Here is a 56,057-nt window from a genome sequence, read left to right as displayed (position 1 = left end):
CTCGGCGTACAGCCCGGCCTCGATACGCTTGGCCAGCTCGACCTCCTGCGCGGCGGTGAGCAGGGTGCGGCGGCCGATCGACTTCAGGTAGGTGTGCACCGAGTCGCCCATGACGGAGGACTGGTCGTCGAGGTCGAGGGTCGGCTCGACCTCCACCTCGGCCTCCTCCGGCGGGTTCCACTCGTCGTCGAGCTCCGCCGCGGCGTCCTTGCCGTCCTTGACGTCCTTCGCGGTCGCGGTCTTCCTCGCGGCCCTGGCGGCCTTGAGGCCGCCCGCGGGCTCCGCTCCGGTGGCGGCGGCGTCCGGCGCGGCGGCACCGGCCTCGGTGGTCTCGGTCTTCGCCGCGCCCTTGCGCGCGGGCGCGGCCTTGGCCTTGCGGGCCGGGGTCTTGGCGGAAGTCTTGGCGGGGGTCTTACGGGTGCTCTTGGCGCCGGACAGCGCGGGCTCGTTCTCGGCCGCCAGGCTGACGCCCGCCTCGGTGAGCTCTCGCAGGATCGACCTGCCCTCGGTGGGGCTGATGCCCGCCTCGGCGAAGGCGTGGCGCAGCTCCGCGAGGGAAAGGTGGCCCTGGACTCGCCCTCGGTCAAGGAGCTGGTCGAGGGTCGTCGGGGCCTCAGATGAGGTCGCCACGGCGGTTGGGGGCATGAGGACACCTCCTCCATCACGGAGTCTTCTGAATTTACGGTCTGCTGGTCTTGGGGTGGGGCGGTCTGGGGGCCGCTCAGCGCACCAGTACCAATAACCCCAGTCAAGAACTTTCTGTTCCCGACCCGACCCGGAAAATGTGAAGGGCGGACCGCCTTCCCGGCGATCCACCCGCACCTGGGCGCCCGGGAGAGCCTATTCGATCACTTCCACGGGGCCCTCTTCCGCCGGGCCCGGAGAGCCTTCGAGCACGGGGCCGTCGACCATGGGCATCGGGAAGGGCTCCGCCTCTTCCAGGCGGTTCTCGTTCCAGTAGCCGACGACCTTCTCAGGGTCGGGGTTGATCTCCTTGGACACCACGTAGTCCTCGGCGGGAGGGGTGGGTGTGGTCGGAGACGGCTCGTGCGAGGGCGGTCCCGGCTCGTTCGGGGCGATCGGCACCGGCTCGGCCGACGGTTTCTCCGCCCTCCCGATCCCGCCCGACGCGGCGGCCGCCGTGACGGATATGCCGCCGGCGAGGACCAGGCTCACGATTCCAGCCGAGACCCATGTCTTCCGGGTGACGTTCATCGGGCTTGTCCTTCCTGCTTCGGCTACCTGTTGGACGTGTCACGGCACCTTCACGGTTCCCGATCACGACCATAACGGAGAGTTTCAAGATCTGGCTTGCCATTGGCCAAAAGCGGTATTTCGGGCACAATGACCAGCTCGGCGGGGGCCGCGTAGGCGGGCAGCCGCTCCTTGGCGAAGGCGCGCAACTCGGCCAGGGACGGCGGGGAGGACGAGACGACGAAGGCCACCACCCGCTCGCCCCACTCGGGGTCGGGGCGGCCGACCACGGCGGCGTCGGCGATCGCGGGATGCTCGGCCACCACGGCGGCCACCGCCGCGGCGACGACCTTCTCGCCCCCGGTGTTGATGACGTCGTCGGCCCGCCCCAGCACGCGCAGCCGCCCGCCCTCCAGGACACCCAGGTCCGAGGTGAGGAACCAGCCGCCGTCGCGGACGGCCTCGGTGAGGTCGGGGCGCAGCCGGTAGCCGGAGAACAGCACGGGCCCGTCCAGGCGGATCCGGCCGTCGTCGCCGACGTCGACCCCGACCCCGTCGAGGGGCTCGCCGTCGTAGACGCACCCGCCGCAGGTCTCGCTCATGCCGTACGTGGTGATCACCCGGGCCCCGGCCGCGCGGGCCGCGGCGAGCAGGCCGGGGGGAGCGGCGGCGCCGCCGAGCAGGATCGTCCTGAACGTCGACAGAGGCGGCAGGCGCGTCGAATCCGTCTGGAGCAGCCTGCGCAGCTGGGTCGGCACCAGCGAGACGTGGTCCGCGCCGCTGGAGAGCACGGCCTCGGGGGAGAACCCGTCGTGCACGATCGGCTCGGTCCCGCCCAGCAGGGACCTCACCAGGACCTGCAGGCCGGACACGTGCGAGGGGGGCAGGCAGCACAGCCAGCGCTCGCCGGGCCCGGCTCCCAGGCGTCGCAGCGAGGCCGACGCGGAGGCGAGCAGGGCCTCGGCGGACAGTTGCGCGCCCTTGGGCGCGCCGGTCGAGCCGCTGGTGGCGATGACCACCGCGACCTCGGCGGGCACGCCGACGCCGCCCTCGCGGGGGACCCCGTCGACGTGGGTCGGGCGCAGGGCGTCGAGCGTCGCCCGCAGCGCGGGGGCGGGCAGGGTGGGGGAGAGGGGCAGTACGGCGGGGCCGCGGCCGTCCAGCGCCGCGCCGACGGCCCGGAACAGCTCCGGGCCCGGCGCCGACACCACGGCGTGCAATTCCCGTTGCACGGAAAGCCACTCCTCATGCACAGGAATGGTCATCACAGTCGTAAGGTTAGTGCCGAATGCCGGACAACAGCCGGGGTGGTCCCGGTAAAGCGGAGAGGGTGAAGCCATCGTGGGCACGGAGCGGGTCGACCCGGGCGTGGACGAGCAGGTGGTGGCGGAGACGGCCTCCGAGCGCGACGGCGCGGTCGACTGGAAGAGGTCCGGGCAGTACGAGGACATCATCTACGAGACCGGCGAGGGCATCGCCAAGATCACGATCAACCGCCCCGAGCGGCACAACGCGTTCCGCCCGACGACGCTCTTCGAGCTCAAGGACGCCTTCAACGTCGCCCAGGAGGACGCCGAGGTCGGTGTGATCATCTTTACCGGCGCGGGCGACCGGGCCTTCTGCTCCGGGGGCGACCAGAAGATCCGCGGCGACGACGGCTACGTCGACAAGTCCACCCCGCACGTCGGCCGGCTCAACGTGCTCGACCTCCAGGTCCAGATCCGCCGCTGTCCCAAGCCGGTCATCGCGATGATCGCCGGTTACGCCATCGGCGGCGGCCACGTGCTCCACGTGTGCTGCGACCTGTCCATCGCCGCCGACAACGCGGTCTTCGGCCAGACCGGCCCCAAGGTCGGCTCCTTCGACGGCGGCTACGGCTCCTGGCTGCTGGCCGAGACCGTCGGCCTGAAGCGGGCCCGCGAGATCTGGTACCTCTGCCGCCAGTACGACGCGCAGAAGGCCCTCGACTGGGGCCTGGTCAACGCGGTCGTGCCGCTCGCCGAGCTCGAGGCGGAAACGGTCAAGTGGGCCAGGGAGATGCTGGACAAGTCGCCGCTGGCCCTGCGCATGCTCAAGGGCGCGCTGAACGCGGTGACCGACGGCGCCGCGGGGATGCAGCAGTTCGCTGGTGACGCCACCCTGCTCTACTACATGAGCGAGGAGGCGCAGGAGGGCCGCAACGCGTTCAAGGAGAAGCGCACCCCCGACTTCGGCAGGTTCCCGCGCCGCCCCTAGGGTCGGCCGGAGACGGGTCACCGTTCCCGGGGGCGGCGAAGACAGGCCGCCGTCCTCAGGGACGGCCGAAGGCAGGTTCCAGTGCGGCGGCGTGCGGCGGGGGCACGTGCTCCCGCCGCCCCCGGGCAGCGGGGATCGGGACGGGTCCGGTCCCCGGGCGCGCCGTCCCGCGTAGGTGAGGTCGCTTTCGCGCGCCTCAAGACGGACTCACCCCCGGGTGCGGAGATAAGGAGGCGGTGCGGTGAATCCCGCGACCGCGCTCGCGACGGTGCTGGTCGACGAGCTGGCCCGCTGCGGTCTCACGGACGTGGTGCTCGCACCCGGTTCGCGCTCGGCGCCGCTCGCCCTGGCCGTGCACGCCGACAGCCGCATCCGGCTGCACGTGCGGGTGGACGAGCGCTCGGCCTCCTACCTGGCGGTGGGCCTGGCCCGCCGCAGTGACCGTCCGGTCGCCCTGATCTGCACCTCCGGCACCGCGGCGGCCAACTTCCACCCGGCCGTCATCGAGGCGCACGAGTCGGGGGTGCCGCTGCTGGTGCTCACCGCCGACCGGCCGCCCGAGCTGCGCGACACCGGCGCCAGCCAGACCGTCGACCAGATCAAGCTGTACGGCACCTCCGTCCGCTGGTTCAGCGAGGTCGGCGTGCCCGAGGACCGCCCCGGCCAGGTCGCCTACTGGCGCTCGACGGCCTGCCGCGCCTACCAGCGCGCGATGGGCCCGTACGACCCCGGCCCCGTCCACCTCAACGTGGCCTTCCGCGAGCCGCTGATCCCGGACGGCGACCCGTCCTGGTGCGAGTCCCTGGAGGGCGACGCCGGAGGCCCGTGGGTCCGTTCCAGGGTGGCCTCCCCGCCGGTGGCGCTGCACCTGCCGCCGACCCGGCGAGGCGTGCTGGTCGTCGGCGACGGCGCGACCAACACGCGCAGATACGTGGCGGCGGCGGGCATGGCCGGGTGGCCGGTCCTGTCGGAGCCCAACGGCGGCGCCCGCTACGGCGACCACGCGATGTCGGCCTACCACTTCCTGCTGGGCACCCCGGAGTTCGCCGACCGGCACCGCCCCGACGTCGTGGTCACCCTGGGCCGCCCCGGCCTGTCCCGGCCGCTGCTCAACTGGCTGAGGCACGCGGGCGAGCACATCGTGGTCGCCCCCGACCTGACCCGCTGGCCCGACCCGACCCGCTCGGCCACCCAGGTGGCCCAGGTGGTGGAGATCCCGGTCGCCGCGGGCGACGACGTGTGGCTGCACTCCTGGCGCCGCGCCGAGGCGGCGGCGAGGAACGCGATCGACGAGGTGCTCGACGGGGAGGGGCTCAGCGAGCCGCGCCTGGCCCGCGACCTGGCGGAGGCGCTGCCCAACGGGTCGCTGCTGTTCTCCGGCTCCTCCATGCCGATCCGTGACCTCGACCAGGCGATGCGTCCCCGCCGGGGGCTGCGGATCATGGCCAACCGGGGGGCGGCGGGCATCGACGGGGTGGTGTCGTCCGCGATCGGCGCCGCCCTCGCCCACAACGGCCCCTCCTACGCCCTGATGGGCGACCTGACCTTCCTGCACGACCAGAACGGGTTGCTCCTCGGCTCCCGCGAGCCGCGCCCCGACCTCTGCCTGGTCGTGGTGAACAACGACGGCGGAGGGATCTTCTCGCTGCTTCCCCAGGCCGCGCTGCGCGACCCCTTCGAGCGGGTCTTCGGCACCTCGCACGGGGTGGACCTGGGCTACGTGGCCGCGGCCACCGGCACGCCGTACACCTTCGTGGACGAGCCGGGCCAGCTGGTCAAGGCGCTGCGCGGCGACGGGCTGCGGGTGGTCGAGGTGCGCACCGACCGGGAGTCCAACGCGAGGCTGCACGCCATGATGCGCGACGCGGCCCACGCCGCCGTCCGCGACGCCACGGCGTGACGCGCGCTCCCGGGGGCAGGCGGTGACGCGCGCCCCCGGGATCACCCGGTACGGCCGGTCGTGACGCCACGCCACGCCACGGTCCGTGACGCCGTCCGTGTCGCGCTTCGTGTCGTCGGTGCAGTCGGTGCCGTCGTACGGCGAGGTCACGTGACGTCGCGGCGGAGCGTCAGCGCGTGGGCGGCGAGCACGGTCACCGCGACGTAGCCCGCGAACAGCAGCCCGCCGGCCCAGACGGGCAGCAGCGCGCCGCCCAGGGGCATGCCGCTCAGGGCGCGGGCCGCCCCGGTCGGCAGCCACCTGCCCAGGTCGGGCAGGAAACTGACGAGCAGGTAGTCGGCGTACATGAACCAGGCCAGTGCCACCGCCACCGCCGCGACCTGGTTGCGGATCAGGGCTCCCAGCCCCACCCCGAGCAGGCCGTACAGGACGACCGCGAGCGCCGAGCCGAGCAGGACCGAGGGCACCCGGGGGGTCCAGACGGGGTGACCGGCCAGGCCGAGCATGACCAGGCCCGCCACCAGCGTGACCAGCGCCGAGACCGTGGCGATCACCAGGCCCACGATCCCGTACGCGGCCAGCTTGGCCCTCACCACCCGGTCCCGCCCGGGGCTGACCAGGAACTGCCAGGTGATCGTCTGGTGGCGGTTCTCCCCGGCCATGCCGAGCACGCCGAGCACCAGGGTGAAGACGTAGGCCTGCTGGGTCATGCTGTAGACGTTCTCGATCCGAGCGTCGAGCGGCGTCCCGCCGCCCTGTCCCATCAGGAGGACCATCAGTCCCGCCCAGGCCACGCACAGCGGGGGCGCGAGGGCCGCCAGGATCCAGGTGGTGCGGCTCGCACGCGCCTTGAGCAGCTCGGCGCGGATCAGGCCGGTCATGCGGTCACCTCCATGTAGAGCTCCTCCAGGTCGGTCTCCGGGCTGAGCGGGCCCTGCCAGGCGAGGCGTCCGGCCCGTAAGACGATCGCGTGGTCGGCGATCTGCTGGATCTCGGCGAGCACGTGCGTGGAGACCAGGACCGTGCGCCCCTGGTGGGTGTAGGCCCGCAGGAAGCCCCGCAGCCAGCGCATGCCCTCCGGGTCCAGGCCGTTGGCGGGCTCGTCGAGGATGAGGATCTCCGGGTCCCCCAGCAGGGCGGAGGCCAGGGCGAGCCGCTGGCGCATGCCCAGGGAGAAGCCGCCCACCTTGCGGCCGGCCGAGGCGGTGAGGTCGACCTGTTCCAGCACGTGCTCCACGCGCCCGGGTTCCAGCCCCGCGGCGAGGCGGAGCGCCTCCAGGTGCGTACGGGCGCTCAGGCCCGGGTGGAAGGCCGTGGCCTCCAGCACCGCGCCGACCGTGGAGACCGGGCGCTCCAGGTCGCGGTAGGGGCCGCCGCCGATGGCCGCGCCGCCCTCGGTGGGCGTGACCAGGCCGAGGATCATGCGCAGGGTGGTGGTCTTGCCCGCCCCGTTGGGGCCGATGAAGGCCGTGAGTGTTCCCCGTTCCACCGTGAACGACAGGTCGTCGACGGCTCGTACCCCGCCGAACGACTTGCCGAGGTGGGTGACGCTGATTGCTGACATGCCCTCGACGATGGCCCCGGAGCGGGTGGGGAAGCACGGTCCCGGGGGTGGAACCCGCGGCGTCCACCCGGGAGGAGGGGGCGGCGGCCGGGGGTGGAGACGATCTCCACCCCGGGGCCCATGGCCCGGTGCCGGAGGCATGGATAGCTTGTGGTCGTGACGTTCCTCCGCCGTCCCTCGGTGCGATGCCTCCTCGCCGTCGCGCTGGCGGTGTACCTGCTTCTCAGCCCGCTGCTCGCCGTGGTCGAGATGGGCCGGCCGGGCCTGCTCACGGTTCTCCCTCTCGGCGCCGCCGCCTTCGGCTGCTGCGTGGGGGCGCTGCTGGGCCGGGACGAGCGGCGCAACGCCTGGCTGCTCGCGGCCACCCTGGCCGGCGGGCTCGCCCTGCACGCGATCAGTCGCTACAGCGGCATGGGGTTCCTGTACGTCGTCGTCTTCACCGCGCCGTTCAGGACCCGTTTCTGGCCGGCGGTGCTCCTGGTCGCGGCCGACATGGCCGGGACGACGGGCCTGTCCCTCCTGGTCGGGCTGCGGGACTGGGAGGTGTGGGGCAATCTCTTCGGCCTCACCTACGTCGCCGTCGTCGTCTTCCTGATGCGGTACGTGAAGACGACCAGGGAGCACGCCGTGGCGCTCGCCGAGGCGCGGGCGGGCGAGGCCGTGCTGGCCGAACGGGCACGGCTGGCCAGGGAGGTCCACGACATCCTGGCGCACTCGCAGTCGGCGCAGATCGTCCACCTGGAGGGGGCGCGGCTGCTGCTGGAGCGGGGCGAGGACCCGGCGGCGGCCCTCGACCGGGTCAACCGCGCCGTGCGGCTGGCGCGCGCCGGGCTGGAGGAGACCCGCCGGGCGCTCGACGCGCTGCGCGGGCAGGAGCTTCCGCTGGCCGAGCGGCTGGAGCGGCTGGCGGTGGAGTTCCGGTCGGTGACCGGCTCGTCCTGCGCGGTCTCGGTCACCGGGGACCTCGGCTCGCTGGAGGCGGGGGCCAGGCTGGCGGTGGCCAGGACCGCGCAGGAGGCGCTAACGAACGTGCGCAAGCACGCGCCGGGTGCCGCGGTGTCGGTGGCGCTGCGCCGGACCGGGGCGTGGTGCGAGCTGGAGGTGCGCGACACGGGCGGCCCGCCGGGTTCGCCGGGTTCGTCAGTGTCGAAGGGAGGGGGATACGGGCTGGTGGGGATGCGCGAGCGGGCCGAGCTGATCGGTGGTTCGCTGGCCGCGCGGCCGGGCGCGGAGGGCTTCGAGGTCCTGCTGCGGGTCCCGGCGTGAGCCGCCCGCGATGTCGTTCCGCCACGGGGGCGGGAACGGCACCGGGGCCCGGGGGCGGGTTCCGAGGGACTTCGGGAGACGACGAGGGGCTTTCGAGGGACGGCGAGGGACGGTGAGGGACTTCGATGGACCGCGAGGGGCTTCCGAGGGTTCGATGGACCGCGGGGGACTTCGAAGGACTGTGAGGGACGAGGAGGGCCGGGGTGACCGTGCGGGTGCTGGTGGCCGACGACCAGACGGTGGTGCGCGAGGGGCTGGTGCTGCTGCTGGGGCTGCTGCCCGGCATCGAGGTCGTGGGGGCCGCGACCGACGGGCGGGAGGCGGTCGGGCTCGCTGACTCGCTCAGGCCCGACGTGGTCCTGATGGACCTGCGGATGCCCCGCATGGACGGGGTGGAGGCGACCCGCAGGATCAGGGCGGCCCACCCGGAGATCCACGTGGTGGTCCTGACGACGTACTCCGACGACGAGTCGGTCTTCGCCGCGCTGGGCGCGGGGGCGCGGGGTTACCTGACCAAGGACGCCGACGCGGAGTCCCTGGCCTCGGCCATCGCCACCGTGGTCGGGGGCGAGGCCCAGTTCGACCCGGCCGTCCAGCGACGGCTCGCCGAGGCGGTGGCCGGGAGCCGCCGCGCGCCGGACCTGCCGGACGGGCTGACCCGCAGGGAGAGCGAGGTGCTGGGGCTGATAGCGGCGGGCCGTTCGAACACGGAGATCGCCGGGGAGCTGTTCATCTCCGAGGCGACGGTCAAGACGCACATCAACAATCTCTTCGCCAAGGCGGGCCTGCGTGACCGGGCCCAGGCGGTGACCTACGCCTTCCGGCACGGCCTGGTCCCCGACTGACCGGGCCGGGGAACACCGGCGGACACCGGCCCGGGGGTGGCGGGAACGGCCGGTTCCGGTAGGGCCTGGTCCTCGATCGGCCGGGTCGGGGACACCGGCCCCGGGGCGGTGGAACGGCCGATGACTGTCAGGTCTGGGGATGTGGGGACGCCTTCACGGGGTCAGGGTGGATCGCGTACGGATTCACCTCACGGGTGCCCGTCGAAGGGAAGTGCCATGCGACCTGACGTCAGTTTGACCGGCTACGAGGCGGTGGCGGGTTTCGGTGACTACGCCGAGGCCCAGCGTGCCGTGGACCGGCTGTCGGACCAGAAGTTCCCGGTCGAGCACACGATGATCGTCGGAGTGGGGCTCCGGCTCGTCGAGCAGGTGCTCGGGCGGCTGACCTATCTTCGCGCCGCGGGGATGGGCGCGGCGACCGGAGCCTGGTTCGGACTGCTGATCGGCCTGTTCTTCGCGATCTTCACTCCCGGGCGGTTCCCCTTCGTACTGGTCCTGTGGGGCCTGATCTGGGGCGCCATCGCCGGAGCGATCTTCGGACTGGTCGGCCACGCGCTCACCGGGGGCAAGCGCGACTTCCTCTCGTCGAGCGCGATCGTCGCCGACCGCTACGAGGTACTGGTCGCGGCCCCGCACGCCGCCGAGGCGCGCAGGCTGCTCGACGTGGGCTCGTCACAGCAGATGCATCAGCAGATCTGACCGGCGTCCGCCTCCGGTCCTCCGGTCCCCGGCCTTCGGGCCGGAGCCCGGACGGACGGGGCGCCGGGCGCGGGCGGCGTCGCCCGCGCCGCCGTCCCGTGCCCGGATGTCTGGTCGCCGTATCACCGGATCGCCGGGTCGCCGGCCGGGCTGCCGGGTTCACCGGGTCTCGCGTTTCCGCCGGGCCCCGGTCGTCGCCGGGTCCTGGTCTTCGTCGGGTCCGGGCCGTATTGAGCTCGATCTTCAACCGGGCCCGCGTCTTCGCCGGGTCCGGGCGAGGCGCGGAACCACCGAGCCCGGGGTCGCCGGGATGTCGTGGGCGGGGCGGCGGTGCCGTCCGGCGAGCGCCGGTGCCACAGCGCGGCCGGTGCCACAGCGCATAGGAGGGCAGCATGCCTAAAGCAGTCGGAATCGACCTGGGTACCACCAACTCGGTGATCGCCACGATGGAGGGCGACAAGCCCACGGTGATCCCCAACGCCGAGGGAGCGCGGACGACGCCCTCGGTCGTGGCGTTCACCGACAACGGTGAGCGCCTGGTCGGGCAACTGGCCCGCCGCCAGGCGATCCTCAACCCCAAGGGGACGATCTACTCGGCCAAGCGCTTCATCGGCCGCCGCCACGACGAGGTCGCCAGCGAGCTGACCGCCGTGTCGTTCGACGTCGTCCCAGGCCCCGACGGGGCCGTCCGCTTCAAGATCAAAGAGAAGCTGTACGCGCCCGAGGAGATCGCCGCGGCCGTCCTGCGCAAGCTCGTGGACGACGCCTCGAAGTTCCTGGGGGAGAAGGTCACCGAGGCGGTCATCACCGTGCCCGCGTACTTCAACGACTCCCAGCGCCAGGCCACCAAGGACGCCGGGAAGATCGCCGGGCTGGAGGTCCTGCGGATCATCAACGAGCCGACCGCGGCGGCCCTCGCCTACGGCCTCGACCGCCAGGAGAGCGAGACCGTGCTCGTCTTCGACCTGGGCGGCGGCACCTTCGACGTCAGCGTCCTCGCCATCGGTGACGGCGTCGTGGAGGTACGGGCGACCGCGGGCGACTCCCACCTGGGCGGCGACGACTTCGACCGGCGCGTCGTCGACTACCTCGCCGACGAGTTCCAGCGGGACAACGGCATCGACCTGCGCCAGGACCCCCAGGCCCTGCAGCGGCTGTTCGAGGCCGCGGAGAAGGCCAAGGTCGAGCTGTCGGCGGTCACCCAGACGCAGATCAGCCTGCCCTTCATCACCGCGGACGCCTCGGGTCCCAAGCACCTGAACACCACGCTCAGGCGCTCGACCTTCGAGGAGATCACCGCCGACCTGCTCGAACGGTGCAAGGGCCCCGTCCGGCAGGCGATGGCCGACGCCAAGCTCACCGCCGACGACATCGACGAGGTGATCCTGGTGGGCGGCTCGACCAGGATGCCCGCCGTGCAGAACCTGGTACGCCGCATGACGGGCGGCAAGGAACCGAACATGACGGTCAACCCGGACGAGGTCGTGGCGCTGGGCGCCGCGGTCCAGGCCGCCGTGATCAAGGGCGAGCTGAGGGACGTCGTGCTGCTCGACGTGACCCCGCTCTCCCTGGGCATCGAGACGCTCGGCGGGGTGATGACGAAGGTCATCGAGCGGAACACCACCATCCCGGCCCGCCGTTCAGAGACGTTCAGCACCGCCGAGGACAACCAGAGCGCCGTGGACGTCGTCGTGCTGCAGGGCGAGCGCGAGCGCGCCGCCGACAACCGTTCCCTGGGCCGGTTCCGGCTGGAGAACATCCGTCCGGCGCCCCGTGGCGTCCCGCAGGTCGACGTGACCTTCGACGTCGACGCCAACGGGATCCTGAACGTCTCGGCCAAGGACAAGGACACCGGCGCCGAGCAGCGCATCACGATCAGCGAGAGCTCGAACCTGGACATGAGCGAGGTCGAGCGGATGGTCGCCGACTCCGAGCGGCACCGCGAGGAGGACCAGCGGATGCGGCAGGTGGTGGACGCGCGCAACGAGCTCGACAGCGCCGCCTACCAGGTGGAGCACCGCCTGGCGGAGCTGGGCGACTCGGTGCCGGTCCACGAGAAGGCGCGGGCCGACATGCTGGCGCACGACGCCCGTGACGCGATCAAGCAGGAGGCCCCGCTCGACCGGGTCCGCTCGCTCACCGCCGAGCTCCAGCAGGTCTACCACAGCCTCGGCGCGGCCGGCTCCGGCGCCCAGGGGGCCGCGGGCGGCCCCGGAGCCGCGGGGGCGCCCGGTTCCCCGGGTGGCCGGAACGACGACGTCATCGACGCGGAGTTCACGACCGATGAGTGAGACACCCGGGCGTGGCCGGTCCGTCCCGCGCCGTGCCGGGGAACCGCGCGGCGGGTACGACCCGCCCGGCCGGGAGCCGCGGGACCGGGAGCCGGACGTCCAGGAGGGGCAGGCGGGCACCCATGACGCCGACGCCCATGACGCCGACGCCCAAGGCGCCCAAGGCGCCCACGACACCTCGGGCACCTCCGACGGTTCGGACACCACGGACGGCCTCCGGGACCGCGTCCTGGAGCTCCAGGAGCTGGTGGCCGATCTCCAGGACCGCTGGCGGCGCGCCCTCGCCGACCTCGACAACCTGCGCAAGCGCGTCAGCAGGGACGCCGAGCGGACCCGGTCGGAGGAGCGGACGCGGGCCGCCGGGGAGTGGCTGCCCGTGCTGGACAACCTGGACCGCGCGCTGGAGCACGCGGAGACCGATCCCGGCTCCATCGTGGACGGGATGCGGGCGATCCGCGACCAGGCGCAGGAGGTGCTGTCCCGCCTCGGCTACGCGCGCCGCGACGACACCGGGGCCGTGTTCGACCCGGCCAGGCACGAGGCGGTGGGCGTGCTCGCGCGGGAGGGCGTTCCCGACGGCACGGTCCTGCAGGTGCTGCGTCCCGCCTACGGGGACGGCGAACAGCAGCTGCGGCCCGCGCTGGTCGTGGTGGCCAAGGGGGCATGATGCCCCCCGACCGGGACTTCTACGAGATCCTCGGCGTGCGGCGGGGGGCGAGCCAGGAGGACATCCAGCGCGCCTACCGCAAGCTGGCGCGGGCCAACCACCCCGACGTCAACAAGGACCCGGCCGCCGAGGACCGCTTCAAGGAGGTCTCCGAGGCCTACAGCGTGCTGTCCGACCCCGAGACCCGGCGCCGCTACGACGCGTTCGGGCCGGAGTTCCGCCAGGTGCCCGACGACGTGGACCCGGAGACGTGGGCACGGGCCAGGAGCCGCGGCGCGGGCGCCGGCCGGGGCGGGGCCGGTGCCCGGGGTGCGGGCGCGGGCGCGGGTTTCGGCGGTTTCCAGGAGGGGGTCGATCTCGACGACCTCTTCGGGGGGCTGTTCTCCGGCAGGAGGGGCCGGCCCGGCGCGAGCTGGGGGCCGATCCCCGGTGCCGACCAGGAGGCCGAGATCGTCCTGACCGTCGAGGAGGCGTACCGGGGCGGGCCTCGCTCCATCACCGTCGGTTCGCGCGGGTTGCGGGTCGACATCCCGCCGGGCGTCACCGACGGGCAGCGCGTCAGGCTGGCCGGGCAGGGCGGCAGGGGCGGCGACGGGGCGCCCCCGGGAGACCTCTACCTGATCATCAGGATCGCCCCGCACCCCCGCTACCGGATCGAGGGGCGCGACCTTCACGTCCTGCTCCCGGTCACCCCGTGGGAGGCGGCGCTCGGCGCCGCCGTCGCGGTCGACACCCCCGCGGGCGAGGCCAAGGTCAAGGTGCCGTCGGGGACGTCCAGCGGCAGGCGGCTGCGGCTGCGTGGCCGGGGGATGCCCAGCCGCGGCGACAAGCCCGGTGACCTGTACGCCGAGGTGCGCGTCATGGTCCCGGACCGGTTGGCGGAGGAGGAGCGGGAGCTGTTCGAGCAGCTCGCCGCGGTCTCCGCGTTCGACCCGAGGAGGCGGAGATGACCCACTCGTTCCCGGAGCGCGGGACGCCCCGCCCGGGCCCGCCCCCCGCCCGCCCGCGGGCGGGCACGGCCGGCGGAGAGCGCGCCGGGCCCGCCTCGGGCAAGGGCGCGGCCTCTCGTACCCGAGAGGGCCGCCGGGAGGCCCGGCAGGAGACGCGGCAGGAGACCCGGGGAGAGGCTCAGCGGGAGACCTCGCGGGAGACGGGCAGGACCTACCAGCTGGCCAGGCCCGAGCGCCTGGATCTGGAGACGTTCGCCAGGGCGACGGGAACCCACCCCGAGCTGGTGCGGCGCCTCGTCGTGCTGGGCGTGCTCGACGCCCGGACCGACGCCGCCGGGCATCTGTGGCTCCCGCCCTCCCAGCTGCTCACCATGGCGCGGATCCGGCGGCTGCGGGCCGGGTTCTCGATCAACTACGCGGCGCTCGGCCTCGTACTGGACCTGCTGGACCGCATCGCCGACCTGGAGGCCGCCCAGCGCGGTCGTCCCCGACCCATCGGAGGATCGCCGTGGACATGAACCGGCTGACGCAGAAGTCGCAGGAGGGGCTGCACGACGCGCAGACCAAGGCCCTGCGTTTCGGGCACACCGAGGTGGACGGCGAGCACCTGCTGCTCGCCCTGCTCGACCAGCCCGAGGGGCTGACGCCCCGCCTGCTCTCGTACGCGAACGTCGACACCGACCGGCTCAGGACCGAGCTGGAGGCGGAGCTGGGCCGCCGCCCCCAGGTGAGCGGTCCCGGCGCCTCGCCCGGCCAGGTCTACGTGACGCAGCGGCTCTCGCGCCTGCTGGAGACGGCCAAGCGGGAGGCCGACCGGCTGAAGGACGAGTACGTGTCGGTGGAGCACCTGCTCATCGCCCTGATCGAGGAGGGCAGCTCGACCTCCGCCGGGCGGCTGCTGCACGAGCAGGGACTGACCAGGGACGGCTTCCTCAAGGCGCTCACCGCGATCCGCGGCAACCAGCGGGTGACGTCCGCGATGCCCGAGGTGGCGTACGAGGCGCTGGAGAAGTACGGGCGCGACCTGGTGGCGGACGCCGTGTCGGGCAAACTCGACCCGGTCGTCGGGCGCGACGCCGAGATCCGCCGCGTCGTCCAGATCCTGTCCCGCAAGACCAAGAACAACCCGGTCCTCGTCGGCGACCCCGGCGTGGGCAAGACCGCCATCGTGGAGGGTCTCGCTCTGCGGATCAGCCACGGGGACGTGCCGGAGGGGCTCAAGGGCAAGACGGTCTTCAGCCTCGACATGGGCTCGCTGGTGGCCGGGGCCAAGTACCGGGGCGAGTTCGAGGAGCGGCTCAAGGCGGTGCTGAACGAGGTCAAGGCGGCCGAGGGGCGGATCCTGCTCTTCGTCGACGAGATGCACACCGTGGTGGGCGCCGGGGCCGCCGAGGGCGCCATGGACGCGGGCAACATGCTCAAGCCCATGCTCGCCCGGGGCGAGCTGCACATGATCGGGGCGACGACCCTCGTCGAGTACCGCAAGCACGTCGAGAAGGACGCCGCCCTGGAGCGACGGTTCCAGCCGGTGATGGTCGACGAGCCGTCGGTCGAGGACGCCGTGTCCATCCTGCGCGGCCTGCGCGAGCGCCTGGAGATCTTCCACGGGGTGAAGATCCAGGACAGCGCGCTGGTGGCGGCCGTCGTGCTGAGCCACCGCTACATCTCCGACCGCTTCCTGCCGGACAAGGCCATCGACCTGGTGGACGAGGCGTGCGCGATGCTCCGCACGGAGATCGACTCGATGCCCGCCGAGCTCGACGAGCTCACCCGCAGGGTGATGCGCCTGGAGATCGAGGAGGCCGCGCTCGCCAAGGAGGAGGACTCCGCGAGCGGGACCCGGCTGGAGGAGCTGCGCAGGGAGCTCGCCGACCTGCACGCCGAGGCCGACGCCATGCGGGCGCAGTGGGAGGCCGAGCGGCACGCCCTGCGCGCCGTCCAGGCCCTGCGCGCGGAGATGGAGCAGGTACGCGCGGAGGCCGAGCGGGCCGAGCGCGACTACGACCTCAACCGCGCCGCGGAGCTGCGGCACGGCAGGCTGCCCGAGCTGCTGCGGCGGCTGGAGGCCGAGGAGGAACGGCTGTCCGCCAAGCAGGGGACGTCACGCCTGCTGCGCGAGGTCGTCACCGACGAGGAGATCTCGATGATCGTCTCCCGGTGGACGGGCATCCCGGTGAGCCGGCTGCGCGAGGGCGAGCGGGAGAAGCTCCTGCGGCTCGACCAGATCCTGCACGAGCGGGTGATCGGCCAGGACGAAGCGGTACGGCTGGTGGCCGACGCCGTCATCAGGGCCCGCTCCGGCATCAAGGACCCGCGCCGCCCGATCGGGTCGTTCATCTTCCTGGGGCCGACGGGCGTCGGCAAGACGGAGCTGGCCAAGGCGCTCGCGGAGGCGCTCTTCGACACCGAGGACAACATGATCCGCATCGACATGAGCGAGTACCAGGAGCGGCACACGGTGAGCCGCCTCGTCGGGGCGCCCCCCGGCTACGTCGGGTACGAGGAGGGCGGCCAGCTGACCGAGGCCGTGCGGCGCAAGCCGTACTCCGTGGTGCTCTTCGACGAGGTGGAGAAGGCGCACGCCGACGTCTTCAACACGTTGCTGCAGGTGCTCGACGACGGGCGGCTCACCGACGCGCAGGGCAGGACCGTCGACTTCCGCAACACCGTCCTGATCATGACCTCCAACCTCGGCTCCGTGTACCTCCTCGACGGCGTCACGCCGACCGGGGAGATCAAGCCCGAGGCGCAGCAGCACGTCATGACCGAGCTGCGCTCGCACTTCCGTCCCGAGTTCCTCAACCGCGTCGACGACATCGTGATCTTCAAGCCGCTCACCCCCGAGGAGATCGAGCGCATCGTCGGCCTGATGTTCGTCGAGCTGCGGACCCGCCTGGAGCAGCGGGGCGTCCGGCTGGAGGTCACCGAGGCGGCGCTGCGGCACATCGCCGAGCGGGGCTACGACCCCGTGTACGGCGCGCGCCCGCTGCGCCGGTTCATCGCCAGGGAGGTCGAGACGCGCATCGGCCGCGCGCTCCTGTCGGGAGAGGCGGAGGAGGGGGCCGTGGTCCGGGTGGACCTCGCCGGGGACGAGCTCGTCGTCACCTACGGGTGAGCCGCCACCTGCGGATGAGGGGGGCCGGTGATGTCATCGAACATCGTGCGACGCCGAAGTCGCGGGAAGAGGAACCGGACGCCCGCGCCCACCGGGCGGCGCGCCTGGGTGGAGGGCGCGATCACGCTGGTGAACCAGCCGGTGGGCGAGCCGGTGAACGAGCAGGTGGGTGAGAGGAGCGGCTGAGATGGACGCGCTCGCCGAGACCCCGGACCACCGGGGGGCGTTTCCCCGCCTGGACGAGGCACAGATCGGCAGACTCGCGACCTGCGGCGTCCGCAGGCCGGTCCGGACGGGCGAGGTCCTGATCAAGGAGGGGGAGGACCACCCGGAGTTCGTCGTCATCCTCACGGGCAAGGTGGCCGTCGTCGAGGACGAGCGGGTCCTGTGGATCCACGGGCCGGGCCGCTTCCTGGGCGGGCTCGAGGCGATCACCGGCCGGAGGTCGTTCCTGACGTCGGTGGTCTGCGAGGCGGGGGAGGTCCTGACGGTCCCCGTCGAGTGGCTGAGGAGGATCGTCGCCCGCGACCACGGGATCGGGGACCTGGTCCTGCGGGCCTACCTCGCCCGCCGCTCGCCGCCCGTCCCCGGCGGGGCCGGGCTGGGGATCGTCGGTTCCCGCCACTCGCCCGGCGGCCGGCGGCTGCGCGAGTTCGCCGCGAGGAACCGGCTGCCGCACCGCTGGACCGACCTGGAGGAGGACGAGGAGGCCGAGGCGCTCGTCCTCGACCTCGGCGTCGCGCCGGACGAGACCCCCGTGGTGATCCTGGGCGGGACCCGGGTCCTGCGCAACCCCTCCGACGCCGAGCTGGCCCGCGCGATCGGACTGCCCGCGCGGACCGCGCCCGGCGACGTCCACGACCTCGTCATCGTGGGAGCCGGGCCCGCGGGCCTGGCCGCCGCGCTGTACGGGGCGTCGGAGGGGCTGGACACGGTGGTGCTGGACGCGGTCGCGGCCGGAGGGCAGGCGAGCGCCTCCTCCCGCGTCGAGAACCACCTCGGCCTCCCCCCGGGCGTCTCCGGCGCGGAACTCGCCGAGCGGGCCGTGATCCAGTCCAGGAGGTTCGGCGCCCGCTTCGGCGTCCCTGCCGAGGCCGTCTCCCTGGATCGGCTGGACGACCACTACGACGTCGGCCTCGGCGAGGGACGGCCCGTCAGGGGCCGCACGATCGTGATCGCCACCGGGGCGCGCTACCGCAGGCTCGACGTGCCGCGCCTGGGGTTCTTCGAGGGCAACGGCGTCCACTACGCCGCGACCGTGGCCGAGGCCGGACTCTGCGGCGGCGGGCCGGTCGTGGTCGTGGGAGGAGGCGACTCCGCGGGTCGGGCGGCCGACTTCCTGGCCCGGCACGCCTCGTCGGTGAGCCTGGTCGTCCGCGGCGGTGACCTGGGGGAGCGCATGTCGCGCTACCTCACCGACCGGATCGGGAACCACCCCCGGGTGGAGGTGATGCTCGACACCGAGGTACGGGAGCTCGTCGGCACCCGCACGCTGGAGGCGGTCCTCACCGAGAACCGCCGCACGGGGACGCGAGCGCTCCTGGAGACGCGCTCCCTGTTCGTCCTCACCGGCGCCGACCCCTGTACGGGCTGGCTGTCCTCCGCCCTCACCCTCGACCGCCGGGGCTTCGTGGTCACCGGCTTCGAGGGCGGCCTGCCCCTGGAGACCAGCCTGCCGGGGGTCTTCGCGGTGGGCGACGTCAGGAGCCAGTCGGTCAAGCGGGTCGCCTCGGCGGTGGGGGAGGGTGCGATGGCGGTCCGGCTGGCCCACGAGCACGTCGCGAGGGAGATGCCCCAGCACGCGTCCCGCACGGTCCGCAGTCCCGCCTGACGGGACCCGCCCGCCTTCGGACCCCGCGTGACACGGCGCGTGACACGGCGCGTGACACGGTCGTCCCGGAGTTCCGCCCGGCGGGGCGTGCGGATCGGCCCGGTGAGGTCGGGACCCGTCCCGCGAGGCCCCGGAGAGGGCGCCGGTGGCCGTTGGAGCCTCAGAGAGGGCGCCGGTGTCCGTTCTCCTCCGCCGCCAGCCTGGCCAGCTCGACCCGCGAGCGGATGCCCAGCTTGCGGAAGACCTGCCGCAGGTGGAAGGCGACGGTGTGCTCGCTGATGAACATCTGCTCGGCGGCGTTCCGGTTCGTCAGCCCCTGGGAGACCAGGTCGCAGACGGCCTGCTCGGTACCGGTCAGGCTGGCCCACCCCGACACGGGATGGTCGGTCCTGGCCCAGTGGCGGCACCGCTCGCCCAGCAGCCGCAGCCTGCCCCGTACCCGCGCCGCGTCCCGGGCGGCCTCGACGGTCCCGTAGCAGGCCAGCGCGGTCTTCAGGCTCTCCACGGCGAGGTCCCTGCGGCCGTCGCCCGAGCCGAGCAGCACGCCGAGGTCCTCGGCGGCCGACCCCCTCGCCCAGGGGTCGGTGTGCCCGGCCACCGCGCGGCCCAGCGCCTCGGCGTCGCCCTCCCGGAGTCCTCGCGCGTGGTGGGCGGACGCCGACGGGCCGGGCAGGGCGGGGTTGCGCCGGGCGACGTCCTCGGCCGCGCCGACCACGGCGTCGGCCCTGCGCCGGTCGTCCACCGCCATCGCCACCCGTACCAGCCACGCCGCCGCGGTGGGCTCGCCGGTCAGCGCCCCGAGGTGCCGGGGCAGCGCGTCGTAGATCCCGCCGAGCGAGCTCATGCCGCCCGCCGCGCCGTCGCGGGCCTCGCTGATCCGCCCGGCCGCCAGCTCCGACCGCAGCCGGGCGCGGGGCGGAATGCCGGGCGCCGACCTGATCAGGTCCCGCTCCATGTACCTGATGGCCCCGGGCAGGTCGCCCGACCGCAGCGACGCGGTACCGAGCACCGACAGGGCCGAGGAGGCCAGGAGCGGGGCGTCCAGGGTCCCGGCGGCGGCCAGACCGGCCTCCCCGTGCTCGATCGCGCCGCCGAGCCGGCCCGCGGCCAGGTCCAGCCGGGCGCGCAGGACGGGGATCTCGGCGGCCCACCCGGGCTCACCCTCGGCGTCGGCCTCCTCGGCGGCGCTCTCCGTCGCCAGTTCCGCCTCGTCCAGCAGCCAGAGGTCGATCAGCATCGAGGCCAGCACCGCCCTCGGCTGCCGGTGCCGGCCGCAGGCCGGTCGCTCCACGGCCTCGCGCGCCAGGTCCAGCCCTCGCGAGAGCCCGCCCTCGTCCCACGCGAGCAGGGCCAGGTCCACGAGTCTCCCCGTCCCGCCGTCGCCGCCGCGGGGTGAGAGGGTCCAGCGGGCCCCGGCGGCGCGGTCGACCTGCTCCCGCAGTGCCCGCCGCACCGGTGACGGCACCTCGTCGACGATCGACCGCCACACCAGCTCGTGCCGGAACGTCAGCTCGTCGCGGGTGGCCACGAGCACACCGGCCGCCAGCGCCTCCTCCAGCGGGGGAAGCAGCGCGGCCGGGGTCTCGCCGAGCATCTCGGCCGCGTACGCCGGGGTGAACGAGCGTCCGAGCACCGCGACGGCCTCCAGCAGGTACCGGGTCCTGGTGGCGAGCTCGTCCAGCCGCCGCCGGACGGCGGTGTGCAGGCGCCTCGGCAGCACCGCCCCGGCGGGCGTGATCCCGGCCAGCCGGGCGACGCCGTCCTCGACCAGGATCGCGTCCTCCTCGCGCAGCCCGGTGAGAAGCTCGGCGAGCAGGAGCGGGTTGCCGCCGGCCTGGGCGGCGAGCGCCGTCAGTCCCTCCCCGGGGACCGCGCCCAGGATGTCGGCGGAGACCTCGGCGACCGCCCCCTCGTCGAGGGGGGACAGGACGATCCGGGTGGCCCCCTCCTCGGCCAGCAGGTCGAACAGCCGTCCCGCCTCGCCACGGGCCGGGGTGTCGCGGCAGGCCAGCAGCCACGCCACGGGGTACGAGGCGAGCCGGGAGGGCATCGTCCGCAAAGCCATGACCGTGGCGGGATCGGCCCACTGGAGATCGTCCAGCACCACCAGCAGCGGCCCGGAGGCCAGCCTCCGCTCCAGCGAGGTCCGGACCTGCTCGGCCAGCCACAGCAGCAGTCCCGGCCCGTCGGGGAAGGCGTTCACGGTCGTGGGCACGGGGGTCGTCGGCGACTCGCCGAGCGCGGCCAGCAGCGGTCCCAGCGGGGTCAGCCGCCCCAGCTCGTCGGCCCGCCCGCTCGCCACCGCCGTCCCCCGCGCGGTCGCGACGCTCGCGGCCTCGGCGAGCAGCAGCGACTTCCCCGTCCCCGGTTCGCCCTCGACGAGCATGACGTTCCCGGTCGCGGACGTGACGCCTGCCAGCAGGGCGAGGACCGCCGCCCACTCATCTTTCCGGCCGCGCATGGTCTTGTCTCGGATCTGGGGTCATACGGCGGGCTTCCTGAGCAGTGGTTACGCGTATGACATCCCCAGGGGACGAATCATCACGCGCCGGGCACCGGCGCGTACCGGTGGTTTGGCACAGATTTGACCTCACGGCCCCCGCCGCCCGGCCATCGCCCGGTCGGCGCCCGGTCAGCGCTCGATGAGCGTGACCTCCAGCGAGTAGTGCGAGGCGCGGTAGATATGGGAGCCGTGCTCGACGGCCCTGCCCTGGTCGTCGTAGGTGGTGCGGACCATCGTGAGCAGAGGGGCCCCGCGCCGCTCGCCGAGCAGTTTCGCCTCGGCCGCCGTGGCCGCCCGTGCCCCCATGCGCTGGTTCGCCACGCGCATCCGCACCCCCGCGGCGCGGAGCATCTCGTAGAGCCCGCGCTCCTGGAGGCCCTCGGCGGTCAGCGGGGCGAGATCGGAGGGCAGCCAGTTGCGCATCAGGGCCAGCGGCTCCCCGGCGGCGTAGCGGATCCGCTCCAGGCGGAGCATCTCGGTGCCGGGCGTGACGCCGAGGACCGCGGCGACCTCCTCCTCCACCGGGGCCGGACCCAGGACCAGCACCCTGGTGGCCGGCTCCTGGCCGGTCTTGCGCAGGTCGTCGTAGAGGCTTGTCAGCTCGACGGAACGCTTGACCTGGCCGTGCACCACCTGGGTGCCGACGCCCCGCTTGCGCACCAGCAGGCCCTTGTCGACCAGATACTGGATCGCCTGGCGGACGGTCGGCCGCGACAGGCCCAGCCGGTCGGCGAGCAGGATCTCGTTGTCGAGCCGCGCCCCGGGGGGCAGGTCGCCGCGGCAGATGGCCTCGGAGATCTGCTCGGCCACCTGGAAGTAGAGCGGGACCGGGCTGGACCGGTCGAGATCGATGGCGAGCTGCGCCGTCATTCGCCCTCCCGGTTGACACGCCGCGCCGTCAGGCTAGCGGACACGAGAATATCTTGACAAAAACCGGCCAGGGTTCGCCGAGATGCCCGGCGGACGCGTACGGGGCCGGGGTCCTCGTACAGGATGGGAGGCGGGGCGCGGCGGTCCGGCGCGGCGTGCGGGGGGCTCGGCACGCCGGAACGTTCCCGGGCCCGGCCACCCGGCGTCGCGCCCGGCGGCGGGATGGCGGGGAGCGGGGCGCCCGGGGGCGGGACGAGCCGCCGGCCTCCCGCGGGCGGCCGGTTCGCGCCGCCGCCCGCGTCACCGACCGGAGGAAGCCTGGAGGAAGCATGGACCAGAGCACCGCGACAGAGCTCTCCGCGATCGCGGTCGAGGCCGCCCGCGCGGTGGGCGGCCCGCTCCGCGAGGCGTTCAGGTCGCGTCCCGCGGTCGAGACCAAGAGAGACTTCCACGACCCGGTGACCGAGCACGACCGCGCCGCCGAGGAGACCATCCGGGAGGTCATCGAGAGGCACGTGCCGGGGAGCACGATCGTCGGCGAGGAGGGCGGCAGCAGAGGCTCCGGCGAGATCCGCTGGTACGTCGACCCGATCGACGGGACCGCGAACTTCGCCGCCGGGCTGCCGTTCTTCTGCGTCTCGATCGCCGCCGCCGTCGGGGACGAGGTGGTCGCCGGGGTGGTGTACGACCCGGTGCGCGACGACGAGTTCCGGGCAGACCTGGGCGGGGCCTGGTGCAACGGCGTGCGGCTGCGCAGCTCCGGCGCCGCCCGCGACCGGGAGGGGGTGCTGCTGACCAGCTACCCCACCCCCTGGGAGCTGGCCGAGGTGGGGGAGGAGGCGCTGCGCCGGTTCGGCAGGATGGTGGAGGCGTTCGCCTCCACGCGCCGTCCCGGCAGCACCGCGCTCAAGCTGGCGCACGTCGCGGGAGGGTGGGCGGACGTCGCCTACGGCAGTAGGGTCAGTCCGTGGGACATGGCGGCGGGGTCGCTGCTGATCCGCCGGGCGGGAGGCGTCTTCATCCCGCTGGACGGGTCGGTCTTCGAGACCGGCGGCTACCTCGCCCACGTCGGAGGCTTCGACCTGGCGGGGTCGGTCATGAGCGACCTGCTCCTCCACGGCCGGCCTGAGCGCCGGTGAGCCGGGCGGGGCCGCGGGCGTGGCCGTGTCGGCCGGGACGGGAGACTCTCGCGCGAGCGGGTCCCGCGTGTCGGCCACCGCATTACCTATTGATCCTGTAGGAAATACAGGTAAAATGATTGTCTCGCCGTACGAAGGAGCCGCCATGAGCCTGGAGCCGGAGGCCGAGAGCCCGCTGGCCGCCGCGATCGGGGCCGCGCGCTGGATTCGTTCGGCGGCGGTGGACGACGAGCGGGGGCGCCACTGGCGGGCCAACCCCGATCCCCGGGGCCGGGCCGCGATGCCCGACCACCCCCTGTCGCTGTACTCGGGGGCGGCCGGGATCATCCTGTTCTTCCTGGAGCTCGCCGCCGCCACCGGCGACGACGGCTATCTGGACGACGCCAGGGCCGGAGCCCGCTACCTCACCGCCACCTGGCGGGAGCAGGCCGACCTCTCCCTCCACCACGGCCTGGCCGGAGTGATGTTCGCCCTGGCCGAGACCGGGTGGGCCACCGGCGAGGGGACCTTCGAGGTCGAGGCCGGCGCCGTCGCCGACCGCATCGTGCGCAGCGCCCGCCCCATCGACGGAGGCCTGGGCTGGACCGGCGATCCCGCGCAGCGGGGCGACGGCGGGATCATCCTCGGCCTGCTGCACGCCGCGGGCATCCTGGGGGTGCCCGCCTACCAGGAGGTCGCCGTCGAGGCCGGCGCCCGCATCGCCACGCTCGTCGTCCCCGGCCACCGCTTCGGCGAGGGCGCCTGCGCGGACCTGCCGCTGGACGCGGTCACCCCGGGCTTTTTGTCCGGGACCGCGGGGACCGCCTTCCTGCTCGCCCGCCTGTACGGCGTGACCGGCGAGAGCGGCTTCCTCGGCGCCTCCCGCAGGGGGGCCGACTTCGTCCGCGCGGTCAGCGCCGTGACCGAGCGGTGCGCGCTGGTGCCGCACCACATCCCTCAGGGCCGCGACCTGCACTACCTGGGCTTCTGCTCCGGCTCCGCCGGGGTCGCCCGGATGTTCTACGAGCTGCACCGGGTGTCGGGCGACGCCGGGGACCTCGACTGGGCCGAGCGGCTCGCCAGGGGGGTCGTCCGCAGCGGCGCCCCCGCCAGCCAGAGCGGCGGATCCTGGAACTCGGCCTGCCAGTGCTGCGGCACCGCCGGTCTGGTGGAGCTGTTCGTCGGGCTCTGGGCGGCGACCGGCCACCGCCGGCACCTGGAGTTCGCCCGCACGCTGGGGGAGAGCCTGACCGGCCGGGCCACCGGCCACGACGGCAGGGGCACCCGCTGGTACCAGGCCTACCGGCGGCTGCGCCCCTGGGAGGTCACCGCCGACACCGGCTACATGGTCGGCGCGGCGGGCATCGGAGCCGCTCTCCTGCACCTGGACGCCACCGCCCGCCCGCAGGAGGCCAGACGGCTCGTCCTGCCCCCGGACAACCCGTTCCCCGCCATCCCGCTGCCGAGCGCGACGCTCCGCCAGTCCTGACGGTCCCGGACGATCGTGAGAGGCGTGCCGCGGGTGAGCCGGCCGGTCATCGCCGACGAGGGTGACGAGAGAGCGAGCGGGGCGAGCGGGGCCGGTGGGGCCGGTGGGGCCGGTGGGGCCGCGAGGTCCTCGGCGGGAACGGCGCGGGCCGCCGCGCCCCGGTGGCGCGGGAGAGCGCGGCACGGGGGCCGACACGGGGGTCGGCGAGTCCGTGCACGTCCCCGCACCCTGTACGGTCGGGCATCGAGGCCTCCGACGGGCCCGGCGCCACGGACACGTCTCCCGGCGCCGCCCCGAAACCCCGGACCGTGTCAACCCCCGGTACGCCCGATCGTGCCGATCCGGCCGTGGAGGGGCGGTGGCCACCGGTGCCCCTCGCACCGGAGGGACCAAAGATGAGGATGATGTGCCCTTTGGCCGTCAAGGGGTGACAAAGCTCGTGATGACGATTGGTGATTCTCCGTGAGTGCTACCCAAGGCTTGCCTAATCTCGGTGTCGTGACAATCGAGGATTTCCTTCCCGACCCCGACCGTTCGACCGTCGCCATCGAGCCGGAGCAGCCGGGTGCCGGCCACTGGGCCGGTGCCCCGAGCGCCGTGGCGAGCGACGGCCTGATCTACCTCGCCTACCGGCTGCGCCGCCCCGTCGGCGAGGGCCGCGGCTACGCCGTCGCCGTCGCCCGCTCCACCGACGGTGAGCGGTTCGAGACCCTGCTCACGATCGGCAGGGAGGAGATGGACACCGAGTCGCTGGAGCGGCCCACCCTGATCCGCACGCCGGAGGGGCGCTGGAGGCTCTACCTCAGCTGCGCCACCTACGACACCAAGCACTGGCGGGTCGAGGTGCTGGAGGCCGACGACCCGTCCGGTTTCCGGGCCTCGCAGCGACGGGTCGTGCTGCCCGGCGACCCGAAGACCGGCGTCAAGGACCCGGTGATCGTGCCGCGGGACGGCGTGTGGCACCTGTGGGCCTCCTGCCACCCGCTCGACGAGGCCGACGAGGCCGACCAGATGGTGAGCGACTACGCCACCAGCGCCGACGGCATCGAGTGGACCTGGCAGGGCACCGCGCTCAGCGGCCGTCCCGGCGTCTGGGACGCCCGGGGCGCGCGGGTGGCGGCGGTCCGCTTCCTCGGCGACAGGGTGGTGGCCTTCTACGACGGCAGGGCCACCGCGTCGGAGAACTACGAGGAGAAGACCGGTGTCGCGGTCGGCGCCGACCCGGCGGAGCTGACCCCGCTCGGCACCGCGCCCGTCGCGGTCTCGCCGCACGCGGGCGGTGGCCTGCGCTACCTGGACATCGTGGACCTGCCGGGCGGCGGGCGGCGGCTCTACTACGAGTACACCCGCGCGGACGGGGCGCACGAGCTCCGTACCGAACTGCGCTGATCACGGCACGGCCACCGGCCGTGCCCCGGATCGGCCGGTCCACGACCCGGACCGGCCGGTTCGAGCTCTGGACCGGCGTAGCCGGGCGCGCGAGTCGTCCGGCTACGCCGGGGGATCACCCCGCTGGGCACTAGGTCTGGGGGCGGCCGTTGCGCGCCTGGCGCTGGCCGTTGGGGCGGGTGCCCACCAGGCCGCCGGAGCGCTCGCGGGGGCGGAGCCAGTCGCTGAAGTCCTCCCCGGTCACCTTCTGCAGCAGCGCCACGTCCTCGGTGAAGTAGGGGATGAGCTTCTCCCGCTGGTCCCAGGTCAGCGGCTGGCGGGAGCGGGCCCGTTCCTGCAGCCTGCGCTCCAGCGGGTCGGTCAGCGCCACGCTCACCCGCGACGGCAGGAACCGTCCCACCGACGATGCCACGCGCAGCGCCCGCGACAGCATCCGGTGCCCGCGGGTCGGCTCCGGGTGGGCGGTCACGTTCTCCCGGGGGACCTCGGTGACCACGCCGGTCTCCACCCCGAGGAAACGGAAGATCCGGTCGAGGGTGTCGGCGGGGCGGTCGACCAGGTCGCGGTAGCGGTAGACGAGCACCTGCTCGCGGGGGAAGAGGGTGAACAGGTGTTCAAGCTGCTCACCGTACTTGCCGAGCCCGCGATAGTGCCAGAACGGGGCCCAGCCCGCCTTGATCCGCCGCTCCTCCTCGGCGCAGGCCCGCACCACGTCGCCGATCGGCTCCAGCCCGGCCGACCACAGGTGCGTCCAGTTGGAGTGGGCGCGCTCCACCGGGTCGCGCAGCACCACGATGAGCCTGGCGTCGGGGATGGCGGCCCTGATGCGCCGCTGCGCCGCCAGGTCGTAGAGATAGAACGGGGTCGACTCGCCGGTGAGCGTTCCCGGTGGTGCCGCGCTGAACAGGGCCTCGTAGTCCTCTCGTCTCCAGACGTGCTCGCGGTAGGTCTGCGCGTCGCCCGGTCCTCCCCTGGTCGGCGGAGGGCCGTCGCTGAGGAAGAACTTCGGCTCCTTCACCGGGGACATGAACAGTCCCGGGTGCCGGGCCAGGGCGGAGTGCAGGGCGGTGGTCCCGGACTTGGGGGCACCGATCGTGAGGAAATTCGGCAGGGGCATCGTTATTACCCTTAATCCCTACTATGATTATTGGTAAATATAGCCCCTTCTGCGGCGAAGGCAAGGGCTCGGTTGTGTGATCGCCGTGATCCAAAGGGCTTCCCGGTCGAGGGGATTCCAGTCGTCGGCGCCTATCTCCAGGTCGTGGACGTGAAGGGTGTTGTCCCGTTCAGTGAACGCTGAGTTCTTTTCCTCTATTTCATTGCTGGGGAGGAGTTTTGTCGCGTTGTGAATAAACAGGATACTCGTGCCGTATTTCAGATTCGAGCTCACCTCGCGGTTCCTCGCCCTCACCTCGCCCTCGCGCTCCCGCGGCCCGGTCCGCGCGGCCTCCCGCCCGTACGCCTCCCGCCCGCACCGCCGATGGGCGGCCTCGCGGTGCCGTGACGTGCCGCGCCGTGCCATGCCGTGTCATGTTGTGCCATGTTGTGCCATGTCGTGGCCGCGCTCCGGCCGTGCCGTGAGCGTGCGTGGCCGTGCCGGGGTGGGCGGCGTGGACCTCCCGGCGGGCCCTCCGGTGACGGTGCGGCGGGCCGTGCCGTCACGGCCGTCACGGCCGTCACGCCGCGCCGACGAGCGGAGAAGGCCCAGGCGACGAGTGGAGAAAGCCGCGCCGACGAGTGGAGAAAGCCCCGGCGACGGCGGGCGCGAATGTCATGGTACGAAGGCGGGCCCGGCCGGGCGCGCACCGTCATCCGCGATTTCATAAGTCATAATGTCACGACAAATTATTGACACGTAGGTAATGCGTTGGTTACAAACCATGGATAAGGGAGATCCGGCGAGGCGACGCGCGGAGGTACCGATGAAGTGGACGACAGGGCTGGTCGCGGTGGCCGTGCTGGGCCTTTCCGCGCTGACCGGCTGTTCGGCGGGGCAGGCCGGGGGGCAGCCCACAAAAGAGACCGCGGGCGCGGCGAGCGGCCCCGCCCCGGCGGCCGGTGGCGGAACCTTCGCCGTCGTCACCCACGCGAGCGCGGGGGACGCCTTCTGGGACGTGGTCAAGAACGGCGCCGAGGCGGCCGGCAAACGCTACGGCGTCACCGTGACCTACCAGGGCGACGGTGACCCGGCCAGGCAGTCCCAGCTCATCGACCAGGCCGTCAGCCAGAAGGTCGACGGCCTGGTGGTCTCCATGGCCAACCCGGACGCCCTGAAGGAGTCCGTCGGCAAGGCCGTGACCGCCGGGATCCCGGTGATCACCATCAACTCCGGCGGCGACGTCTCCCGCGAGTTCGGCGCGGTCACCCACGTCGGCCAGTCGGAGGACGTGGCGGGCCGGGGCGCGGGGGAGAAACTCAAGGCCGAGGGGGTCACCAAGCTGCTCTGCGTGATCCACGAGGCCGGCAACGTCGGGCTCGACCAGCGCTGCAACGGCGCGACCCAGGGACTGGGCGGCACCGTCGAGCGGCTCCAGGTGGACGTGGGCAACCTCGCCGACGCCACCTCCAAGATCAAGGCGAGGCTCCAGGCGGACACCTCCCTCAACGGCGTCCTCACCCTGAACCCCGCGGTGGCCGTCGCCGCCCGCGACGCCATCGCCGACGGCGGCTCGAAGGCGAAGCTCGGTACCTTCGACCTGTCGGCCGACGTGGTCGCCGCCATCGAGGACGGCGAGATCCTGTTCGCCGTCGACCAGCAGCAGTACCTGCAGGGCTGGCTGCCGATCACGTTCCTCACCCTCTACAAGGAGAATCTCAACACCGTCGGCGGAGGGCTCCCGGTCAACACCGGCCCCGGCTTCGTCACCAAGGACAACGCCGCCAAGGTGGCCAAACTGGCCGAGAGCGGCACCCGGTGACGGTGGCCGACGAGCGGCTCGCCGCGACCGGGGTCGCCCGCAGGCTGCTGATCAGGCCGGAACTCGGGGCCGTCGTCGGCGCCCTCGTGGTCTTCGCGTTCTTCGCGGGGCAGTCGGAGGTCTTCCGCTCGGTCGAGGGCGTGGCCAACTGGCTGGACCCGGCCTCCACCCTCGGGATCATGGCGGTGGCGATCGCGCTGCTGATGATCGGCGGAGAGTTCGACCTGTCGGCCGGAGTGCTCACCGGCACCGTCGGCCTGGTCACGGTGATCCTCGCCACCCGCTACGACCTGCCGGTGTGGGCGGCGATGCTCGCCGCCCTGGCCGTGGCGCTGCTCGTCGGCTTCCTCAACGGGCTGGTCGTGGTACGAACCGGGCTGCCCAGCTTCATCGTCACCCTCGCCACCTTCCTGATGCTCCAGGGCGTCAACCTGGGCGTCACCAAGGCTCTCACCGGGACCGTGCAGGTCGGCGGCCTGCGCCGGGCCGAGGGGTACGAGGAGGTGCGGGCGGTGCTCGCCGGGACGATCCCGGTCGGCGGGACCGACTTCCGGGTGGCGATCCTGTGGTGGCTCGCCGTCACCGCCCTCGCCACCTGGGTGCTCACCAGGACCAGGGCCGGAAACTGGATCTTCGCGGTGGGCGGCGACGAGCGGGCCGCCCGCGCGGTCGGGGTTCCCGCCGAACGGACGAAGATCGCGCTCTTCGTGACCACCGCCGGGGCGGCCTGGCTGGTCGGCTCGATCATGGCGCTGCGCTTCACCTCGGTGCAGGCGGGCTCCGGCGTCGGCCAGGAGTTCGTCTACATCATCGCGGCGGTCATCGGGGGCTGCCTGCTGACCGGCGGCCACGGCTCCGCTATCGGCGCCGCCGTCGGCGCGGTGATCTTCGGCATGGCCGACAAGGGCATCGTCTTCGCCGGTTGGGACGCCGACTGGTTCACGTTCTTCCTCGGCGCGATGCTGCTGCTCGCCACGCTCGCCAACCGGTTCGTCCGCCGGTACGCGGAGGAGGTGAAGCGGTGAGGAGGGACGAGGTCGCGACGGGGGACGGGACCGTGGAGAGGGACGGGGCCGTGGAGAGGGACGAGGCAGTGGAGAGAGACGGGACCGTGACGGGGGACGGGGCGGTGACGGAGGGCGGAACGGACGCCCCGCCCCTGCTGGAGGTCCGCGACGTGGGCAAGACGTTCGGCGGCGTGATCGCGCTGCGGGACGTCTCCATGCGGGTCCGCGCGGGGGAGGTGAGCTGCGTCCTCGGCGACAACGGCGCGGGCAAGTCCACGCTGATCAAGATTTTGTCGGGCGTGCACGCCCCCGACTCCGGTTCGTACCTGGTGGACGGCGCCCCCGCCGCCTTCGCCAGCCCCCGCGACGCCCTCGACAAGGGCATCGCGACCGTCTACCAGGACCTGGCGATGATCCCGCTGATGTCGGTCTGGCGGAACTTCTTCCTCGGCTCCGAACCCGTGCTCGGCCGGGGGCCGCTGCGCCGCTTCGACGTGACGGGGGCGAAACGGACGGTCCGCGAGGAGCTGCGCTCCATGGGCATCGACATCCGCGACGTCGACCAGCCCGTCGGCACCCTGTCCGGCGGGGAGCGCCAGTCCGTGGCCATCGCCCGCGCGGTCCACTTCGGCGCCCGCGTCCTCATCCTGGACGAGCCCACCTCCGCCCTGGGCGTCAAGCAGGCCGGAGTCGTCCTGCGCTACGTCGCCCAGGCGCGCGACCGGGGCCTGGGCGTCGTCTTCATCACCCACAACCCGCACCACGCCTACCCGATCGGTGACCGCTTCCTGCTGCTGAACCGGGGGGCGAGCCTCGGCGAGTACGCCAAGGCGGACATCACCCCAGAGGAGCTCACCTCGCTGATGGCGGGGGGCGCCGAGCTGGAGCAGCTCGCCCACGAGCTGAGCCGGGGCGGCCCCGCGGCCGGGCCGGGGACGCCGGGGACGCCGGGGACGCCGGAGACGCCGGAGACAGGGCCACCCCCGTGAGCCGGGGCCGACTCGGGGGAAACAACACCGCCATCCCCGCGAGTCGAGCGACCCTCGTGAAACCCGCGTCCCTCCCACGAAGTGGGCGAGACGAGCGGGCCGGGTGAACCGTTCAGAAGTCGAAGGACTCCACGTGGATGCGGCGGCTGGGGACACCCGCGCGGCGCAGGGCCTGCCGTGCCGCGACCGTCATCCCGGCGGGGCCGCACAGGTAGACGTCGTGGACGGCGAGCCCTGGGATCAGGCTCCGCAGGGCGCGGCCGGTCAGCGGCACGTTCCGCCTGCCGGACGATCCGGTCAGCTCGTCCACGGTGTAGTGGACCGTGGCGCCGCGCATGGCGGCGATGGCGTCCAGCTCGTGGCGGAGGATCAGCTCCTCGTCGCGGCGTGCCATGTAGACGAGGGTCACCTCGCCGGGCAGCGTCTCGAAGAGCGCGCGCAGCGGGCTGATGCCCACGCCCCCGCCCACCAGCAGCACCTGCGGCCTGCGGCGCCGCGCGGCGGTGAGGGCGCCGTAGGGCCCCTCGGCCCACACGCGCGTGCCGGGCCGCAGCCCGGCCAGCGCGCGGCTGTGGTCGCCGACGCCCTTGACGGTGATCCGCAGGAAGCGGGAGTTGGCCGGTGCCGACAGCGAGTAGGGGTTGGCCGTCCACCACATGCCGGGGGCGAGGAACCGCCACCGGAAGAACTGGCCGGGTTCCGCGCCCAGCTCGTCCAGATGCTCGCCGGTCAGATAGACCGACACCACGGAGGACGACTCCCGGCGGACCTCGGCGACCCGGAGCCCGTGACGCAGGGCGCGGTGGACGGGGGTGAGGAAGCGGTGCCAGACCAGCAGGGCGACGACGGACACGTACAGCGCGTACCAGAACACGCTCATGACGGCGCTGCCGGCGAAGTCCGGCCCGGTGAGCTGGTGGCCGAACCCGAGGAAGACGGCCCCGTAGGTGACGAAGTGCAGGTAGTGCCAGGTCTCGTACCGCATCCGGCGCCGCACCTCGCGCACCGAGACGATCGCGACGCCGGTCAGCAGCAGGAGGGCGACCGCCGCCTCCAGCATGGCCGGGCCGTCCAGGAGCAGACCCGCGACCGCCTCCGGCACGCCGGTGTCCGAGCGCGCCACGTGGGCCGCGACGGCGAACAGCATGTGGGCCACCGACAGGACGATGGTGTGGCGGCCGCCCGTCGCGTGCCAGCGGGCCAGCCGGTCGGTCCCGACCCCGCGGTCCAGTGAGGGGACGCGGGCCATCAACCCCAGCAGGACGGCGCAGGCGTAGCCCGCGAGCAGGCCGGTGAGCCTGCCCGCCCAGGCCAGCGCGCCGGTGACCCCGGAGATCGAGGCCAGGTCCGACCAGCACGTCGCGGTCGCCGCGACGGCTCCGGCGAAGATCAGGGCGAGGACCAGGGACGGCCGCGCCCGGCGCGCGGGCGGGCGGGCCGGGACCCTGCGCCGCCGCGTACCCGCACCGGAACGTGTGCCCGCACCGGAACGTGTGCGCGTACCGGGGTGAGGACGCGTGCCGGAAGGCGGATGCGTGTCGGAAGGCGGACGCGTGTCGGAACTCGGGTGCGCGTCGGAAGGAGGGGGCGCGTCGGAACGCGGATGCGTGCCGGAGCCGGGGGCGGGGGCGGCGCCTCTCACGGCTCCAGCCGGGTGAGCTGGCCGCCGTGGGTTTTCTCCAGGGCGGCGGCGAACGCCTTGGTCTCCTGGTCGGAGCCCGCCCTCTGCTCGCTCTTCGCGACCAGGACGGACTGCGTGAGGTACTCGCGCGCGTCCTTGGTGAAGAGCCGGTCGAACGCGGCGCCGTCGGCCCGCTTCAGGGCCGCGAAGTCGTCGGGAATCACCATGCCCGGTATGTCATGCCCCTCGTGCTCGTTGCTCTCCGGCACCCCCGACCGCCGCAGCAGGTCGCGCAGCCCCCGGAGCGTCGTACGTCGATCGGAGACGTGCTCCTCGGCGAACCGCCTGAGCTTCGGATCGGTGGTCTTGCCGGGGGCCAGTTCCAGCAGGCGCACCGCCTGCTCGGTCATCGGGATCATCAGTTGCAGCCACGCGATGTCGGTGTTGTTGAAGGAGCCCGGCGCGCTTCCGGTCGGTGAGGGAAGCGCGGCGGGGCCGCTTCGCGACGGTGGGTGGTTCGCGGCCGAATGGGTCTGGGGCTCGGCCGCGACACATCGCGACACCAGCAGGACGGTGAGCACGACGAGTACCGACGCACCGATCGTGGACGCCTTCATGCCGCTCCTTCGCTCGCCGTTCCCGTGGTGAGGCGAGGCCCGGTATGCCGGGCCTCGCCCCGTTCAGGTCAGACGGTACGCTTCCGCCCGAAGACGGTCACCTGCCGTCTCAGGGGGTGCCGTCGGCACCGCACTTGACGATCGGACGGATGCAGTCGCGCACGCGACGCTCCATCTCGGCCTCGGGCCAGGCGTTGAAGAAGTCGGCGTGCATGGTGTAGCCCGGCCCCGACGAGAGCCGGAACTTGGCCGGGTCACCGCTGACCGGGTAGCGCAGCACCTGGCGCAGCTTGGGCACGATCACCGGGTGCGAGGCCGGGCAGGCGCCGTTCACCGGGTAGGACATGTGGCTCTTGTGGTCGGGCGAGTCCAGGTCCTTGCCGTTCCAGCAGTGCGGGAAGTCCAGGTAGGACTCCATCATCTTGCCGGCCGGGCAGTTGACGAAGTTCTTGGAGGAGCCCACCTCGCCGGCGTGCAGGCACGACCAGCGCGAGCTGCTGGTGGGGTCGCCGGGACCGGTCGCCTTGGCGTTGCCGGCCACGATCCGCAGGCCCAGCGGCAGCGGCCGGGTCTGGGCCATCAGCTCGTCCTTGATGCCCTCGCCCAGGTAGTAGAACGTGGTGCCGGTCGGCTCGACGGGCTTGTCGCCGCTGTAGAGGGTCGGCACCCAGTACGAGGAGAGGTCGGCCTTCGGGCTGCAGGTGGTCTCACCCTTCAGCAGGCTCTTGATGTCGGAGTCGGCGTTCGTGGTGGTGTTGCCGAAGAAGCTGTGCATGTGCGACCCGCCCGCGAGGCCCGGCATCACGATCGGGTCGTCGGGCAGCCGGTGGGTGTAGGGGCACTCGGCGAGGAACTCCGCCACCCGCACCGCGCCGGGCGGGACCGGGCCCTTGGGCAGGTCGCCGCCGGAGGGCGTGGTCGGCGTCGTGCCGGGCTTGGGGGTGGTGCTGGGCTTCGGAGTGGCGCTGGGCTTGGGGGTGGTCGTGCCGGTCGGGGACGTGCTCGGCCGGGGGGTGGTGCCCGAGCCGGTGCCGTAGACCTCGAACTCCCACAGCGAGACCCCGTACCGGGAGGAGCGCTCGGTGGCGTTGAGCCGGACGTAGCGGCCGGTGGCCGAGACGTTCAGGGTCTGCACCCCGCCCTTGCCCGCGGTCGTGGTGTGGATCGTCGTCCACCGGCCGCCACCGGCGGAGGTCTGGATGGTGAAGGCCGTGGCGTAGGCGTTCTCCCAGTTCAGCACGATCTTCTTGATCGCCTTGGACGCGCCCAGGTCGACCTGGAGCCACTGGGGGTCGCTGAAGGCGCTCGACCAGCGGGTGTCCTCGTCACCGTCGATCGCCGCCGAGGCGGACAGGTCGCCCCGCTCGGACGAGGAGGCGGTGGCCCTGCCACTCTGCGACAGCGGGGCGTCGGCCGCGCTGGCAGGGAGGACGCCGTTCACCGGCGAGGCACCCAGGATGGTCGCGAGGGCACCGGCGAGTGCGAAACGGCGGGCTCGCCTGCCCGGTCCGCGACCCGGGGCCGTGGTGCTCGGAACAGTCTCACTCATGTGGATGAGGTCCTTAGGGGGGCGAGATGTGATGGACGTGGTGCTCGACGGCGTCTCGGCCGGAACGGTTCGTGGCCCGGCGTGTCAGCGGACGGCGTCCGGTGGGGGAGGCGTGGGCGGCGCCGGGGGAGCCTGACCGCTTTGGCGGGGTTCGGGTGGGTGTGAGCACCCCCGACCGGGGTGCGACCGGGGGCCGCCGTGACGGCGATCCCATCGGCCACCGCCGGTGGCGGCGGGGGAGCGGGCGAGGTCGTAGCGCTCGGACGAGGTGTGGGGACGGGGGCGCGAAGACCGTCGCCGTGCACGGCGGTACCTCGCTGAACAGGACATATGGTCCTGTGACAGCGTCACCGCGCCTCCCCGGTGCCATCGTCGCGAGCCTCCTTCGCCGTCACGCCCGGCGTCGGGCGTGTGCTGCTCCTGTACAGGAGACCGAGGGGAGGACGAGCGACAACAAAAACTCAGAAAAAGGGCGGAGAAAATTTTCGTTGTCCGCCTGACCTGCCGACGGTCTCCATAGAGGGGGCTCATCGGTCTTCCGCTATGAGGAGTTATGGAGAGAATCGTCCCTGCCCGCGCCCGGCGTGACGCGGGGACGACGAACCGTGGACGACGACAGGAAGCGGAGTGCGATGCTCGGAACCGGTAGGGGCGGACCCGACACGGCGATGGTGGCCGCCGCGCGCGACGGAGACCAGCAGGCGCTGGACGCCCTGGTGGCCGATTCCCTCCCGCTCGTCTACAACATCGTCGGCCGGGCGCTGAACGGTCACACCGACGTCGACGACGTGGTCCAGGAGACGTTCCTGCGGGTCGTCCGCGCCCTGCCCGACCTGCGCGACCCGCAGGCGTACCGGTCCTGGCTGGTGGCGATCGCCGTCCGCCAGGTGCGCGACCACGAGCAGGACCGCAGGAGCACCCAGCACCGCAGGGCCGACCTCGACACCGCCGAGGAGGTGCCCGACCCCGCCTCCGACTTCGCCGCCGTGACCATCCTGCGGCTCGGCCTCACCGACCAGCGCCGCGAGGTCGCCGAGGCCACCCGCTGGCTGGACGGTGACGACCAGGCGCTCCTCGCCCTGTGGTGGCTGGAGGAGACCGGCGAGCTCGGCCGCGCCGACCTCGCCGGAGCCCTCGGCCTGTCGGGGCGCCACGCCGCCGTACGCGTCCAGCGGATGAAGGAGCAGGTCCAGACGGGACGCACCATCGTGCGGGCGCTGCGCGCCGACTCCGGATGCGCCGAACTGCGCGCCCTCACCGCGAACTGGAACGGCGTCCCCAGCCCGCTGTGGCGCAAGCGCTTCGCCCGGCACATCCGTGACTGCGCCATCTGCCAGGGACGCACGGCGGGCCTGCTGCCCATCGACCGGCTGCTCAGCGGGCTGCCGCTGCTGCCCCTGCCCATCGGCTTCGCCCTGCACCACCTCCACGCCGTTCCGCCCGCCGTCGAGGCGGTCGCGCACGCCACCTCCTGGGGGGCGTCCCACGGCGCGCACGCCCTGGAGACGACGCGGCCCGGCCTGCTCGCCTCGCTGCCCCCCGCCCCGATCGCGATCGGCGGCGCGGCGGCCGTCGTCGTCACGGGCGTCCTGATCTTCGGGCAGCTCACGGCCCCCGAGCCCGCCCCGCCGCTCGCCGTGCCCACGCGGACGGCCTCGCCGCCCTCGCCCCCGCCCCTGCCGTCTCCTCAGTCGGCGAGCGCCACGCCCGAGCCCTCCCCGTCTCCCACTCCCGGCCGCAAGAAGGCCACCCCCACGCCGACCCGGACGCCGCCTCCCGCCTCCGTCGTGAGCTCCCCCAGGAAGGGCGTGGGCGTGTGGAAGATGCCCGGCCTCAGCACGGCGTTCGCGAAGTCCGGCGCGAGCTGGTACTACACCTGGTCCACGCAACGCGAGGGTGTCACCGGCCCCAGGGCCGACGGGTTCGTCCCGATGATCTGGGGGTCGGGCAGCGTCACCCCGGAGAACCTCGCCCAGGCCAGGAGCGCCGGGCCCTACCTGCTCGCTTTCAACGAGCCCGACCTGCCCCAGCAGGCCAACATGACCGTGGAGGAGGCGCTGTCGCTCTGGCCGAAGCTCATGTCCGCGGGCCGCGTGCTCAGCAGCCCCTCCGTCGCTTTCGGCGCCGCCACCCCGGGCGGCTGGCTGGACCGCTTCATGACCGGTGCCGAGGAACGGGACTACCGCGTCGACTTCATCGCGCTGCACTGGTACGGGGCGGACTTCCGCACCCAGCCCGCGGTGAACCAGCTCAAGTCGTACGTCCAGGCCGTGTACAAGCGTTACCGCAAGCCGATCTGGCTCACCGAGTACGCCCTGATCGACTTCTCGAACGGCACCCGCTACGCCAGCGACGCCCAGCAGGCCGCGTTCGTCACGGCCTCCACCAAGATGCTGGCCTCCCTGCCGTACGTGCGGCGCTACGCCTGGTTCGGCCTGCCCTCCTCGGACACCGAGCCCAACAGCGGCCTGTTCCGCCACGACGGGACCGTCACCCGCGCGGGCCGCGCCTTCCAGGCGGCCCGCTGACCGTGCCGACCGTGCTGTTCGGGGAGTGACCGGAGGGTGGATAGCCTTGCCGGGTGCCCGACCCGTACCTGACTCCGCAGGACACCACGGAACACGAGATCGAGATCAAGCGCTCCCGGTTCCTGTGCGCGGTCGGCCCGGCCTCCTCCGAGGAGGCGGCGAGGGAGTTCGTCGCCACGCGCAGGCGGCTGTACGGCGACGCCACGCACAACTGCTCGGCGTACGTGATCGGCGGCGACCGCCTGGTCCAGCGGGCCGACGACGACGGCGAGCCCGGCGGCACCGCCGGGACCCCGATGCTGGAGACCCTGCTGCGCCGGGGCGTCGCCGACGCGGTGGCGGTGGTCACCCGCTACTTCGGCGGGGTGAAGCTCGGCGCCGGGGGCCTGGTCCGCGCGTACGGCTCGTCGGTCGGCAAGACGCTGGACCTCACGCCACTGGTCGAGATGGTGCCCGCCCAGGTGATGACCGTGACCGTGGACCACGTCAGGGCCGGGCGGCTGGAGAACGACCTGCGCGCCTCGCCGTACGAGGTCAGGGAGGTCGTCTACGGCGAGGAGGTCGGCTTCCGCGTCGCGGTGCGCGAGCGGGACCTGCCCGCCTTCCCCGGCTGGGTCGCCACGCTGACCGCGGGACAGGCCGGGATCGAGCCGGGCGAGGCGATCCACCTCAGGAGTGCCTGACACCGCTTCGGGCGTGCCTCCCCGTACGGGAGTGCCTGCCCCCGTCCGGGGTGCCTGGTCCGCGCCTGTCCCGCACCGAGATCGCGTCCGGGGTGCCCGGCCCGCGCCCGGCCCACGCCTGTCCCGCACCGAGAGCGCGCCTGACTCGTGTGGGCCCTGTCCGACCCGCGTCCGACCCGCGCCAGGCTCACGTCCGACCCGCGCCGGGCTTGTGTCCGACCCGCGTTGAACTCGCGTCCGACCCGCGCGGGGCTCGCGTGTCATCCGCGCCGGACCCCCGGGGAAATCGGGGACCCTTCCCCGTGAGGGCCCCCGACACGCGTCGCCCCCGAAGCGATAAATGTGGGATGGGTCACACTCCTCACGAAGTGACGGGGCCGATCGGCGGCCAAGGCCGTCCGTTCCCGGGGCAGGACGGGCTCTGCGGGCACCACCGCGATCCCCGTCCTGACCGCCCGATGCCCTGCTGACGTGCGGAAATTTCGGAAGACAACCGGTCGCGTCGCGGGCGGCTGCGGTTTTCCGCAGCCGAGCTCTGCGGCGCGCGCCAGACGAGGCGGGAAGCGTTCCGCATCCACACCGTACGCAGCTCTCCGTAGCCTTGTCCCTATGAGTTCACCGAATGTCGACGGGATCGCCGGATGGGCGATCAACCTTATGGAAACCCTGGGTGCGCCCGGGGCGGGGCTGGCGATCGCACTCGAGAACCTGTTCCCGCCCCTGCCCAGCGAGGTGATCCTGCCGCTGGCCGGGTTCACCGCGAGCAAGGGGAACATGGGGCTGTTCGACGCCGTGCTCTGGACGACCCTGGGATCGGTGATCGGCGCGCTGGCGCTGTACGGGGTCGGGGCCCTGCTGGGCCGGGAGCGCGTGGTGTTCATCGCCTCCAAGCTGCCGCTGGTCAGCGTCTCCGACATCGAGAAGACCGAGGCGTGGTTCGCCAGACACGGCAGGAAGACCGTCTTCTTCGGCCGGATGATCCCCATCTTCCGCAGCCTCATCTCGATCCCCGCGGGGGTCGAGCGCATGCCGATCATGATCTTCACCCTCCTCACCACCCTGGGCAGCCTCATCTGGAACACGGCCTTCGTGATGGCGGGGTTCCTGCTCGGTGAGCAGTGGGACCTGGTCGAGCAGTACATGGGGGTCGTGTCGAAGGCGGTGCTGGGCGTCGTGATCCTCGCCGTGGTGGTCTTCATCGTGGTCAGGCTGTCCGACCGGCGCAAGGGCAAGCACCACGCCTAGCCGCGGACGCGCCGTAGGGCCTGCCGGACGACGGCGGGGCTCGCGCCCGGGGTCCTCTCGACCCCGGCCGATCCCCCCTCTCCCGGCGGGCCCTTTCCCGTTCATGAAGACCTCCCTGCCCCCTCATGACACGCTCGCCGGGCTCATGCACCGATCATGCCGATCCGGCCCTCCCCGGGAGCGCCGCGGAAGGTGTCGCCTCGGTGTCGAAGGCAGGGGCATCGCCGGGTGGTGGAAGGCCGGAGGGCAGGGGCATCGCCGGAAACCGCCTTCTCGGGGACGAGGCGGGCGAGCAGGCGCCGGCGCGCCTCGACCGCGACGTCCTCTCGATTCCCGGCCCCTTTCCGGCGTGTCCCGGCCACCTTCGGATCAGTCAGGGCGAAGTCGATCCGGCGCGCCGCCGGTGGCGGGAGCGGGCCAGGTCGTGGGCCGTGCGAAGCAGCTCCCGGACCGCCGGTTCCGTCCGCGGCCCCGGGTTCACCACGGCGAGCCAGCCCAGCGTGCCGTAGACGGGGTGCGCCATCACGGAGTCGGCCACGCTCGGGTCGCTCTCGTCCGTGGCCGCGTCGCGCGGCTGCCGGCCGATCCAGCCGACGAAGGCGTCCTTCCCGGCGAAGAGGTTCAGGCGGAAGGCGCCGGGACGGTCCAGCCGTGATCGCTCGTCCTCCGGGTAGTCCTTCGTCACGATCGTCGCGAAGGGCTGGGTCGCCTTCGGCACCTCGCCGTCGGGGGCGTAGTAGAAGAACACGTCGCCCCAGCTGAGCTCGGGTGAACCGTCGCCGGGGGCCGGCCTGAGGGTGAGGACCCCGTCGAGGCCGGCGACGAATTCGGTGATCTCGTCGATACTCATGTGTTGTAGCGTTTCATTCATGTGCTTGTGGAGACTTCGCCCCGGACATGCCCAGGTGGACGGGTGAGAAGTCGCAAGTCGGCCACCATGCGGACGGTCGACGTCGCGCGACGTGCCGGATGCTCCGTCCAGCAGGTGCGCAATCTCGAGCGCGACGGCGTACTGCCTCCCGCGACGCGCACCGGCACGGGATACCGGGTCTACGACGAGACGCACCTGCGTTCCGCGCTGGCCTACCGAGCTCTCGCGGCCGGCGCGGGACCGGTCGAGGCCAAGCGGATCATGCGCGCGGCGCACGCGTATCCCGCCTCGGACCTGCTCGCCCTGCTCGACGCGGCCCACGCCCGGCTCGACACGGAGCGGCGGGAACTCGGGCTCGCCAGGGAGGCCGCCGCGACGATCTCCGGGGAGTCGATCGGCGACGTACGCCCCTCGGACGTCATGAGCGTCTCCGAGCTCGCCGTCGCGCTCGGGGTGCGCCCCTCGGCTTTGCGGCACTGGGACGCGGAAGGGCTCGTCGTGCCCCGGCGGGCCTCCCCGGGAGGGGCGCGACGCTACTTCCCGGACGATGTGCGGGACGCGCGGATCGTCCACCAGTTGCGCATGGCCGGTCATCGCGTCGCCTCGCTCCGGGCGCTGATGCCGGAGCTGCGGCGCACCCGCCGCTGGGACGAGGTGATGACCACGCTGGCCGCCCGGGACGCGAGCATCGACGCCCGGTCGAGAGCCCTCCTCGACGGTGCCGCCGCACTGGGCGCGTTGCTCCCGCCGGTGGGCTGAGCCCCGCTCCCATACGCACCAGCGGGTTTCGTGTCCCAGGTGCCGAGATGGGCCTCGGACAGGCCCGCACCCGTGCGTACCCGAGGTTTTCGGCGGGGTGTGGTTTTCCGCAGCCCGGAAACGGCCACGCACCTCATTCCAGTCACGACCCGATCGTTTGTAGCCTCTGGGACATGTCGGATGAGCTGGTCGGACTGATGGAAGGCCCCGGGGTGCCTCGTGTCCTCCCGGTGCTCGCGGGAGCCGGGGCGAGCGGGCGGCACGGGAGGCACGAGGGGCGGCATGCGTCCCGTCGCTGAGGGGCTGCGGCTGCTGGGCGCGGTGGTCCTCGGGACGCTCACCGCCCTGCTCGGCCTCGTCTTCCTGCTGCTCACGCTGCCGTTCGCCGGTCATCCGGCCGTGCGGGGGGCGGCCCGGCGGCTGGCCGTGCTCGAAGCCCGCCGCCTGCGTCTCGATCCCGCCGCCCTCGAACTCGGCGCCGACCCCCCGGAAGGGCAGGAGTGGCGCTACCTGGCGGCCAGGGTGCCGGTGGGCGTGCTCGGCGGACTGGTGATCCTCCTGCTCGTCTGCGGCGCCTGGATGGCCGTCGCCCTCGCCTGGTCCTGGGGGAGGGGCCTGCCGTTCGACGGCATGACGCCGAGCGCGCCGTTGCTCGCCTACGCCCTCCTGGCGGGCCTCGTCCTGCTGTTCCTGGACCTGTCGGGCCTGGTGGGGGTGTACGCGCTGGAGCGGCGGCTGGCCGCACGCATGCTCGGCCCCGACCCCACCGAGGCGCTGCGGCGCCGCATCGCCGAGCTGGCCGAGAGCCGCGCGGGCGTGCTGGCGGCCGTCGACTCCGAGCGGCGCAGGATCGAGCGGGACCTGCACGACGGGGTGCAGCAACGGCTGGTGGCACTGTCCATGCTGGTCGGACGGGCACGCAGAGGACGGCCCGAACTGCTCGAACAGGCACACGAGGAGGCGCAGCAGGCACTGGCCGAGCTCCGCGAGGTGGCCTGGCGGGTCTACCCGTCGGGACTGGACTCCCTCGGGCTCGCCAACGCGCTGGCCGGGGTGGCCGAACGCTCCGGCGTCCCGGTCAAGGTCGTCTGCGAGCTGTCCGCGAGACCGCCGACGGCGGTGGAGACGGCGTCGTACTTCGTGGTCAGCGAGGCGGTGACCAACGCGGCCAAGCACGCCCGCGCCACCGCGATCACCGTCGAGGTTCGCGAACGCGACACAATGGTCGTCGTGCGGGTACGGGACGACGGCGTGGGCGGGGCGAGCGCGGCGGGCGGCGGGCTGTCGGGCCTGGCCAGGAGGGTGGCCGCGCTGGACGGCCGCCTCGGCGTCGACAGCCCGCCCGGCGGGCCCACCACGATCACCGCGGAGCTCCCGTGCGGGTGATCCTGGCCGAGGACTCGACCCTGCTGCGCGAGGGGCTGGTCCGGTTGCTGATCGAGGAGGGCCACGAGGTCCCGGCCGCGGTCGGCGACGGCGAGGCGCTCGTCGCCGCGGTCACCGAGCACCGGCCCGACGTCGTGGTCGCCGACGTGCGGATGCCGCCGACCCACACCGACGAGGGGCTGCGGGCGGTGCTGGAGATCCGGCGCCGCCACCCGGGGACGCGGGTGCTGGTCCTGTCGCAGTACGTCGAGAAGCGCTACGCCACCGAGCTGATGACCGGTGACGTGGAGGGGGTGGGCTACCTGCTCAAGGACCGGGTGGCCCAGGTCGCCGACTTCCTCGACGCGCTCGACCGCGTCGGCGCCGGGGGAGCGGCCTTCGACCCCGAGGTGGTACGCCAGCTGCTGGCCAGGACCACCCACGCCGACCCGCTGAGCCGCCTCACCTCCCGCGAGCGCGAGGTGCTCGACCACATGGCCCAGGGCCTGACCAACGCCTCCACCGCCGGACGGCTGCACGTCTCCCAGAGCGCCGTCGAGAAGCACGTCAACGCCATCTTCGACAAGCTCGGCCTGCTCCACGTCACCGGCTACAGCCGCCGCGTCCTGGCGGTGCTGCGCTATCTCGGCTCCTGAGCCCGGGTTTCGACCTCCGGCGGGGCGGTGCGAGCCCGCGATGCCCGGCGACCTCGGGTTCTCCACCGCCACGGCAAGGTTCACGGTGCGCTCGGGCCCGGCCGAACGTGCGAACGCCCGGCTCAAGGCGCGTTCCAAGGAGCTCCGCGACGTCGGCGAGCGCCCCCGGAGGATCGGTGGCATCGTCGACGCGGCGCTCGTACGGGCCGTCGTTCCTTGGTCAGGCGACTCTGATGTCTATCTGCGGGGAGTGCTTCGGATCCATCCAGCGCAGCAGCCGCAGCAGTTTGTCGACAGGCAGGCTGACGCAGCCACTGGTGGGCGCGCCGGTGCTGACGTGGAGGAAGATCGCGCTACCCAGATGGGGCGTGCGGTTCTCGGTGTTGTAGGCGATCACGGCGCCGTAGTCGTAGGCCGGGGGGTTCGTCATGTTCTCGGGAGTGGTCCCCGGATCGGCGTGGCGGGCGTCCACCCAGGTGTTGTAGAGGGGACTGGCGGAATCGTCGTTCCACTTGTCGTAGGAGAGCGCCTGCCGGTAGGGGAATCTCACACCGGGATCGGGTTTGACCCCGAACATGAAGTCGAACCCGTACGTGCCGGACGGGGTGCGCCCGTCGCCCTCCCGCTTCTGGCCCGGCGGGGCGATGCCGCTCTCGCCGACGTTCGCCGTCCACGGCCCGTACGTCCTCACCCAGCGGCCGTTCTTCGCGGTGTAGGCGACCAGCGTGGCGGTGCTCCTCTGGTAGGCGTCGGCCGTCACGGTGATGAGCTGCCGTCCCGGCGACGGGGGTGGCAGGGCGGCGGCCGTGGAGGCGGAGACGGCACGGGCCCCGAAAATCCCGCCGAAGGTCATGAGGAGTGCGAACAGAGCGGCGCCCACGAGGGAGGCCGTTCTCAAGCCCGCGGGAGCTCTCCGGTCAACGTTGTCCATACGTGCAGGTTAACCAGGCAAGAGGCGTGCTCGGTATGGCTAAGGGCCAGGTCAGAGCCTCGCTCCTGGTGGATGCCCCGCTCGCGTCGGACGTTCTCGGCCACGTCGCGCGGTGACGTCGGCCCCGGCTCATATCCGGCCAGGGCTCACCGGTCGGCGGTCCCACGCCGTCGAAACGGCCGCCGGCGGCTCCCACCGTGGCACGGCACCGGGAGATCTCAGCGCGAAGGCGTCATCGTCCGTTCTGGGAGAAGTGCTGGTAGTCCTTCGCGGTCGACCATGATCCGCCCCAGCCCCAGCCGATCTTCTCGAACGCGCGAACCACGTCGTCACCGGGGTTGATGACTCCTGGCCGATCCAGGGGGCGCCGGACGTAGCCCTTCGCGTTCGGGGGATCGACGGTGCCGCCTGGATAAGGATGGATGTAGGGGTTCTCTCGGGTGTTGACATCGATCGCCAGGCCGTAGGCGTGCTGCGACCAGTTGCCGGTGGTCCCGACGCGCCGGCAGTTGAAGGCCGAGGTGTTGTCCGCCGCCATGGAGGCGTCGTCGCTGCCCTTGTAGACCTCCACCGGCTGCATCCGCCGAATGGGAAAGCGCTGGCCGTACAGCTTTCTGAAGACCGAGACGACCTGGTCGGCCACCGATTCGTTGATCACCATCTTTCCCGTATGGGGTCTGCCGTCGAAACCCCAGTAGGTCATGCTGATCATCCTGAGGTCGGCGGGTCGCACCGGGCATCCCCGATGCCAGGAATGGCGGAGCTGGTCCGGGGACACCGGCGTCACCGTGGCGGTGAACGCCTGTGATGCGCCCGGGGCGGGGGTCGCCGTCGTGGACGCCTGTGATGTGCCCGGGGCAGGGGGCACCGGCGGGGACGCCGCGACCGTCACCGCGGCGATGCCGGTCACGCTGAGTAGGGCGAGTGCCGCCGCAGCCGACGGGTGGCGTGGGATGAATGCCATCTCCTCAGACTAGAACCCTCCATCTGCCTGCTCTCATCGATACCCCGCCTTGACGAGGTGCCGGGAACCCGCACGGACGGCGCCTACGAACCGTAAGGGGCGAAAGACGATCCGCGGGCTTCCCGGGCGGAGGAGAGGCCGCTGAGGCCGGTTGCCGCAGCGCGGTTTTGGCCGACACCGCCGCAGGTCAGGCAGTCAGGCTCGACGCCGCCGATTCCCGGAGGGGGAGCCCCTCACCGGCTACCGGGTCGTCGACGGTCGTGGGCATCGGCCGTGGCGTCACAGCCCGGTCGAGACGATGCCGGAGGTCGAAGTCGCCCGGCGGGAGAAAGGGCGCCTCGGGGTGGCACGCGTTCTTGTCGGTGCCACAGGACATGACCGGCTGATGCCGGAGAACAGTGCTTCGATCGCGGCTTTCTGGGACTCTCTCGCCGCCTCCTTCGACGAGGAGGCCGACCACGGCCTTCGTGATCAAGGAGTCAGGGCCGCATGGGCGGAGCGCCTGCGGTCGTGGATGCCCGATTCGCCCGCCGACGCCCTGGACCTGGGGTGCGGCACCGGCTCGCGCGGGCGCTGCGCCCGCTGGTCAGGACGTCGCGCGTCGAGCCGCTCCTCGACCCCGCCTTGTGGGGGCGGCCCGTCCAGGACGAGCGGTACGCCGTCGTCGCCTTCGCGTAGCGGTTCGCTTCCCCTGCCGGGCCCCGGGCAGGGATCGCTTCGGCGCACGTTGTTCCGGATCCCCGGGAGCGGAGGTTAGGGTCGGGGCATGGTCGGCCGGGAATGGGTTCCCCCTGAGATCTGGTACGCCTCGTTGTCGACGGCGTATGCCTCGACGGGAGGATGGATCACCAACGCGTCGGGTCAGATCCTTCTGGTCAAACCCAACTACAGGCCGTTCTGGCTCTTTCCCGGCGGGGCGCTCGACGCCGGCGAGTTCCCCCACGAGGGATGCGCCCGCGAGATCCACGAAGAGCTGGGGGTGGACCTCGAGGTGGGTTCGTTACTGGTCGTCGACTGGGTTCCGGCCCGAGACGACCGGCCCCGCCCGCTCATGTACTTCATGTTCGACTGCGGAGTCCTCGACGAGGACCGCATCAGCCTGCAGCACGACGAGCTCGACGAGTACAGGTTCGTTTCCGTCGAGGACGGCCTCACGATGGTGGACCAGGCCGCCGCGCCTCGGCTCACGGCCGCTCTTCGGGCGCGCCGGAGCGGACACGCCGAATATGTGCCCGCATCGGTCCTGGACGACGGTACGCCGCCATGAGGTGCCCTTCCTCTGGACGAACACATCCGGACGAACCCAGCTGGACGACCACGTCTCGGCGAGGGGACCTGGAGGAACGCTCGCGTGCTCCCGGCCGCCGGCCCGTCACGGGCCGGCGATCACCCGGCGACCACGGCGGTGGCGCCTGGCGACCGGCCTCGGCGACCGCACCCGCCTCCGCGCGAAGAGGCTCGTCCGGCAGGCCGGCGAAAGGGACGGGTGAGACCGACGCCGCCGTACACGGAACAGGGCGTCAGGGGCGGAGCGGGTCCTTGTCGGCGGGGGAGAGGTCGCTCGGCCAGAGCCGGTAGACGTTGAGGCGCGTCTCGTAGTACTTGTCCGTCTCCCCCACCCACTGCATGCCGATGCGCTTGGCCGTTCCCGCGCCGCGATCGTTGTTCACCCGGACGACCGCGACGAGCTCGTGGGCGCCGATGGAGAACGCCCACCCGGCCAGGGCGCGGCCGGCCTCGGTGGCGTAGCCGTTCCCCCAGGCGTCGGGGGCGAGCTGCCAGCCGATCTCGATGTCCTCCTCGTCGGGCGGCAGGTATCTCAGGGAGAGGCCGCCGACGACCCGCTGGTCGGAGTTGCGGACGATCGCCCAGCGGCCCAGCGGGGGTGTCAGGGTGCTGCGGCTGCGGGTCCAGGACTCCAGGGTGGCGCGCATCGCCTGCTCGCCGTCGAGTTGCGTCATCGCCGGGGACAGCCATCGGGTGACCTCGGGGACGCCGTAGATGCTGAGAGCCTCGGCGGCGTCGTCTGGACTCCAGTCACGCACCGTGAGGCGAGCGGTGGTCAATAGGGCCATGTTTTCCTCTCCCTGACAGAGTTGACCGGCCGTACGGCGATAAGAGGACGCCGAGCTGGAGAAAATATCGTTTTCTTGCCGGAAATGTCCGATGTATTGCCCTTGTGAGAGTACGCCTATTCGCCGGGGAGCGGCCAGGCCGGGTGGGAATCGCCCGGACGCGGTGTCTCCGGGGGTCTCGGGATGCCTTTGGGCGCCCCGGTGGCCCCAGTGGCCCCGGTGGCCCCGGTGGCCCCGGTGGCAGGTCACCCGCCGTGACCGCCCGACCTCTCCCAGAGGCGGGTCAGCGGTGCCGGAGCCCACCAGGCCCACCTGCCCAGCAGCCGCATACCGGCCGGGGGCAGCAGGACCCGCACGATCGTCACGTCCACCACCACGGCGATCACCAGGCCGACACCGGCCATCTTCATGAAGGTGATGCCGGACGCCGCGAAACCGCCGACCACGACGCAGGGCGACAGGGCGACGGCCAGGCCGGAGAAGGCGATCGTCCGGTCCGCCGTGCCCATGGTCCGCTCGATCGCCTCGTCCACCCCGTACCCGTGCCGCAGTTCCTCGCGGTAGCGGCTTGACCACGAGCAGCGCGTAGTCGATCGCGAGGCCATGCCCAGGATGGTGACCACCTGGATGGCGAAGGCGGAGATGTCGACGAAAAGGGTCACCAGGCGCAACAGCATGAGAAAGCCGAGGACCGCGCCGAAACCGACGAGCGGGGGCAGGGACGCGGCGAGCAGCCCACGGCGGACGACGAGGCCGGGCAGTGGGCGGCGCGGCAGGTGGACGAGCTGATCGCCGAACGGGGATGGCCCGTCAAGTCCTCCAACCCGGCCAGGCGGGCCCTCGCCGACGCTCTCGCGGCCCTCCACCGCCTCGGGCAGGACGACTTCCTGCCCCTCCTGCGGGAGTACGCCGCGACGACCGAGCGGCTGGCCTCCGTCGAGGTCGACGCCCTCCTGGAACGGCCCGACCTGATCGGCATGGCCGAGGCGGTCGTCGTCTGGACCGCCGTCGGCGACGCCGTCCTCGCCTCCCTCAGGCGCCTGGCCCACGAGGCGGAGACGACCAGGAGGCTGGCCCCTCCCGAGGGCACGGCCGGGAGGTCGGCACCTTCCGGGGGCACGGCCGGGAGGTCGGCGCCTCCGGAGGCTCCGGGCAGGAGGCCCGCACCTCCCGAGAGTCCGAGCAGGAGGCCGGCACCTCCGGAGGACCCGACGGGGAGGCCGGTCCCATCCGACGGCGGGGACACGCGGGAAGGGTGACCGGTCCCTCCGGAGCGAAGATACCCGGCACGGGCGCCCGGCCTCTCCGGGGGGAGGGAGGCGCCTGAGGGGTGAGCGGCGTCAGCCCTCCAGGGCGTACTGCATCACGCGGAGCTTGGCCTGGGCCTCGGCGAGCTCGGAGGCGGGGTCGGAGTCGCCCATGATGCCGCACCCGGCGAACAGGCGGGCCCTGGAGCCCTCGATCTGGGCGCAGCGCAGCGCGATGCCCCACTCTCCGTCGCCCCGCGCGTCGATCCAGCCGACCGGCCCGGCGTACCCGGCCCGGTCCATGCCCTCCAGCTCCCGGATGACGCCGAGCGCCGCCTCGGTCGGGGTGCCGCCGACGGCGGCGGTCGGGTGCATGGCCGCCACCACGTCCAGGACCGAGGCGCCGTCCGACAGCCGCCCGCTCACCGGGCTGGCCAGGTGCTGGACGTTGGAGAGCACCAGGAGCTCGGGCTCCTCGGGGATCTTCAGCTCGGCGCAGAGCGGGTCGAGCGCCTCACGCACCGACGCGACCGCGCAGGCGTGCTCGTGGCGGTTCTTCTCCGAGGTGAACAGGGTCGTGCCGCGCGCCACGTCGTCGGCCTGGTCGGCGCCCCGCGGGATCGTGCCGGCCAGGACCAGGGACTCGATGGTCTCCCCGGTGCGCCGGACCAGCAGTTCGGGGGTGGCGCCGACCAGCCCCGCGCAGGAGAAGGTGTAGCACTCCGGATAGCGGTCGGCCAGGCGGGCCAGCAGCAGCCGGACGTCGATGGGCCGCTCCGCGACGGCGGTCAGGTCGCGGGCCAGCACGGTCTTCTCCAGGTGACCCGACCTGATCCGCCGGACGGCCCTGGCCACGGCGTGCTCCCACTCGGGCGCGGTCAGGCTGCCGTCGCCGTACCGGATCCTGCCCGGGGTGCGGAGCGGGGTGACCGCGTCGAGCCGCCGCTCGCCGACGGTGGTCAGCCAGGCGCGGCCGTCGCGGCGGGCGAGGATGGTCCGGGGAACGACAAGGACCGAGCCGGGTGCCTCCGGATCGAAGGTGAACGAGCCGAAGGCGACGGGTCCCGAGCCGGGGGCCGTCACGTCGTCGTCGACGTGCGCCTCGCCGAAGAGGTCCGAGAGCCGGTCGCGGGCCCAGTCGAAACGCCGGGGGCCGGGCGGCACGGCCAGGCGGATGGCCTCGCCCCAGGCGACCAGGCCCTCCCCGTGCCTGACCCAGGCGTAGGGGGCGGTCTCCGGGAGGCGTGCGAACAGGTCGCCGGGGTCGTCGACGGGGGTGGTCGTCACCGAGAGAGGACGGGTTGATCCGAGCGCTACACTCACCCCCGCCACTCTATGCGGGAAACTGAACGTGTTCGACGGTGGTTCCCCCGTCAGCACACCCGCCACGCGGTGTCAAGAAAACCAAGGTACTCGGTCAACGGACCGTACTGTCCTGGCCTGCGGTGATACATCCGAAGCAGACGCGATCTCTCAGCGGAGGTGTCATGCTTCGCACGACTGTGACAGCACTCACAGGGCTGGCCGCCCTCGCGACAGCCTGGGTGGCCCCGGCCGGAACCGCCCGGACGGCGCAACCCTGGCGGCCGGTGGTCATGGCCGCGCTCGGCGACTCCATCAGCGCGGGGTTCAACGCCTGCGGCTGGTATCTCACCTGCGCCTCGCGCTCCTGGTCCACCGGCGACCACCAGAGCGTCCGGAGCCAGTACGCGCGGTTGCGCGCCCTGGACACGGCGATCGCCGGGCACAACGTGAACCTCGCCGTCCCCGGCTCCACCAGCGCCGACCTCGCCGGGCAGGTGACCCGGGCGATCGGCAGGCGGGCCGACTACGTGACGGTGCTGATCGGTGCCCAGGACGCCTGCGTGTCCGAGGAGCGGCTGATGACCCCGGTGGCCGTCTACGAGAGGCGGGTGGCCGAGGCCCTGGCGCTGTTCCGGGCCGGGCGGCCCGGCGGCCGGGTGTTCGTGGCGAGCGTCCCCGACCTCAAGAGGCTGTGGCAGATCGGCAAGGGCAACCCGGTGGCGCGCGGGTTCTGGGCGATCGGCCGGATCTGCCCCACCATGCTGGCGCGGCCCACCTCCACCTCGGCGGCCAACCGGGCACGCCGCGACCGCGTGCGCGCCCGGGTGGCCGGCTACAACGCCGCGCTCGCCAGGGTCTGCGCGGCGTACGGTCCCGCCTGCCGGTTCGACGGCAACGAGGTGTTCAGGCAGCGGTTCACGGTCGGCCACCTCAGCCCGTGGGACTTCTTCCACCCCAACGCCGCGGGCCAGAAGCTGATCGCGGAGAAGACCTACGCGATGATGCGCGACTGGCTCACCGACGACGCCACCGAACCCGTCCCCGCGCCCGTCCCGGCTCCCGCGCCCGTCCTGTGACCCCGCCGCCGTGACCGGTTCCTCCTCGCGGGTGGTCCGCTCCGAAGGGGCCAGGACCGCGGCCGGAATCAGAGCCAGCCGTTGTGACGGGCGGTGCGGGCGGCCTCGATGCGGTTGCGGGTGCCGGTCTTGCCGATCGCGGCGGACAGGTAGTTGCGTACCGTGCTCTCCGACAGGTGCAGCCGCCGGGAGATGTCGGAGATCGTCGCGCCGTCGGCCCCCGCGGCCAGCACGTCCCGCTCGCGATCGGTCAGCGGGCTGGCACCGGTGCTCAGCGCGGCGGCGGCGAGCGCGGGGTCGATCACCTTCTCGCCCGCCAGGACCCGGCGGATCGCCGCGGCGAGCTCCTCCACGGGACCGTCCTTGACCAGGAACCCCGCGGCGCCCGCCTCCATCGCCCGCCGCAGGTAGCCGGGCCTGCCGAACGTGGTCAGGATCAGCACCCGGCAGCCCGGCAGCCCGTCCCGCAGCCCGGCCGCGGCCTCCAGGCCGCTGCTCCCCGGCATCTCGATGTCCAGCAGGGCGACGTCGGGGCGCGCGGCGAGCGCGGCGGGCACGACCTCGTCGCCCCGGGTGACCGTGGCGACGACCTCGATGTCGTCCTCCAGGTCGAGGAGCAGGGCGAGCGCGCTGCGCATCATGCCCTGGTCCTCCGCCAGCAGCACTCTGATCATGGGAGCGATCATGGGAGCGTCACCCTCAGCAGGAAGCCGTCGCGGTCGCGGGTCTCCAGTGTCCCGCCGAGCGCGACGACCCGCTCGGTCAGGCCGCGCAGGCCGTTGCCCAGGGGCCTTCCGCCGCGCCCCCGGCCGTCGTCGCGGATCTCCAGCATCGTTCCCTCCAGGGTGATCTCACAGGTGCGGGCGGCGCTGTGGCGGACCACGTTGGTCACCCCCTCCCGTACGGCCCAGCCCAGCAGGGCGTCGGCCTCCGGCGCGGGCCGGCCCTCGGTGACGGTGACGGTGACGGCGATGTCCGCGTCGGCCAGGACCGTGCGCGCCGAGGCCAGCTCGGCGGCGAGCCCCCGGCCACGGTAGCCGGTGACCGCGGCCCGTACCTCGGTCAGCGCCTCCCTGCCGACGGCCTCGATGTCGGCGGCCTGCCGCGCCGCCGCCTCGCCGTCGCGGGGGGCCAGCCGCCGTACGGCCTCCGCCTTGACCACCATCACCGACAGGGTGTGCCCGAGCAGGTCGTGCAGGTCGCGGGAGAACCTCAGCCGCTCCTCGGCCACCGCGACGCGGGCCAGCTCCTCGCGGGTCTCCTGGAGCTCGGCGATCACGGAGAACAGCTTCAGGACGATGCTGACCACCAGGCCGCCGGTGGCCGTCCCCCAGGTGGCCTGGGTGATGCTCTCCCAGCTCGCCCCCGCGCGCCACATCACCACGACCAGCGCGAGCGTCAGCATCGTGAGGAGGAGGTAGATGAACCTGCCGCGCAGCACGACCCCGCAGGCGACGGTCATCAGCGGCGCGAGGTAGAACCAGTTGTGCGCGAACCTCGCCAGCAGCAGGAAGGCCACCGCCAGCAGCCCGGCCAGCGCCACGGTCGCCACGCGCCGCCGGCCGCGGAAGGACAGCCGGATGCACAGGACGTACAGGGCGGCGGAGGCGACGACGCCCGCCGCGGCGGGCAACGCCGGTCGCACCTGCCCCGCCACGAGGTCGCTGACCGGGGGGTAGATGAGCAGCAGCCACGGATAGAAGGCGAACTCTCCCGGCCCCCCTTTCCGCCTGGCCCTCCCCAGCCCGCCCCACCTGACCTTCTTCAGTCTTTCCCACCCGGTGGCCCCGGGTGCTTCCGGTCTCTCCGTCCCGGGTCTTTCTTGTGCCGCTGTTCCGGGCGCTGTCCCGGGTTCTTCTTGTTCCGCTGTCCCAGGTCCTTGTCGTTCCGCCGTTCCCGGTCCCCCCGGGCCCGCCGTCTCCGGTGCCCCGGGATCCGCCCGCCTCACCTGTCGCGCCTCCCGCGGCCCTTCCGGCTTCCCGCTCACCCGGCCACTCCTATCACGCGGCTCACCCCACGCGCCCGGACCGGCGGTAGCCGTACACCGCCAGGATCCCGAAGGCGACCAGCCAGCCGGTCAGCGTCAGCGCCGTGCCCACCTCGGGCGCCTCCCCGAAGGCGACCTTCCGCGACAGGTCGGCGTAGCCGAAGCTCGGCGTCCACTCCGCGACCGCCCGCAACCAGGAGGGGAAGGTCTCCGTGGGCAGCCACAGCCCTCCGACGACGGCCATCGACACGTTGACCGCGATGTTGAGCACGGAGGCGGTCTGGCCGCTGAACAGGTACCCGGAGGCCAGGCCGAGCAGGATGAAGGGCAGCGATCCCCCCCAGAGCAGGAGCACGATCGAGGTCCACTGCCAGGCCTCCATCCGTACCCCGTTGAGCAGCGCCGCCGACAGGGACACGCCGATGATCACGGGCAGTACGACGAGCATGCCGGTGGCGGCCTTGCCGGCGACCACCCGTACCGGGGCCAGCGGGGTGATCCGCAGCTGCCGCAGCCAGCCCGCGGACCTGTCCTCGGCGATGCCGCTGCCGTTGTTGAAGGCCGAGCCGATCGCGCCGAAGGCGGCCATGTTGACCAGCACATAGAGGGCGGCGAGGGCGCGGTCGTCGCCCGTCACGCCGAGGTTGGTGAAGAGGAGGTACATCGTCACGGGCATCGCGAAACCCATGATCACGTATCCCGGGTCGCGGAGGGTTCTGATCACCTCCAGGCGGATGTAGCCGAGCATCACGCCTCCACCCCCGTCTCCGTCAGTGCCGATGCCGGTCCGGGGACCGGCTCTGTCAGCTCTGTCAGGGCGATGAAGGCGTCCTCGAGCGCGGCGGGGACGACCTCAAGGTCTCGTACGGCTCCCGCCGCCGCCAGCGCCACGACGGTGGCGTCGGCGTCGCGGGTACGCAGGTGGGCCCGGCCGCCCCGGACCTCGGCCGAGACGACCCCGGGCAGGCGTTCCAGCGAGGCGGCGTCCCCGGTGGCGGTGACGCTGACCGTGGACAGCGCGACCAGGCGCTTGATCTCCCTGCTGGTACCGTCGGCCGCGATCCGGCCACGATCGATCACCACCACCCGGTCGGCGTACTCGTCGGCCTCCTCCAGGTAGTGGGTGGAGAACAGGATCGTCTTGCCGCGCGCGGCGAAGGCGCGCATGCTCTCCCAGAACTCCCGTCTTGCCCGCACGTCCAGCGCCGCGGTCGGCTCGTCCAGCAGGATCAGGTCGGGATCCCCGGCCAGCGCCAGCGCGAAGCGGACCCGTTGCGCCTGACCGCCCGACAGCCGTTCCATCCTGCGGCCGGCCAGCCCCTCCAGCCCGGCGGTCGCCATCACCTCGTCCAGCGGGAGCGGCGACCGGTAGGTCCCGGAGACGAAACCGACCAGCTCGCCGACCGTGGTCCGGGGGACGAGGCCACCCTCCTGGGGCATCGCCGCCAGCCGCCCGCTCCGGATCGCGTTCTCGGGGGAGTCCCCGAAGACGCGCACCGTCCCGGAGCCGGGGGCCAGCAGCCCGAGCAGCAGCCCGATCGTGGTCGATTTTCCCGCGCCGTTGGGGCCGAGCAGGGCGACGGTCTGCCCGACGGGGATGTCGAGGCTGAGGCCGTCCACGGCGCGCACCGCCCCGAAACGCTTGGTCACGTCCCTGAGGGACACCGCGTCGTTCGCGTCGTTCTTCATGCGGACGACGCTACGGAGAGCGCGTTGTCCACGGCAGATCCAACGATCCGGAACCACCCGTGACAAATGTCCTGCCTGTGTTCCGCGGCGCCCCGTGACGCCCGCGGTGCCCCGGCCGCCTCAGCCCGCCAGCGCGGCCAGCGCGGCGGCGGTCTCCTCCGGCTTGGAAACCATCGGCCAGTGACCGGTCGGCACCGCGACGAAGCTCCACTCGGGCCCCGCGAGCTCCGCGAAGTAGGGGTGACCTGAGGCGATCATGGCGTGCACCCGCTCCAGCGGGAACGAGCACGTGACGAGCGTCTTGGGCAGCGCGTCCGCGCCACCCTTGAGCACCAGCGGCTGGGTCAGCGTCCCGTACGGCTGCGGGGTCGCGCGGGAGGCGAGCCACTCGCGCTCGGCCTCGCCCAGTCCCTCCAGACTGGCCCCGGCCCGCTCGTGCTCCTCCCAGGAGGGGAGCGGGTAACTCGCCCCGCCCCGCTCGGCGACCCGCCTCTCGACGAACGCCCGCCACTCGGGCTCGGTGAGGTCCAGCTGGGTCATGCCGTCGGCCGGCGGCCCGCTCTCGACGTAGACGACCCGGGCGACGCGCTCGGGGATCCGGTCGGCCGCCCCGGTGACCGGGGCGCCCGCCCCGCTGTGGGCGACGAGGATCACCTCGGTCAGGTCCGCGAAGACGACGGTGTTGACGATGTCCTGGATGTGGGTCTCCAGGTCGACCTCGGGACCCGCCAGGTGAACCCGGTCGCCGAGCCCGGTGAGGGTGACCGGGTGGACGTCGTGCCCGGCCTCGCGCAGCGGGCCGGTGACCTTCTCCCACGCCCACGCGCCGAGCCAGAAACCGGGGACCAGGACATATGTGCTCATCATTTCTCTCCTCTGTTCGCCTGGCCTCACCATAAAATCGAATCCGGACAGTACCGGTCCTGATTTTGAAGGGAATGTCGATGACCGCCGCCCGGGTGCTCGCGCTGCTGGAGTTGCTGCAGGCCGCCCCCGGCCTGACCGGCCCCGATCTCGCCGCCAGGCTGGAGGTGGACGAGCGCACGGTCCGCCGTTACGCGGTGAGGCTGTCGGAGCTCGGGGTGCCGGTCCAGGCCGAACGGGGCCGTCACGGCGGTTACCGCCTGCTGCCCGGCTACAAACTCCCGCCGCTCATGCTCACCGACGACGAGGCCACCGCCGTGGTGCTGGGGCTGCTGGCCGGGCGTCGGACCGGGCTGGCGGTGGGGGAGGCCGCGACCGAGAGCGCGCTGGCCAAGATCCAGCGGGTGCTCCCGCGCCCGCTGCGCGAGCGCGTCGACGCGGTGTCGGAGACGCTGGGCCACACCGCGAGCGCGGCGCCGAAGGTGAGCACCCCCAAGGCGGGACCGCTGCTCGCGCTCGCCGATGCCACCCGGCGCCGGGTCACCGCCCGGCTGGCCTACCGCTCCTGGCGCGGCGACGCCTCCGAGCGCGACCTGGACCCGTACGGCATCGTCTTCCACTCCGGCCGCTGGTACGTCGCCGGGCTCGACCACGGCAGCGGGGAGATCAGGACGTTCCGGGTGGACCGGGTGGCGAGTGCCGCGCACACCGAGCGGGGCTTCCTGGTGCCCGACGGCTTCGACCCGGTGGCCCACGTGGTCGGGGCGCTGTCGGCGGTGCCGTACCGGCACGAGGTCAGGGTGCTGCTGGAGACCACCCTGGAGGAGGCCGCCGTGCGGATTCCCGCCTCCACGGCGACGCTGGCCGAGACCTCCGGCGGGGTGCTGCTGGTCACCAGGGCCGAGCGGCTGGACGGGATGGCGCAGATGCTCGCCGGGCTCGGCTGGCCGTTCGCCGTGATCACTCCCGCCGGGCTGCGCGACGAGGTCAGGGCGCTGGCCGCCCGTCTCGTCGCCTTCGCCGACGTCACCCCGCCCTGACTCCGCCCTGCCCCTGCCCTGGCCCCGTCCTGCCCCGGCCCTCGCCGGTCATTTTGGTCATCTCGACTGCGAGGTCAAGGCGGGCGCCCGGCCTCCGGCAGCCACGAGCGGGCGTCGTGCTCAGTCGCGAAGCAGCCGAACGTGA

At 72.8% G+C, this 56,057-nt stretch carries 52 protein-coding genes (1 of these 52 only partly in view); 29 read left to right on the top strand and 23 right to left on the bottom strand.

Going from position 1 to position 56,057, the window contains the following annotated elements; genetic code table 11:
- The 3 genes from ACFFRH_RS27370 to ACFFRH_RS27360 form a co-directional block, all read right to left on the bottom strand.
- Nucleotides 1–645, bottom strand: the 5' portion of a protein-coding gene (locus tag ACFFRH_RS27370; RefSeq protein WP_344749159.1) for an RNA polymerase sigma factor. 795 nt of this gene lie to the left of the window's left edge; 645 of the gene's 1,440 nt are visible here — the first part of the coding sequence; it begins with the start codon at nt 643–645; its stop codon lies off the left edge, out of view.
- Nucleotides 646–840: 195 nt separating this feature from the next.
- On the bottom strand, nt 841–1,215 hold the full coding sequence (locus ACFFRH_RS27365) for a hypothetical protein (RefSeq protein ID WP_344749160.1): 375 nt from the start codon (nt 1,213–1,215) through the stop codon (nt 841–843).
- 50 nt (nt 1,216–1,265) lie between these two features.
- A complete protein-coding gene (locus tag ACFFRH_RS27360) occupies nt 1,266–2,426 on the bottom strand; it encodes an AMP-binding protein (protein ID WP_344749161.1) in 1,161 nt (386 codons plus the stop codon).
- A gap of 151 nt (nt 2,427–2,577) precedes the next feature.
- On the opposite strand from ACFFRH_RS27360, the gene menB reads away from it, so the two are divergent.
- Nucleotides 2,578–3,429, top strand: a complete 852-nt coding sequence (gene menB, locus ACFFRH_RS27355; protein ID WP_344749167.1) for a 1,4-dihydroxy-2-naphthoyl-CoA synthase — start codon at nt 2,578–2,580, stop codon at nt 3,427–3,429.
- A gap of 241 nt (nt 3,430–3,670) precedes the next feature.
- Nucleotides 3,671–5,329 (top strand): 2-succinyl-5-enolpyruvyl-6-hydroxy-3-cyclohexene-1-carboxylic-acid synthase, encoded by a 1,659-nt coding sequence (gene menD / locus ACFFRH_RS27350; RefSeq protein ID WP_344749162.1) that lies wholly within the window; start codon nt 3,671–3,673, stop codon nt 5,327–5,329.
- 146 nt (nt 5,330–5,475) lie between these two features.
- On the opposite strand, the gene ACFFRH_RS27345 is transcribed toward menD, so the two are convergent.
- Both ACFFRH_RS27345 and ACFFRH_RS27340 read right to left on the bottom strand, forming a co-directional pair.
- Nucleotides 5,476–6,210, bottom strand: a complete 735-nt coding sequence (locus ACFFRH_RS27345; protein WP_344749163.1) for an ABC transporter permease — start codon at nt 6,208–6,210, stop codon at nt 5,476–5,478.
- Nucleotides 6,207–6,893 carry an ABC transporter ATP-binding protein gene (locus ACFFRH_RS27340; RefSeq protein WP_386160567.1) on the bottom strand — a complete coding sequence of 229 codons (687 nt, stop codon included), beginning with the start codon at nt 6,891–6,893 and terminating at the stop codon, nt 6,207–6,209. Before ACFFRH_RS27340 ends, ACFFRH_RS27345 begins: the two co-directional genes overlap by 4 nt.
- Nucleotides 6,894–7,049: 156 nt before the next feature.
- Between ACFFRH_RS27340 and ACFFRH_RS27335 the strand changes: the two genes are divergently transcribed.
- From ACFFRH_RS27335 to ACFFRH_RS27290, 10 genes are all read left to right on the top strand, one after another.
- Complete coding sequence (locus ACFFRH_RS27335) at nt 7,050–8,159, top strand: sensor histidine kinase (protein ID WP_386160565.1); 1,110 nt, start codon at nt 7,050–7,052, stop codon at nt 8,157–8,159.
- Nucleotides 8,160–8,362: 203 nt separating this feature from the next.
- Nucleotides 8,363–9,004, top strand: coding sequence for a response regulator (locus ACFFRH_RS27330; RefSeq protein ID WP_386160563.1), 642 nt, complete (start codon nt 8,363–8,365; stop codon nt 9,002–9,004).
- Nucleotides 9,005–9,220: 216 nt separating this feature from the next.
- Nucleotides 9,221–9,703, top strand: a complete 483-nt coding sequence (locus tag ACFFRH_RS27325) for a YflT domain-containing protein (protein WP_386160561.1) — start codon at nt 9,221–9,223, stop codon at nt 9,701–9,703.
- A gap of 392 nt (nt 9,704–10,095) precedes the next feature.
- Complete coding sequence (dnaK, locus tag ACFFRH_RS27320; RefSeq protein ID WP_386160559.1) at nt 10,096–11,994, top strand: molecular chaperone DnaK; 1,899 nt, start codon at nt 10,096–10,098, stop codon at nt 11,992–11,994.
- Nucleotides 11,987–12,661 (top strand): nucleotide exchange factor GrpE, encoded by a 675-nt coding sequence (locus ACFFRH_RS27315; protein WP_386160557.1) that lies wholly within the window; start codon nt 11,987–11,989, stop codon nt 12,659–12,661. Before dnaK ends, ACFFRH_RS27315 begins: the two co-directional genes overlap by 8 nt.
- Nucleotides 12,661–13,611 (top strand): DnaJ C-terminal domain-containing protein, encoded by a 951-nt coding sequence (locus ACFFRH_RS27310; RefSeq protein ID WP_386160555.1) that lies wholly within the window; start codon nt 12,661–12,663, stop codon nt 13,609–13,611. The genes ACFFRH_RS27315 and ACFFRH_RS27310 overlap by 1 nt, the downstream gene beginning before the upstream one ends.
- Nucleotides 13,608–14,129 (top strand): chaperone modulator CbpM, encoded by a 522-nt coding sequence (locus ACFFRH_RS27305; protein ID WP_386160553.1) that lies wholly within the window; start codon nt 13,608–13,610, stop codon nt 14,127–14,129. The genes ACFFRH_RS27310 and ACFFRH_RS27305 overlap by 4 nt, the downstream gene beginning before the upstream one ends.
- A complete protein-coding gene (clpB, locus tag ACFFRH_RS27300; protein WP_446697426.1) occupies nt 14,126–16,726 on the top strand; it encodes an ATP-dependent chaperone ClpB in 2,601 nt (866 codons plus the stop codon). Before ACFFRH_RS27305 ends, clpB begins: the two co-directional genes overlap by 4 nt.
- A gap of 45 nt (nt 16,727–16,771) precedes the next feature.
- Nucleotides 16,772–16,912, top strand: a complete 141-nt coding sequence (locus ACFFRH_RS27295; RefSeq protein ID WP_386160549.1) for a hypothetical protein — start codon at nt 16,772–16,774, stop codon at nt 16,910–16,912.
- A gap of 1 nt (nt 16,913) precedes the next feature.
- Nucleotides 16,914–18,557: an FAD-dependent oxidoreductase gene (locus tag ACFFRH_RS27290; RefSeq protein ID WP_386160547.1), complete on the top strand. Its 1,644-nt coding sequence runs from the start codon at nt 16,914–16,916 to the stop codon at nt 18,555–18,557.
- Between the two features lie 160 nt (nt 18,558–18,717).
- Here ACFFRH_RS27290 and ACFFRH_RS27285 read toward each other — a convergent pair whose 3' ends face one another.
- Both ACFFRH_RS27285 and ACFFRH_RS27280 read right to left on the bottom strand, forming a co-directional pair.
- On the bottom strand, nt 18,718–21,018 hold the full coding sequence (locus ACFFRH_RS27285; RefSeq protein WP_386160545.1) for a helix-turn-helix transcriptional regulator: 2,301 nt from the start codon (nt 21,016–21,018) through the stop codon (nt 18,718–18,720).
- A gap of 171 nt (nt 21,019–21,189) precedes the next feature.
- Nucleotides 21,190–21,930 (bottom strand): GntR family transcriptional regulator, encoded by a 741-nt coding sequence (locus ACFFRH_RS27280; RefSeq protein ID WP_386160543.1) that lies wholly within the window; start codon nt 21,928–21,930, stop codon nt 21,190–21,192.
- Nucleotides 21,931–22,259: 329 nt separating this feature from the next.
- On the opposite strand from ACFFRH_RS27280, the gene ACFFRH_RS27275 reads away from it, so the two are divergent.
- The 3 genes from ACFFRH_RS27275 (at nt 22,260) to ACFFRH_RS27265 (ending at nt 25,926) form a co-directional block, all read left to right on the top strand.
- Complete coding sequence (locus ACFFRH_RS27275) at nt 22,260–23,069, top strand: inositol monophosphatase family protein (protein ID WP_386160541.1); 810 nt, start codon at nt 22,260–22,262, stop codon at nt 23,067–23,069.
- A 145-nt stretch (nt 23,070–23,214) separates the two neighbouring features.
- Nucleotides 23,215–24,537, top strand: a complete 1,323-nt coding sequence (locus tag ACFFRH_RS27270; protein WP_386160540.1) for a lanthionine synthetase LanC family protein — start codon at nt 23,215–23,217, stop codon at nt 24,535–24,537.
- Nucleotides 24,538–25,035: 498 nt separating this feature from the next.
- The gene (locus ACFFRH_RS27265; protein WP_386160538.1) at nt 25,036–25,926 is read left to right on the top strand and encodes a glycoside hydrolase family protein; all 891 of its coding nucleotides are present in this window, start codon (nt 25,036–25,038) and stop codon (nt 25,924–25,926) included.
- A 130-nt stretch (nt 25,927–26,056) separates the two neighbouring features.
- Here ACFFRH_RS27265 and ACFFRH_RS27260 read toward each other — a convergent pair whose 3' ends face one another.
- On the bottom strand, nt 26,057–27,043 hold the full coding sequence (locus ACFFRH_RS27260) for a sulfotransferase family protein (RefSeq protein ID WP_386160536.1): 987 nt from the start codon (nt 27,041–27,043) through the stop codon (nt 26,057–26,059).
- A 27-nt stretch (nt 27,044–27,070) separates the two neighbouring features.
- Entirely contained in the window at nt 27,071–27,448 is a 378-nt protein-coding gene (locus ACFFRH_RS27255; RefSeq protein WP_386160534.1) for a hypothetical protein, read from the bottom strand.
- 400 nt (nt 27,449–27,848) lie between these two features.
- Here ACFFRH_RS27255 and ACFFRH_RS27250 point away from each other — a divergent pair, with 400 nt between their 5' ends.
- From ACFFRH_RS27250 to ACFFRH_RS27240, 3 genes are all read left to right on the top strand, one after another.
- Complete coding sequence (locus ACFFRH_RS27250; protein ID WP_386160532.1) at nt 27,849–28,844, top strand: sugar ABC transporter substrate-binding protein; 996 nt, start codon at nt 27,849–27,851, stop codon at nt 28,842–28,844.
- Nucleotides 28,841–29,869: an ABC transporter permease gene (locus ACFFRH_RS27245; RefSeq protein WP_386160530.1), complete on the top strand. Its 1,029-nt coding sequence runs from the start codon at nt 28,841–28,843 to the stop codon at nt 29,867–29,869. Before ACFFRH_RS27250 ends, ACFFRH_RS27245 begins: the two co-directional genes overlap by 4 nt.
- Nucleotides 29,870–29,955: 86 nt before the next feature.
- Nucleotides 29,956–30,840 (top strand): ATP-binding cassette domain-containing protein, encoded by an 885-nt coding sequence (locus ACFFRH_RS27240; RefSeq protein WP_386160630.1) that lies wholly within the window; start codon nt 29,956–29,958, stop codon nt 30,838–30,840.
- Between the two features lie 112 nt (nt 30,841–30,952).
- Here ACFFRH_RS27240 and ACFFRH_RS27235 read toward each other — a convergent pair whose 3' ends face one another.
- The 3 genes from ACFFRH_RS27235 to ACFFRH_RS27225 all read right to left on the bottom strand — a co-directional run bounded on the left by ACFFRH_RS27235 (nt 30,953) and on the right by ACFFRH_RS27225 (nt 34,627).
- Nucleotides 30,953–32,482, bottom strand: coding sequence for a ferredoxin reductase family protein (locus ACFFRH_RS27235; protein ID WP_386160528.1), 1,530 nt, complete (start codon nt 32,480–32,482; stop codon nt 30,953–30,955).
- Nucleotides 32,479–33,078 carry a DUF305 domain-containing protein gene (locus ACFFRH_RS27230; RefSeq protein WP_386160526.1) on the bottom strand — a complete coding sequence of 200 codons (600 nt, stop codon included), beginning with the start codon at nt 33,076–33,078 and terminating at the stop codon, nt 32,479–32,481. Before ACFFRH_RS27230 ends, ACFFRH_RS27235 begins: the two co-directional genes overlap by 4 nt.
- A 109-nt stretch (nt 33,079–33,187) precedes the next feature.
- Entirely contained in the window at nt 33,188–34,627 is a 1,440-nt protein-coding gene (locus tag ACFFRH_RS27225) for a DUF1996 domain-containing protein (RefSeq protein ID WP_386160524.1), read from the bottom strand.
- 632 nt (nt 34,628–35,259) lie between these two features.
- Here ACFFRH_RS27225 and ACFFRH_RS27220 point away from each other — a divergent pair.
- From ACFFRH_RS27220 to ACFFRH_RS27210, 3 genes are all read left to right on the top strand, one after another.
- On the top strand, nt 35,260–37,155 hold the full coding sequence (locus tag ACFFRH_RS27220) for a sigma-70 family RNA polymerase sigma factor (protein ID WP_386160522.1): 1,896 nt from the start codon (nt 35,260–35,262) through the stop codon (nt 37,153–37,155).
- Nucleotides 37,156–37,208: 53 nt separating this feature from the next.
- Entirely contained in the window at nt 37,209–37,838 is a 630-nt protein-coding gene (locus tag ACFFRH_RS27215; RefSeq protein WP_386160520.1) for a YigZ family protein, read from the top strand.
- A 609-nt stretch (nt 37,839–38,447) separates the two neighbouring features.
- A complete protein-coding gene (locus tag ACFFRH_RS27210; protein WP_386160518.1) occupies nt 38,448–39,083 on the top strand; it encodes a DedA family protein in 636 nt (211 codons plus the stop codon).
- A 373-nt stretch (nt 39,084–39,456) separates the two neighbouring features.
- On the opposite strand, the gene ACFFRH_RS27205 is transcribed toward ACFFRH_RS27210, so the two are convergent.
- Nucleotides 39,457–39,933, bottom strand: a complete 477-nt coding sequence (locus ACFFRH_RS27205) for a DUF6194 family protein (RefSeq protein ID WP_386160516.1) — start codon at nt 39,931–39,933, stop codon at nt 39,457–39,459.
- Nucleotides 39,934–39,996: 63 nt separating this feature from the next.
- Between ACFFRH_RS27205 and ACFFRH_RS27200 the strand changes: the two genes are divergently transcribed.
- The 3 genes from ACFFRH_RS27200 to ACFFRH_RS27190 all read left to right on the top strand — a co-directional run bounded on the left by ACFFRH_RS27200 (nt 39,997) and on the right by ACFFRH_RS27190 (nt 42,734).
- Nucleotides 39,997–40,713 carry a MerR family transcriptional regulator gene (locus ACFFRH_RS27200; RefSeq protein ID WP_386160514.1) on the top strand — a complete coding sequence of 239 codons (717 nt, stop codon included), beginning with the start codon at nt 39,997–39,999 and terminating at the stop codon, nt 40,711–40,713.
- 282 nt (nt 40,714–40,995) lie between these two features.
- The gene (locus tag ACFFRH_RS27195) at nt 40,996–42,099 is read left to right on the top strand and encodes a sensor histidine kinase (protein ID WP_386160512.1); all 1,104 of its coding nucleotides are present in this window, start codon (nt 40,996–40,998) and stop codon (nt 42,097–42,099) included.
- Nucleotides 42,090–42,734, top strand: coding sequence for a response regulator transcription factor (locus tag ACFFRH_RS27190; protein ID WP_386160510.1), 645 nt, complete (start codon nt 42,090–42,092; stop codon nt 42,732–42,734). Before ACFFRH_RS27195 ends, ACFFRH_RS27190 begins: the two co-directional genes overlap by 10 nt.
- A gap of 220 nt (nt 42,735–42,954) precedes the next feature.
- Here ACFFRH_RS27190 and ACFFRH_RS27185 read toward each other — a convergent pair whose 3' ends face one another.
- Nucleotides 42,955–43,665: a L,D-transpeptidase family protein gene (locus ACFFRH_RS27185; RefSeq protein WP_386160508.1), complete on the bottom strand. Its 711-nt coding sequence runs from the start codon at nt 43,663–43,665 to the stop codon at nt 42,955–42,957.
- A 232-nt stretch (nt 43,666–43,897) separates the two neighbouring features.
- Nucleotides 43,898–44,629, bottom strand: coding sequence for a M15 family metallopeptidase (locus ACFFRH_RS27180; RefSeq protein ID WP_386160506.1), 732 nt, complete (start codon nt 44,627–44,629; stop codon nt 43,898–43,900).
- Nucleotides 44,630–45,118: 489 nt separating this feature from the next.
- Between ACFFRH_RS27180 and ACFFRH_RS27175 the strand changes: the two genes are divergently transcribed.
- Entirely contained in the window at nt 45,119–45,307 is a 189-nt protein-coding gene (locus ACFFRH_RS27175) for a hypothetical protein (RefSeq protein WP_386160504.1), read from the top strand.
- 88 nt (nt 45,308–45,395) lie between these two features.
- Nucleotides 45,396–45,896, top strand: coding sequence for an NUDIX domain-containing protein (locus tag ACFFRH_RS27170; protein ID WP_386160502.1), 501 nt, complete (start codon nt 45,396–45,398; stop codon nt 45,894–45,896).
- 253 nt (nt 45,897–46,149) lie between these two features.
- Here ACFFRH_RS27170 and ACFFRH_RS27165 read toward each other — a convergent pair whose 3' ends face one another.
- Together ACFFRH_RS27165 and ACFFRH_RS27160 are read right to left on the bottom strand one after the other, a co-directional pair.
- A complete protein-coding gene (locus ACFFRH_RS27165) occupies nt 46,150–46,704 on the bottom strand; it encodes a GNAT family N-acetyltransferase (RefSeq protein ID WP_386160500.1) in 555 nt (184 codons plus the stop codon).
- Nucleotides 46,705–46,949: 245 nt separating this feature from the next.
- A complete protein-coding gene (locus tag ACFFRH_RS27160) occupies nt 46,950–47,570 on the bottom strand; it encodes an MMPL family transporter (protein WP_386160628.1) in 621 nt (206 codons plus the stop codon).
- Between ACFFRH_RS27160 and ACFFRH_RS27155 the strand changes: the two genes are divergently transcribed.
- Entirely contained in the window at nt 47,481–47,963 is a 483-nt protein-coding gene (locus tag ACFFRH_RS27155) for a hypothetical protein (protein WP_386160633.1), read from the top strand. The two genes, ACFFRH_RS27160 and ACFFRH_RS27155, sit on opposite strands and share 90 nt — an antisense overlap.
- 81 nt (nt 47,964–48,044) lie before the next feature.
- Here ACFFRH_RS27155 and ACFFRH_RS27150 read toward each other — a convergent pair whose 3' ends face one another.
- Nucleotides 48,045–49,274, bottom strand: a complete 1,230-nt coding sequence (locus ACFFRH_RS27150; RefSeq protein WP_386160498.1) for an isochorismate synthase — start codon at nt 49,272–49,274, stop codon at nt 48,045–48,047.
- Nucleotides 49,275–49,453: 179 nt separating this feature from the next.
- On the opposite strand from ACFFRH_RS27150, the gene ACFFRH_RS27145 reads away from it, so the two are divergent.
- A complete protein-coding gene (locus tag ACFFRH_RS27145) occupies nt 49,454–50,332 on the top strand; it encodes a GDSL-type esterase/lipase family protein (RefSeq protein WP_386160496.1) in 879 nt (292 codons plus the stop codon).
- A 68-nt stretch (nt 50,333–50,400) separates the two neighbouring features.
- Here ACFFRH_RS27145 and ACFFRH_RS27140 read toward each other — a convergent pair whose 3' ends face one another.
- From ACFFRH_RS27140 to ACFFRH_RS27120, 5 genes are all read right to left on the bottom strand, one after another.
- A complete protein-coding gene (locus ACFFRH_RS27140; protein WP_386160494.1) occupies nt 50,401–51,006 on the bottom strand; it encodes a response regulator in 606 nt (201 codons plus the stop codon).
- A gap of 8 nt (nt 51,007–51,014) precedes the next feature.
- Nucleotides 51,015–51,977, bottom strand: coding sequence for a sensor histidine kinase (locus ACFFRH_RS27135; RefSeq protein ID WP_386160491.1), 963 nt, complete (start codon nt 51,975–51,977; stop codon nt 51,015–51,017).
- 364 nt (nt 51,978–52,341) lie between these two features.
- Complete coding sequence (locus ACFFRH_RS27130; protein WP_386160488.1) at nt 52,342–53,067, bottom strand: ABC transporter permease; 726 nt, start codon at nt 53,065–53,067, stop codon at nt 52,342–52,344.
- Entirely contained in the window at nt 53,067–54,008 is a 942-nt protein-coding gene (locus ACFFRH_RS27125) for an ABC transporter ATP-binding protein (protein ID WP_386160486.1), read from the bottom strand. The genes ACFFRH_RS27130 and ACFFRH_RS27125 overlap by 1 nt, the downstream gene beginning before the upstream one ends.
- A 120-nt stretch (nt 54,009–54,128) precedes the next feature.
- A complete protein-coding gene (locus ACFFRH_RS27120; protein WP_386160484.1) occupies nt 54,129–54,872 on the bottom strand; it encodes an alpha/beta fold hydrolase in 744 nt (247 codons plus the stop codon).
- An 80-nt stretch (nt 54,873–54,952) separates the two neighbouring features.
- On the opposite strand from ACFFRH_RS27120, the gene ACFFRH_RS27115 reads away from it, so the two are divergent.
- A complete protein-coding gene (locus ACFFRH_RS27115) occupies nt 54,953–55,912 on the top strand; it encodes a helix-turn-helix transcriptional regulator (protein WP_386160482.1) in 960 nt (319 codons plus the stop codon).
- Nucleotides 55,913–56,057: the final 145 nt, after the last annotated feature.

This window comes from Streptosporangium vulgare (assembly GCF_042428775.1).
GTDB lineage: Bacteria > Actinomycetota > Actinomycetes > Streptosporangiales > Streptosporangiaceae > Streptosporangium > Streptosporangium vulgare.
Note: the sequence above shows the minus strand (reverse complement) of the source record. Positions and strands in the feature narration are given on the sequence as shown.

Excerpts from the sequence above, each read along its gene's own strand:
- ACFFRH_RS27325 (WP_386160561.1), top strand. The coding sequence starts at position 9,221 with ATGCGACCTGACGTCAGTTTGACCGGCTACGAGGCGGTGGCGGGTTTC.
- ACFFRH_RS27290 (WP_386160547.1), top strand. The coding sequence starts at position 16,914 with ATGGACGCGCTCGCCGAGACCCCGGACCACCGGGGGGCGTTTCCCCGC.
- ACFFRH_RS27270 (WP_386160540.1), top strand. The coding sequence starts at position 23,215 with ATGAGCCTGGAGCCGGAGGCCGAGAGCCCGCTGGCCGCCGCGATCGGG.
- ACFFRH_RS27310 (WP_386160555.1), top strand. The coding sequence starts at position 12,661 with ATGCCCCCCGACCGGGACTTCTACGAGATCCTCGGCGTGCGGCGGGGG.
- ACFFRH_RS27205 (WP_386160516.1), bottom strand. The coding sequence starts at position 39,933 with ATGAGTATCGACGAGATCACCGAATTCGTCGCCGGCCTCGACGGGGTC.
- ACFFRH_RS27180 (WP_386160506.1), bottom strand. The coding sequence starts at position 44,629 with ATGGCATTCATCCCACGCCACCCGTCGGCTGCGGCGGCACTCGCCCTA.
- ACFFRH_RS27280 (WP_386160543.1), bottom strand. The coding sequence starts at position 21,930 with ATGACGGCGCAGCTCGCCATCGATCTCGACCGGTCCAGCCCGGTCCCG.
- dnaK (WP_386160559.1), top strand. The coding sequence starts at position 10,096 with ATGCCTAAAGCAGTCGGAATCGACCTGGGTACCACCAACTCGGTGATC.
- ACFFRH_RS27210 (WP_386160518.1), top strand. The coding sequence starts at position 38,448 with ATGAGTTCACCGAATGTCGACGGGATCGCCGGATGGGCGATCAACCTT.
- ACFFRH_RS27220 (WP_386160522.1), top strand. The coding sequence starts at position 35,260 with ATGCTCGGAACCGGTAGGGGCGGACCCGACACGGCGATGGTGGCCGCC.
- ACFFRH_RS27130 (WP_386160488.1), bottom strand. The coding sequence starts at position 53,067 with ATGCTCGGCTACATCCGCCTGGAGGTGATCAGAACCCTCCGCGACCCG.
- clpB (WP_446697426.1), top strand. The coding sequence starts at position 14,126 with ATGAACCGGCTGACGCAGAAGTCGCAGGAGGGGCTGCACGACGCGCAG.
- ACFFRH_RS27120 (WP_386160484.1), bottom strand. The coding sequence starts at position 54,872 with ATGAGCACATATGTCCTGGTCCCCGGTTTCTGGCTCGGCGCGTGGGCG.
- ACFFRH_RS27225 (WP_386160524.1), bottom strand. The coding sequence starts at position 34,627 with ATGAGTGAGACTGTTCCGAGCACCACGGCCCCGGGTCGCGGACCGGGC.
- ACFFRH_RS27195 (WP_386160512.1), top strand. The coding sequence starts at position 40,996 with ATGCGTCCCGTCGCTGAGGGGCTGCGGCTGCTGGGCGCGGTGGTCCTC.
- ACFFRH_RS27260 (WP_386160536.1), bottom strand. The coding sequence starts at position 27,043 with ATGCCCCTGCCGAATTTCCTCACGATCGGTGCCCCCAAGTCCGGGACC.
- ACFFRH_RS27345 (WP_344749163.1), bottom strand. The coding sequence starts at position 6,210 with ATGACCGGCCTGATCCGCGCCGAGCTGCTCAAGGCGCGTGCGAGCCGC.
- ACFFRH_RS27230 (WP_386160526.1), bottom strand. The coding sequence starts at position 33,078 with ATGAAGGCGTCCACGATCGGTGCGTCGGTACTCGTCGTGCTCACCGTC.
- ACFFRH_RS27165 (WP_386160500.1), bottom strand. The coding sequence starts at position 46,704 with ATGGCCCTATTGACCACCGCTCGCCTCACGGTGCGTGACTGGAGTCCA.
- ACFFRH_RS27285 (WP_386160545.1), bottom strand. The coding sequence starts at position 21,018 with ATGCGCGGCCGGAAAGATGAGTGGGCGGCGGTCCTCGCCCTGCTGGCA.
- ACFFRH_RS27305 (WP_386160553.1), top strand. The coding sequence starts at position 13,608 with ATGACCCACTCGTTCCCGGAGCGCGGGACGCCCCGCCCGGGCCCGCCC.
- ACFFRH_RS27140 (WP_386160494.1), bottom strand. The coding sequence starts at position 51,006 with ATGATCAGAGTGCTGCTGGCGGAGGACCAGGGCATGATGCGCAGCGCG.
- ACFFRH_RS27315 (WP_386160557.1), top strand. The coding sequence starts at position 11,987 with ATGAGTGAGACACCCGGGCGTGGCCGGTCCGTCCCGCGCCGTGCCGGG.
- ACFFRH_RS27275 (WP_386160541.1), top strand. The coding sequence starts at position 22,260 with ATGGACCAGAGCACCGCGACAGAGCTCTCCGCGATCGCGGTCGAGGCC.
- ACFFRH_RS27125 (WP_386160486.1), bottom strand. The coding sequence starts at position 54,008 with ATGAAGAACGACGCGAACGACGCGGTGTCCCTCAGGGACGTGACCAAG.
- ACFFRH_RS27175 (WP_386160504.1), top strand. The coding sequence starts at position 45,119 with ATGGGCGGAGCGCCTGCGGTCGTGGATGCCCGATTCGCCCGCCGACGC.
- ACFFRH_RS27340 (WP_386160567.1), bottom strand. The coding sequence starts at position 6,893 with ATGTCAGCAATCAGCGTCACCCACCTCGGCAAGTCGTTCGGCGGGGTA.
- ACFFRH_RS27250 (WP_386160532.1), top strand. The coding sequence starts at position 27,849 with ATGAAGTGGACGACAGGGCTGGTCGCGGTGGCCGTGCTGGGCCTTTCC.
- ACFFRH_RS27365 (WP_344749160.1), bottom strand. The coding sequence starts at position 1,215 with ATGAACGTCACCCGGAAGACATGGGTCTCGGCTGGAATCGTGAGCCTG.
- ACFFRH_RS27185 (WP_386160508.1), bottom strand. The coding sequence starts at position 43,665 with ATGGACAACGTTGACCGGAGAGCTCCCGCGGGCTTGAGAACGGCCTCC.
- ACFFRH_RS27115 (WP_386160482.1), top strand. The coding sequence starts at position 54,953 with ATGACCGCCGCCCGGGTGCTCGCGCTGCTGGAGTTGCTGCAGGCCGCC.
- ACFFRH_RS27170 (WP_386160502.1), top strand. The coding sequence starts at position 45,396 with ATGGTCGGCCGGGAATGGGTTCCCCCTGAGATCTGGTACGCCTCGTTG.
- ACFFRH_RS27255 (WP_386160534.1), bottom strand. The coding sequence starts at position 27,448 with ATGGCACGGCGCGGCACGTCACGGCACCGCGAGGCCGCCCATCGGCGG.